Annotated in this window: 54 protein-coding genes (2 of these 54 cut by a window edge); 21 read left to right on the top strand and 33 right to left on the bottom strand. The window is 58.9% G+C overall.

Translation table 11 applies throughout. The annotated features are described in order from the left end of the window. On the bottom strand, positions 1-901 hold the 5' portion of the coding sequence (gene dctP / locus ABI171_RS05580) for a TRAP transporter substrate-binding protein DctP (RefSeq protein ID WP_348091620.1). The gene continues 119 nt to the left of window position 1, outside the view; only the first 901 of its 1,020 coding nucleotides appear in the window; the start codon lies at positions 899-901; the stop codon falls past the left edge of the window. A 197-nt stretch (positions 902-1,098) separates the two neighbouring features. Between dctP and ABI171_RS05575 the strand changes: the two genes are divergently transcribed. Then, positions 1,099-1,788, top strand: coding sequence for a GntR family transcriptional regulator (locus ABI171_RS05575; RefSeq protein WP_348091619.1), 690 nt, complete (start codon positions 1,099-1,101; stop codon positions 1,786-1,788). Between the two features lie 118 nt (positions 1,789-1,906). Here ABI171_RS05575 and ABI171_RS05570 read toward each other — a convergent pair whose 3' ends face one another. The 9 genes from ABI171_RS05570 to ABI171_RS05530 all read right to left on the bottom strand — a co-directional run bounded on the left by ABI171_RS05570 (position 1,907) and on the right by ABI171_RS05530 (position 10,801). Continuing rightward, entirely contained in the window at positions 1,907-2,179 is a 273-nt protein-coding gene (locus tag ABI171_RS05570) for a type II toxin-antitoxin system Phd/YefM family antitoxin (RefSeq protein WP_348091618.1), read from the bottom strand. A gap of 112 nt (positions 2,180-2,291) precedes the next feature. Continuing rightward, on the bottom strand, positions 2,292-3,752 hold the full coding sequence (gene xylB, locus ABI171_RS05565) for a xylulokinase (protein WP_348091617.1): 1,461 nt from the start codon (positions 3,750-3,752) through the stop codon (positions 2,292-2,294). A gap of 16 nt (positions 3,753-3,768) precedes the next feature. Further along, entirely contained in the window at positions 3,769-4,659 is an 891-nt protein-coding gene (locus ABI171_RS05560) for an AraC family transcriptional regulator (protein ID WP_348091616.1), read from the bottom strand. Positions 4,660-4,686: 27 nt separating this feature from the next. After that, on the bottom strand, positions 4,687-5,778 hold the full coding sequence (gene ugpC / locus ABI171_RS05555; protein WP_348091615.1) for a sn-glycerol-3-phosphate ABC transporter ATP-binding protein UgpC: 1,092 nt from the start codon (positions 5,776-5,778) through the stop codon (positions 4,687-4,689). Between the two features lie 5 nt (positions 5,779-5,783). Then, positions 5,784-6,818, bottom strand: a complete 1,035-nt coding sequence (locus tag ABI171_RS05550) for an NAD(P)-dependent alcohol dehydrogenase (RefSeq protein ID WP_348091679.1) — start codon at positions 6,816-6,818, stop codon at positions 5,784-5,786. Positions 6,819-6,914: 96 nt separating this feature from the next. Further along, entirely contained in the window at positions 6,915-7,736 is an 822-nt protein-coding gene (locus ABI171_RS05545) for a carbohydrate ABC transporter permease (protein ID WP_348091678.1), read from the bottom strand. A 53-nt stretch (positions 7,737-7,789) separates the two neighbouring features. Further along, the gene (locus ABI171_RS05540; RefSeq protein ID WP_348091614.1) at positions 7,790-8,668 is read right to left on the bottom strand and encodes a sugar ABC transporter permease; all 879 of its coding nucleotides are present in this window, start codon (positions 8,666-8,668) and stop codon (positions 7,790-7,792) included. 87 nt (positions 8,669-8,755) lie between these two features. Further along, complete coding sequence (locus tag ABI171_RS05535) at positions 8,756-9,988, bottom strand: sugar ABC transporter substrate-binding protein (RefSeq protein WP_348091677.1); 1,233 nt, start codon at positions 9,986-9,988, stop codon at positions 8,756-8,758. Positions 9,989-10,264: 276 nt separating this feature from the next. Next, a complete protein-coding gene (locus tag ABI171_RS05530) occupies positions 10,265-10,801 on the bottom strand; it encodes a carboxymuconolactone decarboxylase family protein (RefSeq protein ID WP_348091613.1) in 537 nt (178 codons plus the stop codon). Between the two features lie 150 nt (positions 10,802-10,951). On the opposite strand from ABI171_RS05530, the gene ABI171_RS05525 reads away from it, so the two are divergent. From ABI171_RS05525 to ABI171_RS05510, 4 genes are all read left to right on the top strand, one after another. Beyond that, positions 10,952-11,875 (top strand): AraC family transcriptional regulator, encoded by a 924-nt coding sequence (locus tag ABI171_RS05525; protein ID WP_348091612.1) that lies wholly within the window; start codon positions 10,952-10,954, stop codon positions 11,873-11,875. 105 nt (positions 11,876-11,980) lie between these two features. Beyond that, a complete protein-coding gene (locus tag ABI171_RS05520) occupies positions 11,981-12,367 on the top strand; it encodes a DUF2946 domain-containing protein (RefSeq protein WP_348091611.1) in 387 nt (128 codons plus the stop codon). 92 nt (positions 12,368-12,459) lie between these two features. Then, entirely contained in the window at positions 12,460-14,817 is a 2,358-nt protein-coding gene (locus tag ABI171_RS05515) for a TonB-dependent receptor (protein ID WP_348091610.1), read from the top strand. Positions 14,818-14,861: 44 nt separating this feature from the next. After that, on the top strand, positions 14,862-16,280 hold the full coding sequence (locus ABI171_RS05510) for a PepSY domain-containing protein (RefSeq protein WP_348091609.1): 1,419 nt from the start codon (positions 14,862-14,864) through the stop codon (positions 16,278-16,280). A 14-nt stretch (positions 16,281-16,294) separates the two neighbouring features. On the opposite strand, the gene selD is transcribed toward ABI171_RS05510, so the two are convergent. From selD to ABI171_RS05495, 3 genes are all read right to left on the bottom strand, one after another. After that, positions 16,295-17,353, bottom strand: a complete 1,059-nt coding sequence (gene selD / locus ABI171_RS05505; RefSeq protein WP_348091608.1) for a selenide, water dikinase SelD — start codon at positions 17,351-17,353, stop codon at positions 16,295-16,297. 35 nt (positions 17,354-17,388) lie between these two features. Continuing rightward, positions 17,389-18,450: a tRNA 2-selenouridine(34) synthase MnmH gene (gene mnmH, locus ABI171_RS05500; protein ID WP_348091607.1), complete on the bottom strand. Its 1,062-nt coding sequence runs from the start codon at positions 18,448-18,450 to the stop codon at positions 17,389-17,391. A 78-nt stretch (positions 18,451-18,528) separates the two neighbouring features. Continuing rightward, a complete protein-coding gene (locus ABI171_RS05495; protein ID WP_348091606.1) occupies positions 18,529-19,146 on the bottom strand; it encodes a TetR/AcrR family transcriptional regulator in 618 nt (205 codons plus the stop codon). Between the two features lie 130 nt (positions 19,147-19,276). Between ABI171_RS05495 and ABI171_RS05490 the strand changes: the two genes are divergently transcribed. Both ABI171_RS05490 and ABI171_RS05485 read left to right on the top strand, forming a co-directional pair. Continuing rightward, entirely contained in the window at positions 19,277-20,128 is an 852-nt protein-coding gene (locus tag ABI171_RS05490) for a metal-dependent hydrolase (RefSeq protein ID WP_348091605.1), read from the top strand. Between the two features lie 146 nt (positions 20,129-20,274). Then, positions 20,275-20,904 (top strand): DUF2242 domain-containing protein, encoded by a 630-nt coding sequence (locus ABI171_RS05485; RefSeq protein WP_348091604.1) that lies wholly within the window; start codon positions 20,275-20,277, stop codon positions 20,902-20,904. Positions 20,905-20,990: 86 nt separating this feature from the next. Here the strand turns inward: ABI171_RS05485 and ABI171_RS05480 are convergent, their stop codons facing one another. After that, a complete protein-coding gene (locus ABI171_RS05480) occupies positions 20,991-22,883 on the bottom strand; it encodes an autotransporter domain-containing protein (protein WP_348091603.1) in 1,893 nt (630 codons plus the stop codon). Positions 22,884-23,104: 221 nt separating this feature from the next. Here ABI171_RS05480 and ABI171_RS05475 point away from each other — a divergent pair, with 221 nt between their 5' ends. Beyond that, on the top strand, positions 23,105-23,572 hold the full coding sequence (locus tag ABI171_RS05475; protein ID WP_348091602.1) for an Lrp/AsnC family transcriptional regulator: 468 nt from the start codon (positions 23,105-23,107) through the stop codon (positions 23,570-23,572). A 28-nt stretch (positions 23,573-23,600) separates the two neighbouring features. Here the strand turns inward: ABI171_RS05475 and metC are convergent, their stop codons facing one another. After that, positions 23,601-24,800: a cystathionine beta-lyase gene (gene metC / locus ABI171_RS05470; RefSeq protein ID WP_348091601.1), complete on the bottom strand. Its 1,200-nt coding sequence runs from the start codon at positions 24,798-24,800 to the stop codon at positions 23,601-23,603. Positions 24,801-25,105: 305 nt separating this feature from the next. Between metC and ilvD the strand changes: the two genes are divergently transcribed. The 7 genes from ilvD to ABI171_RS05435 all read left to right on the top strand — a co-directional run bounded on the left by ilvD (position 25,106) and on the right by ABI171_RS05435 (position 34,457). Beyond that, positions 25,106-26,980 (top strand): dihydroxy-acid dehydratase, encoded by a 1,875-nt coding sequence (ilvD, locus tag ABI171_RS05465; protein ID WP_348091600.1) that lies wholly within the window; start codon positions 25,106-25,108, stop codon positions 26,978-26,980. A gap of 417 nt (positions 26,981-27,397) precedes the next feature. After that, a complete protein-coding gene (locus tag ABI171_RS05460) occupies positions 27,398-28,624 on the top strand; it encodes a TIGR03862 family flavoprotein (RefSeq protein ID WP_348091599.1) in 1,227 nt (408 codons plus the stop codon). Positions 28,625-28,755: 131 nt separating this feature from the next. Next, positions 28,756-29,616, top strand: coding sequence for a hypothetical protein (locus tag ABI171_RS05455; RefSeq protein ID WP_348091598.1), 861 nt, complete (start codon positions 28,756-28,758; stop codon positions 29,614-29,616). A gap of 184 nt (positions 29,617-29,800) precedes the next feature. Next, positions 29,801-32,467, top strand: coding sequence for a DNA mismatch repair protein MutS (gene mutS, locus ABI171_RS05450; protein WP_348091597.1), 2,667 nt, complete (start codon positions 29,801-29,803; stop codon positions 32,465-32,467). After that, positions 32,467-33,450 (top strand): hypothetical protein, encoded by a 984-nt coding sequence (locus tag ABI171_RS05445; protein WP_348091596.1) that lies wholly within the window; start codon positions 32,467-32,469, stop codon positions 33,448-33,450. Before mutS ends, ABI171_RS05445 begins: the two co-directional genes overlap by 1 nt. Positions 33,451-33,655: 205 nt before the next feature. Next, the gene (locus tag ABI171_RS05440; RefSeq protein ID WP_348091595.1) at positions 33,656-33,931 is read left to right on the top strand and encodes a hypothetical protein; all 276 of its coding nucleotides are present in this window, start codon (positions 33,656-33,658) and stop codon (positions 33,929-33,931) included. 4 nt (positions 33,932-33,935) lie between these two features. Further along, entirely contained in the window at positions 33,936-34,457 is a 522-nt protein-coding gene (locus tag ABI171_RS05435) for a DNA-binding protein (RefSeq protein ID WP_348091594.1), read from the top strand. An 84-nt stretch (positions 34,458-34,541) separates the two neighbouring features. Here the strand turns inward: ABI171_RS05435 and ABI171_RS05430 are convergent, their stop codons facing one another. Beyond that, positions 34,542-35,084 (bottom strand): peptidylprolyl isomerase, encoded by a 543-nt coding sequence (locus ABI171_RS05430; protein WP_348091593.1) that lies wholly within the window; start codon positions 35,082-35,084, stop codon positions 34,542-34,544. Between the two features lie 205 nt (positions 35,085-35,289). On the opposite strand from ABI171_RS05430, the gene ABI171_RS05425 reads away from it, so the two are divergent. After that, positions 35,290-36,411 carry a cupin domain-containing protein gene (locus tag ABI171_RS05425; protein ID WP_348091592.1) on the top strand — a complete coding sequence of 374 codons (1,122 nt, stop codon included), beginning with the start codon at positions 35,290-35,292 and terminating at the stop codon, positions 36,409-36,411. A gap of 603 nt (positions 36,412-37,014) precedes the next feature. Further along, positions 37,015-37,332 (top strand): hypothetical protein, encoded by a 318-nt coding sequence (locus ABI171_RS05420; RefSeq protein WP_348091591.1) that lies wholly within the window; start codon positions 37,015-37,017, stop codon positions 37,330-37,332. A gap of 114 nt (positions 37,333-37,446) precedes the next feature. Here the strand turns inward: ABI171_RS05420 and ABI171_RS05415 are convergent, their stop codons facing one another. The 8 genes from ABI171_RS05415 to htpX form a co-directional block, all read right to left on the bottom strand. Continuing rightward, positions 37,447-38,223, bottom strand: a complete 777-nt coding sequence (locus ABI171_RS05415; RefSeq protein WP_348091590.1) for an MBL fold metallo-hydrolase — start codon at positions 38,221-38,223, stop codon at positions 37,447-37,449. 59 nt (positions 38,224-38,282) lie between these two features. Further along, entirely contained in the window at positions 38,283-39,458 is a 1,176-nt protein-coding gene (gene bamC / locus ABI171_RS05410; protein WP_348091589.1) for an outer membrane protein assembly factor BamC, read from the bottom strand. A gap of 58 nt (positions 39,459-39,516) precedes the next feature. Next, positions 39,517-40,395: a 4-hydroxy-tetrahydrodipicolinate synthase gene (dapA, locus tag ABI171_RS05405; protein WP_348091588.1), complete on the bottom strand. Its 879-nt coding sequence runs from the start codon at positions 40,393-40,395 to the stop codon at positions 39,517-39,519. Positions 40,396-40,535: 140 nt separating this feature from the next. Next, a complete protein-coding gene (locus ABI171_RS05400; protein ID WP_348091587.1) occupies positions 40,536-41,111 on the bottom strand; it encodes a methyltransferase domain-containing protein in 576 nt (191 codons plus the stop codon). Between the two features lie 41 nt (positions 41,112-41,152). Further along, entirely contained in the window at positions 41,153-42,355 is a 1,203-nt protein-coding gene (locus ABI171_RS05395; protein ID WP_348091586.1) for a tryptophan--tRNA ligase, read from the bottom strand. A gap of 37 nt (positions 42,356-42,392) precedes the next feature. Beyond that, on the bottom strand, positions 42,393-43,052 hold the full coding sequence (locus tag ABI171_RS05390; RefSeq protein ID WP_348091585.1) for a site-2 protease family protein: 660 nt from the start codon (positions 43,050-43,052) through the stop codon (positions 42,393-42,395). Between the two features lie 177 nt (positions 43,053-43,229). Further along, positions 43,230-43,853, bottom strand: coding sequence for an L-threonylcarbamoyladenylate synthase (locus ABI171_RS05385; RefSeq protein WP_348091584.1), 624 nt, complete (start codon positions 43,851-43,853; stop codon positions 43,230-43,232). A 66-nt stretch (positions 43,854-43,919) separates the two neighbouring features. Further along, the gene (gene htpX / locus ABI171_RS05380) at positions 43,920-44,804 is read right to left on the bottom strand and encodes a protease HtpX (protein ID WP_348091583.1); all 885 of its coding nucleotides are present in this window, start codon (positions 44,802-44,804) and stop codon (positions 43,920-43,922) included. A gap of 133 nt (positions 44,805-44,937) precedes the next feature. Between htpX and ABI171_RS05375 the strand changes: the two genes are divergently transcribed. Both ABI171_RS05375 and ABI171_RS05370 read left to right on the top strand, forming a co-directional pair. After that, positions 44,938-46,077, top strand: a complete 1,140-nt coding sequence (locus tag ABI171_RS05375; protein WP_348091582.1) for an SLC13 family permease — start codon at positions 44,938-44,940, stop codon at positions 46,075-46,077. 139 nt (positions 46,078-46,216) lie between these two features. After that, entirely contained in the window at positions 46,217-47,281 is a 1,065-nt protein-coding gene (locus ABI171_RS05370; protein ID WP_348091581.1) for a heparan-alpha-glucosaminide N-acetyltransferase domain-containing protein, read from the top strand. 31 nt (positions 47,282-47,312) lie between these two features. Here the strand turns inward: ABI171_RS05370 and ABI171_RS05365 are convergent, their stop codons facing one another. From ABI171_RS05365 to ABI171_RS05325, 9 genes are all read right to left on the bottom strand, one after another. Continuing rightward, positions 47,313-47,627: a cytochrome C oxidase subunit IV family protein gene (locus ABI171_RS05365; RefSeq protein WP_348091580.1), complete on the bottom strand. Its 315-nt coding sequence runs from the start codon at positions 47,625-47,627 to the stop codon at positions 47,313-47,315. A gap of 8 nt (positions 47,628-47,635) precedes the next feature. Further along, positions 47,636-48,367: a heme-copper oxidase subunit III family protein gene (locus tag ABI171_RS05360; protein ID WP_348091579.1), complete on the bottom strand. Its 732-nt coding sequence runs from the start codon at positions 48,365-48,367 to the stop codon at positions 47,636-47,638. Positions 48,368-48,386: 19 nt separating this feature from the next. Next, entirely contained in the window at positions 48,387-49,028 is a 642-nt protein-coding gene (locus ABI171_RS05355) for a cytochrome c oxidase subunit 3 (protein ID WP_348091578.1), read from the bottom strand. Continuing rightward, a complete protein-coding gene (locus tag ABI171_RS05350; RefSeq protein WP_348091577.1) occupies positions 49,025-50,788 on the bottom strand; it encodes a cbb3-type cytochrome c oxidase subunit I in 1,764 nt (587 codons plus the stop codon). The genes ABI171_RS05355 and ABI171_RS05350 overlap by 4 nt, the downstream gene beginning before the upstream one ends. 25 nt (positions 50,789-50,813) lie before the next feature. After that, a complete protein-coding gene (locus tag ABI171_RS05345; protein ID WP_348091576.1) occupies positions 50,814-51,989 on the bottom strand; it encodes a c-type cytochrome in 1,176 nt (391 codons plus the stop codon). A gap of 194 nt (positions 51,990-52,183) precedes the next feature. Next, entirely contained in the window at positions 52,184-52,684 is a 501-nt protein-coding gene (locus ABI171_RS05340) for a hypothetical protein (protein ID WP_348091575.1), read from the bottom strand. 193 nt (positions 52,685-52,877) lie between these two features. Next, the gene (locus tag ABI171_RS05335; RefSeq protein ID WP_348091574.1) at positions 52,878-53,708 is read right to left on the bottom strand and encodes a 3',5'-nucleoside bisphosphate phosphatase; all 831 of its coding nucleotides are present in this window, start codon (positions 53,706-53,708) and stop codon (positions 52,878-52,880) included. A 141-nt stretch (positions 53,709-53,849) separates the two neighbouring features. After that, positions 53,850-54,728, bottom strand: a complete 879-nt coding sequence (locus ABI171_RS05330) for an alpha/beta hydrolase (protein ID WP_348091676.1) — start codon at positions 54,726-54,728, stop codon at positions 53,850-53,852. 56 nt (positions 54,729-54,784) lie between these two features. Beyond that, a complete protein-coding gene (locus ABI171_RS05325; RefSeq protein ID WP_348091573.1) occupies positions 54,785-55,810 on the bottom strand; it encodes a patatin-like phospholipase family protein in 1,026 nt (341 codons plus the stop codon). A gap of 405 nt (positions 55,811-56,215) precedes the next feature. Between ABI171_RS05325 and eat the strand changes: the two genes are divergently transcribed. Both eat and ABI171_RS05315 read left to right on the top strand, forming a co-directional pair. After that, positions 56,216-57,610, top strand: coding sequence for an ethanolamine permease (gene eat, locus ABI171_RS05320; protein ID WP_348091572.1), 1,395 nt, complete (start codon positions 56,216-56,218; stop codon positions 57,608-57,610). Between the two features lie 29 nt (positions 57,611-57,639). Next, positions 57,640-57,671, top strand: the beginning of a protein-coding gene (locus ABI171_RS05315; protein ID WP_348091571.1) for an ethanolamine ammonia-lyase subunit EutB. 1,381 nt of this gene lie beyond the right edge of the window; only the first 32 of its 1,413 coding nucleotides appear in the window; its start codon is at positions 57,640-57,642; its stop codon lies beyond the right edge, outside the window.

Genomic DNA, 57,671 nt, shown 5'->3' with positions numbered 1-57,671 from the left:
GATCGACCACCTTGGCGCCGGCCTTTTGATAGACCGCAGCGACGCTCGAATCGTCCAGCCGTGCGGCGCTCTCGGCAAATTTTTCCATCTCGGCGCCCACCGCCATGACTGCCGTTTGCTGCTCCTTGGTCAGGCGATCGAAGGTCGCTTTCGAAATCATCAACGGCTCCAGCATGTACCAGTAAGCCTTGTCGCGGCCGCTGGTCAGGCTCTTCGACACTTCTTCCAGGCGGAAGGAGATCAGCGACGTCGAGGACGTCATGGCGGCATCCATCGCGCCGGTCTGCATCGCCGCGTAGATTTCGTTGGAGGGCAGCGTCACCACGGCGGCGCCGGCTTCCTTCAAAATCATGTCCATCTCGCGCGAACCGCCGCGCACCTTCAGACCCTTGGCATCGGACGGATCGATAATCGGCTTGGTGCGCGAAGCAACGCCGCCCGCCTGCCAGATCCAGCTAACGATAATCACGCCCTTTTCCAGCAAGATGCGCGACAACTCCTTGCCCACTTCCGCATTCTTCCAGGCCGCGCCTTGTTCATACGAAGTCACCAGGCCGGGCATCAGGCCGATGTTAACTTCCGGCACTTCGCCGCCGGCATAGTTGAGCGGCACCAGGGAGAAATCCAGTGCGCCCTTGCGTAGCGCGGAAAATTGGGAGTTGGTCTTCATCAAGGAAGAGCCGGGATAGATTTCAAATTTCAAGCTGCCGTTGGTGCGCTTGCCGACTTCCGCCGCGAACATGCGGGTCAGCCGGTCGCGGAAGTCGCCTTCGCTAATGCTACCGCCGGGAAACTGATGTGAAATTTTAAGGGCGCTGGATTGCGCCCAGACTGACGACATTGACCAGAACGGCGTGCTCGCAAGTGCGCCCAGTACCGTTCTTCTGCTGACTAAAGACATATCCCCTCTCCTCTGGTGGAAAAACACTCGATACAATATTAGCTACTTTTCATGCGATTATTGCTGAAGATAGATGCTATGTATTCTTTTCTCATTTCCTTGTATACACAGTATTCCATAAAACATTTTTATGTCAACGAATAAATACGCCTTACAATCAAATCTCGAATACACATAATCCCAGAAACGGCCTAATTATGCTGACGACAAAAAATCGCTCGGAATCCCTGCGTGAAACCATCGAAGAAATGATCGTAGTTGGTGAGTTTCGCCCAGGACAGCATCTTGATGAAACCGACCTCGCCATCAAATTCGGCGTGTCGCGCACGCCGGTGCGTGAAGCCTTGATCCAACTGGCGTCCATGGGCATCGTCGTCACCCGCCCGCGGCGCGGCACCGTGGTGGCGGAAATCGGCCCGCGCCAGCTGATAGAAATGTTCGAAGTCATGGCAGAATTGGAGGCGATGTGCGGACGCCTGGCGGCGCGCAGAATGTCCAGCGAAGAACATGCACAGCTACTGGCGGCGCACCAAGCCTGCATGGAAGCGCGCGATGCGCACGATCCGGACAGCTATTTCTACAAGAACGAAGCCTTCCATGACGCCATCTACGAAGGCAGCCACAATACATTCCTGGTGACACAGGCACGTTCGCTGCAACGCCGGCTGCGCCCCTACCGGCGACTACAGCTGCGGGTGCGCGACCGCCTGAATGTATCTTACCAAGAGCATGACGGCGTAGTGCAGGCGATCATCGCCGGCGACAGTGAACAGACCGCCGACCTGCTACGCCAGCACGTCACGGTGCAGGGGCAGCGTTTTGCTGATCTGATTGCTTCGTTGCAGCAGCTGACAGCGATGCCGGAGCCGCAGTACAAATACAGTTAACGCATTTAAAAGGGTCGTTGAAGAATAAAAAAGATTGTCATTTGCGCTGCGGATAACAGTTTTAAATACTTGAATGCCAGGGGGCTCTCAGTAGCCGTCTTAAACACGACCCAAAGACTCACTGAGCATCTTCCTTGTCCAGTTCGGCAAACTCTTCGTCAGAGGATCGGAACTGCCCTGGTTTTATTTCCTGATTAGCAAGCCCCAAAATCTTCAACAGGGCTAGGGTCTGTTCCTGTTCTTCGTATGAGCGGACACCCATCACGACCAGCTTTGCCTCACCATTCTGGGTAACGAGCATAGGTTCCCGGCTCTCTGAGATGTCTTTGACGATCTCGGCAGCATCGCTGTTGAGGTAGCTGATGGGCTTGACCTGTTTAGAAAATTTCATGGCTCGTTCCTATGAGTGATCGACAACAAGACCAATCATAGCCCGAATTAAATCTTGCCAGCAGAACCACTATCTGCCCCCTCGATATTCAGAACGACGCTAGCTAACGCCATCACTTGAAGCTATCTTCGCTGCATGCCTGATATAGTCGCTTATAGCGCTCGTAACGCGGCTTAAGGCGCTCAGCCAGCGGCGCCGATGGCGCAATCACGTCAGCCGTCGGCAAGGCCGTACAAACCGCTTCAGCAGACTCGCCCGTGACGGCCATCCGCGCCAGCCGCGCCGCGCCAAAAGCGCCGCCAAGATCGCCACCCACCGGCCGCAGCAAAGAAAAGCCGCAGGCCGAAGCCACCAATGAACCCCAGAACCGGCTGCGGGCGCCGCCGCCGACGAACGTGGCTTGCTTGATACGGGTGCCGGCCGCGCCCAGTGCGGCGTAGCCGTCGGCCAGCGAGAACGCTACGCCTTCCATGACGCTGTACGCAATCGCGGCGGCGTCGGTGCTGGAGCTCAAGCCATAGAACATGCCTTTGGCCTGGGCATTGTTGTGCGGGGTGCGCTCGCCGTTCAGGTAGGGCAGGAAAATCGGTGCGGCTTCGATAGCGGCGTCTTCCGCCAGCTTGGCGAAGGCTGCTTCGCTGGTGTGCCCGGTGAGGCGTGTGGCCCAGGACAGGCTGGTGGTCGCTGCCAGGGTCACGCTCATCTGGCACCAGCGTTGCGGCAAGGCGTGGCAGAAAGCATGCACGGCCTGGGCGGGATTCGGTGAAAAATGGTCGTTCGAGACAAATATCACGCCCGAACTGCCGAGCGATACCAGGGCGCTGCCCGGACTGACCATCCCTACCCCGACCGCCGATGCGGCATTGTCGCCAGCGCCGCCGGCTACCGGCACCGGCCCCTTGAAACCCCATTGCCGCGCCAGCTCATCCTTGAGCTGGCCGGCGACGTCGCGCCCTTCGATCAAGGCGGGCATCTGCTCGCGCGTCAGACCGGTGGCGGCCAGCATGCGGTCCGACCAGTCGCGGCGGGCGACGTCGAGCCACAAGGTGCCGGCGGCGTCGGACATGTCGGACACCAGTTCGCCGGTGAGGCGGAATACCAGGTAATCCTTGGGCAACAACACTTTCGAGATACTGCGAAATACCGCCGATTCGTGCTTTTGCAGCCATAGCAATTTCGGTGCGGTGAAGCCCGGCATCGCCAGGTTGCCGGTAATCTGGCGCGACTCCGGCACCAGCGCTTCCAGTTCGATGCATTCGGCGAAGGAACGGGTGTCGTTCCAGAGGATCGCCGGGCGCAGCACGCGGCGGCGGGCGTCGAGCAGGACGGCGCCGTGCATCTGGCCTGAGATGCCGATGGCGCGCACCGCTGCGAACGCCCCCGGCGCGGCTGTCCGCAACTGGTCTAGCGCTTCGCAAGTCGCCTGCCACCAGCTTTCGGGGCTTTGTTCCGACCATAACGGATATGGGCGGCTGATGCCTTGCTTGACGGCGCTGCTTGCGATTGGCTGGTTGTCGCCGTCTACCAGCATTGCCTTGAGCTCGGACGTGCCGAGGTCGATGCCCAAAAACATGAATGAATTCCTCTTTTTATTGGACTGCAGATTGGGCTGCCGCGCAGCTGCTTTGCGTGAGATGACAGGCGCGAAACTTCGACGGCGACATTTGCTTTTTCTGCAAAAACTGATGGTTGAAATGCGACACGTTGTTGAAGCCGACGCGGTAGCAGATATCGGTCACCGACAGATCCGTATTCATTAGCAGTTCACAAGCGCGGTTGAGCCGCAGGTGGTTGACGTACTGGACGAAGGTCAGGCCGGTGCTCTTGCGAAAAAAGCGTGAGAACGCCGCGGCTGCCATCCTTGCCAGCTCGGCGACATCGGCCTCGCGCAAATCGGCGGTGTAGTTTTCCAGGATATAGGCCAGCACCTGATTGATGACGGCGTTGCGGCGCTGGTCGATGCTGGGGTCGTAGCTGGGGCTTGCCAGTTGCACCCGCGGCGCATGCGACAGATAGTCCAGCAGATCCAGGAACAGGATTACCCGCCTGGCGTCGCTGGCGCTGAGCATGGCGCTCAAGGCTTCGTGAGCGCGCCCTTCCGCCTCCGTGCCGAATTGGACGCCCCGGCGCGCCTCGTCGAGCAGATTCTGCACCTGGCCGAACTCCGGAAACAGCGCCATGCAATCCTGCACGAACTCGGCGCCGAACTGCAGCACCAGGTCGCGGTCCGCCACACTGGCGCCCGGCGCCAGTTCGCTAACCCAGTTGTGCGGGATGTTGGGGCCGGTGAATACCAAGTTGCCGGGACCGCAATCGCCGATATAGTCGCCGACGAACATCTTGCCCTGGGTCGCGCACAAGTAGTGCAGCTCGTACTCGGGGTGATAATGCCATTTCGCTACCTGATGCGGATAGCCGTGAGACCAGACGCGAAACGACTGGTACTGTACTTTTTGGATGAGCTCCAGGTCTGGCCGCATGACACGATCTCCTTTTATTGCCCAGTATTAATGCCGCAATACCAGGCTGCGACCTGTCTCTGCGTCAAACACGTGCAGATCGCTCATCGAGACATTAAAGCATACTTGCGCCCCCACCTGCGGGCAACGGTTGGCTGGCACCAGCGCCGTGATTTCGCGCTCGGCGTGCAGCAGGCTGACCAAGGACTCGGCGCCCAGCAGTTCCACCAGGTCGACCTGGCCCACCACCTCGATCTGCTGGTCGCCGGCGCTGGTAGTGAACATGTGATTCGGGCGCACGCCCAGCACCACGGCCTGGCCGTCGTCGATCGCAAACAGGGATCGCGGCAGCCGCCATTCGGCTTCGCCGCTGTCCAGCACTGTCATGCCGTCTTCGTGACGCGCCGCGCAATCGATGAAATTCATCGCCGGGGTACCGATAAAGCCGGCGGCGAACTTGGATACCGGATGGTTGTAGATTTCGGCCGGCGTGCCGACCTGCTCGATGCGGCCGGCCTTGAGCAGCACGATGCGGTCGGCCAGCGTCATCGCTTCCAGCTGGTCGTGGGTGACGTAGACCGAGGTGGCCGCCAGTTGCCGGTGCAGGCGCTTGATGTCGCCGCGCAGTTGGGCGCGCAGCTTGGCGTCCAGATTCGACAGCGGCTCATCGAACAAAAATACCGAAGGCGTCTTGATCATGGCGCGACCGATCGCTACCCGCTGCTGCTGGCCGCCGGACATCTGCTTCGGCTTGCGTTGCAGCAGCGGGTCCAGGTTCAGCATCTGCGCCACTTGCTCGACACGCTGCCTGATCTCGCTTTCCGGCGTCTTCAAGCGGCGCAGGCCGAAGGCCATGTTGTCGTATACCGTCATGTGCGGGTATAGCGCGTAATTCTGGAACACCATGGCGATATCGCGCTCGCGCGGCGGCAGGTCGTTCACCTGCCGTGCGCCGATATGCAGGGCGCCGCCGCTGATCTCTTCCAGTCCCGCCATCATGCGCAAGATGGTCGACTTGCCGCAGCCGGAGGGGCCTAGCAATACGATGAATTCGGCATCCGCGATCTCCATGCTGAAATCATGGACCACCGGATTGCCCTCGTAATGTTTCACTAATTTGTCGCAAACAATGCTGGCCATGGCGCTTACTCCAACTCGATCTGGATCTTGACGTCGTGCGGATTACCGCTGGCGGCTGCCTCGAAGGCGGCGACGCCGTCGGCAAACTTGAACGAACGTGAAATGAACGGCTTGACGTCGATCTTTCCGGAAGCGATCAAAGCCAGCGCGCGCGGGAAGATATTTGCATAACGGAATACCGATTCGATGCGGATTTCCTTGGCCTGGATCGCGACGATATCGATCGCCACCTTGTTGGCCGGCATGCCGACCAGCACCAGGCAGCCGCCCGGGCATAGCAGGTCGAAGATACCGTCGTAGGCCTTTTCGCTGCCGCTGGCTTCAAACACGATATCCGCACCCCATTCGCCGCTCAGGCCGGTGACGACATCCGGCAAAGATTGCTGGCGCAGGTTAACCGTGGTGATGCCCGGATACGCATGGATCAAATCCAGTTTTTCCTGCACCAGGTCGCAGATCACCACCCGGCTGCAACCGCCTGCCAGCGCCGCCAGCGCAGTCATCATGCCGATCGTTCCGGCGCCCAGCACCACCGCCAGGTCGCCCGGCTTGATCTTGGCCTTGGTGGCGGCTTGCAGGCCGATCGACAGCGGCTCGACGATGGCGCCTTCGGCAAAGCTGACATTGTCCGGCAGCTTGAAAGTAAAGGCGGCAGGATGCGAGACGAACGGCGTCAGGCAGCCGTGGACGGGCGGCGTGGCCCAGAAGCTCACGGCGGGATCAAGGTTGTACAAACCCAGCCGCGTTGCCTTGGATTCAAAATCCGGGACGCCAGGCTCCATGCAGACGCGGTCTCCCACCTTCAGACCGGTGACGCCGGCGCCGACCTCCACCACCACGCCGGCGGCTTCGTGACCCAGCACCATCGGTTGATTCACCACAAACGGGCCGATATTGCCGTGCTGGTAGTAATGCACATCGCTACCGCAAACGCCTACCGTATGAATCTTGATCTTGACATCGCGCGGACCGACCACCAATGGCAGCTCAATCTCCCGCAGTCGGATGTCATGCTGCTTTTCCAGGACTAGGGCTTTCATCATTTACTCCATCATCTTGTCTGTGCAGCGGAACGGCGCTACCCCGTATTCGTTATCGCTGGCGTCGCGCGAAGTTGCACACAGTTGCACGCTGCGTCAGCGGTGCTTCAGCATTGAATTGAGCAGCTGGCTGAGCAAACCCAGAAATACCAGCGGCGGCAAGGCCAGCAGCACGGTGGATGCATTCACTACGCCCCAAGGCACTTCCTGACCCATTGAGGTAAATGTGGCGGCAATCACCGGCAAGGTGGCGGCTTGCTGCGAGGTCAAGGTCAGCGCCATCATCAGTTCATTCCAGACCAGCACGAAACTGAACACCACGCCGCCCAGCAGCGTCTTTGATGCAATCGGCAAGGCGATGCGCCAGAACACCGCGTACGGGCCGTAACCATCGATGGTGGCGGCTTCCTCAACCTCGCGCGGCACCCGCTGGAACGCGGGTATCGAGAGCCAGATAATGGTCGACAAGGTAGTCAGCAGATAGGTCACGATCAGCGAGAAGCGGGTGTCGTAGACGCCGAGGTCGATCCAGATCGCCATCAACGGAATCGCCACCGCTACCGGCGGCAGGAAGCGTAGCGACAGCACGAAGAACTGGACATCGTCGCGCTTGCGGAACGGATAGCGCGCAATGGCATAGGCGGCGGGTATGCCCAGCACGGCGCCCAGCCCCACCGCCGCGCCTACCACCAGGATGCTGTTGTACAGGCCGGATAACACCTCCGGCGTCTGCAGCACCTGGCGGTAGTTGTCCAGGGTCGGCCGGAAAATGAAGCGCGGCGTCGGCGAGACGATATCCATCAGTTCCTTGAGCGAATTCAACACCGCCCACAGCACCGGGAACAAGGCTACAGTCACCAGCAAGGCCAGGCCCAGCCAGTTCAATATTTTCAATGGCTGGCGCAGCAAGTGTCCCACGCTGGAACCTGTTGCCAGCGGCCTCAGTTCGACGACGACCGTTACCTCCGCGACTACTCTTGCCATTTTTTCGCTCGCTTCCAAATGAGTGTGAACATCACGGTGGTCAGTATCATCATCAAGACCGCCATCGCCGAGGCATACGAGATATCGCCGGACAAGCCGATCCCCTGCGAATAGGCATACATGTCCAGCGTCTCGGTGGCGATGCCGGGACCGCCCTTGGTCATGACATAGATCAGGTCGAAAGAGCGCAAGGATTCGACCATCTTGATCAGCGCCAGGCTGACCAGCGGCGCCCGCAGCATCGGCAGCGCCACCAGCGCATACACTTCCCAGGTGCGGGCATAGTCGATGCGGGCCGCTTCCAGCGGTTCCGGCGGCAAGGTCTCCAGCAGCTTGAGCACGATCACCGCGAAGAACAAACCCCATTGCCAGACGTCGACAAACGCCACCGCCAGCAGCGCCAGGCCGGGATCGGACAGGAAAGCGATATTGCCCAGGCCGACAAATCCCAGCAGCCAGCTGACGACGCCAAGCAAGGGAGAGAACATGAATTTCCACAGGAAAGCCGCCGATACCCGCGGCAACAACACCGGAATGATCAGCGACACAGAAAGCAGGTTACGCACGCGCGGCGTGGTCTTTTCAAACAGCCAGACGGCCAGCAGCACACCCACCACTAGCGTGCCAAGCACAGTCACGGCTTCCCATTGCACCGAGACCTTGATGGCGTTGAGGAAGCGGCGGTCCGCCGCCAGCCGGGAGAAATTGTCGAACCAGATAAAATGGCTGTCGGTGTATTGCAGCATGCGGTCGCGCAGCGCCAGGTAGATGGCGCCGACAGTCGGCACCAGCGCCAGCACGGCCAGTATCAGCAGCGGCGGCAGCAGGAATACGTAGGGCAAGGAAGAGCGATGGCGTTTATTCATTATCGTTTCTCGAAAGGCTGCGCCAGGCAGCGTTGCATCGGAGCTGCCGCCTGGCTTCTACAGCGGGCGCAATCAAAAAAGATTTGCTCAGTTGCGGCGGCTAGCGCGGGCGATAACGCTATCGGTATATTTGGCAGCGTCATCCAGCGATGCCTTGACATCGGTACGGCTGCCGGTGAACAGCTCTTCCAGCACCACGCCGAGGTTGTCGCCAACCTGCGGCCACAGCGGCGAAGACCAGATGTTCAGCCTGGTGGAATCGGTGATCGCATTCAGGCCGGCGACAATTCCCGCTTTGACATGCTGTTGGAAGTACGGGCTGGCGATGGTGCTGTTGCGGTTGTAATCGCTGAAGACGCCATCCTTGAGCCGCGCCTGTTCCTGCTCCTTGCTGCTGGCCCAGGCGATGAATTTACCGGCCGCCTGGCGCGTGCATTCATCCTTGCTACCGTAGGTGGCGATTGCGAAGCCGTGGCCAAAACCCGCCGAGGACAACGGAGTTGGCGGGCGCGCGTAGCCGACTTTGTCGACCACCGACGATTTGCTCGGGTCTTCCATCCAGTCCGCAAACGGCGTGGATTCGATCATGAAGGCGACCTTGCCGGCGCGGAAGGCTTCAATAGCATTGCTCCAGTCGTAAGTCGCAGTGCCGGGCGGCGTGTACTTAAGCAGATCCATGTAGATTTGCGTGGCTTTGACGCCGGCGGCGGAATTGAAATCGGCTTTACCGTCCTTGCCGACCCATTCGCCACCCATGGCGGTAAAGAACGGCGACCAGCGCCACACATTCATACCCGAGCCACGCTGCCCGCGCGCCACCCAGCCGTAGACGCCGGGCGGGTTGTGCAATTTCTTGATGGCGGCCTGCAATTCTTCCAGCGTCTTGGGCACCGGGATGTGCGCCTTTTCCAGCAGATCCTTGCGGAAATAGAAGAAGTCGCCGCCGCCGTACAGCGGCGCGAAATAGGCGACATCCTTGTAGCTCGCCACGGAACGGCGCCCCGGCAGGAAATCGTTGTAATCGTACTCTTTCGGATAGTACTTGAGCAGAGGCAGGATCCAGCCGGCGGCGGCGAATTCCGCCACGTTGGCTTCATCCACGTAGTAGATCTGGTAAGCGCCGGCCTTGGTGGCGGCGTCCAGGCGCGACTTGCCGCGGCGGTCGTTCTCGCCGAAATAGACCAGATCGACCTTGGTGCCGCTGGCCTTGCTGTATTCCGCCAGCGATTTTTCGACGGTAGTCAGTCCCAGCGTTTTCTGCGCCAGCACCTTCAATTGCGGGACGTTGCAAGAATCCGCCGCGAAGGCGACCGGCAACATGCACGCCAGGCAGGCAAATGCACCGGCATAGGCTAGTTTATTCATTACGTTTGTCTCCTCTGTTTTTTTGAGCACCGTGCAGCGGAATGCAAACCGCTGCCGGTAACCGTAGACCGGGGTGGCCGGCCACGTCTTTGTGACGCAGGGAGACTATAGGGTTGCCGGCCAGGCAGGCGCTACCACAAAAGCCTGGGCCGGCTTGTACTTTTTTCACACGCGGGCGGGTCTGTCAAATTACAACAAGTCCGCCCTTTTTCCATCAATCAGGGCGCCGAATTAGTCCGCCGCAGGAAAATCGAGCGTTGTGTCATTGACGCGGTTGACCAGATTGGTAAAGGTGATACCGGCAATCGCCAGCGTCGCGTCGACAACCTGGGCATCGCTGAAACCGGCTTCCTTGACGGCACCCAGCACCTCTGACGCTACCGTTCCGCGGGTCGTGACGAGGCTGCGTACAAAATTTGCCAAGGCGTCATTGCGGGCATCGCCGGATGGCTGGCCATGGCGCAGGCCCAGAATAGCTTCGCGGCTAAGGCCGTTCTTTTTCGCCATCAGCGTATGCGCCGCCAGGCAATAATCGCAAGCCACGGCTTCGCTCACCGACAAGCGGATCACTTCTATCTCCCTGGCGCTCAGACTGCTTTTCTTCAAGGCGGCGTCGAGGTTCAGGGCGGCTTCAAGCGCAACCGGACTGTTGCCGCCAACTGTGGCATAAGCATTGGGGACTTTGCCGACGGCGCTTTTGATTGCGCTGAACAGTTGCGCGGCGTGGCCGCTGGCTTCAGCTACTGGCGGAGTGTGAAGACGGGTCATGATGGTTTCCTTTAGTTGATTGATTGCTTGATTGTGAGATTTCCATGCCAAGATCGGCTCGGCATGGAAACCAGTATAGGCAGATCGAATACAATTATTAATGCTCTAAACCGCCTATAATTTGCTCAATCGTCTCAATAAAGACATGCCATGGATACCCTTAGCCGCCTGTTGTCACTCTATCCGCTCAGCACCACACTGGACGTGCGCTGCCATTTCGGCGCGCCGTGGGTGCTGGATCATGCGGCCGTCGCCAACGGCATCGCGCCTTATCACCTGGTGGCGAGTGGCAAGGCATGGCTGGATGCGGCCGGACAGACGGCGCTTGCCTTGCAGGCCGGCGATATCGTTGTTTTTCCGCGCGGCAACGCGCATCGCCTGTACACGGAGGGCAACGGTGAAGCTGCACCATTGCACGACCTGCCCGGCTTGCAAACGATCCGAACTGTCGGCAACGGTGGCGCGGGCACGCTGACCGATATCCTGTGCGGCCAGTTCGAGTTCAACGCCAGCACATCAAACGTCTTGTTGCAAGCACTGCCGGAGATCGTCCTGGTGCGCAGCAGCGGCCGGCCGGACTTCGCCGGACTACAGGCGCTGATCGGCATGCTGCGGCAGGAAACCGAAGCACAGCGGGCTGGCGCCAGCGCGGTAGTGGCGCAGCTGTCCTCGGCACTATTCGCGCTGGTAATCCGTGCCTGGCTGGAACAGGCCGAGGCGGTGCCGGGATTATTTGCGCTGCTGGCTGAACAGCGTTTGCAAGCGGCGTTGCAAGCTGTCTTGGCGGCGCCGGAAAAACCGTGGTCGCTGCAACAGATGGCGGCGCTCAGCAACATGTCGCGCGCCACTTTCGCCCGCGTGTTCCAGCGGGTGGCGGGTATGACGCCGGCGGCCATGCTGATGCAGACAAGAATGGCGCAAGCGGCACTGTGGCTGGTGCATGGCAAACGGACGGTGGGCGATATCGGCGAGGCGGTCGGTTATCAGTCGGAGGCCGCCTTCAACCGTGTGTTCAAGCGCTGCTTCGGCGTCGGGCCGGGCCAGTACCGGCGCAGCGCACGCGCCAACCATTAGCAACCTAATCGGCGACTGCCGGTCTTGTGCTGGCGCAAGGCTCATCCTATAATCGACGAGTTTCCCGCGTTGCACTCGCACGCACTGACCCCTCGCAAGCTATCCATGTCTCGCATCCGCCGTCAAAAAATCGTTGTCTGGAGCTGCCTGTTTGCCATCTGGCTAGGCATCCTCATGCCGACGATTTCGCAATCGCTCAAGGCGAGCGGAGCGATCCAGGTCTATCACCAGATCTACAACGAGATTTGCACCTCTGCAGGACTGACGCATACCGACCCGGGCGGCAAGCCGCTGCCGGCCGGCGACCATTGGAATGCCTGCGGCTACTGCTCGTTGCTGTCCCACAGCCCCCCGCCTGCGGTTTCCTTTGGGCTCTTGGCGACCACTTCGGCTGCGGTTTCGCATGCCAGCCCGCTGCTGTACGACTACATCCCGCCACGGCCGTTTCGCGGCCAGACCCATCCGCTCGACCCGCCTCTTAAGCTCTCCTGATTGTCCGTGTTCCGGCAGCTGAGCTGCCGCTTATCCCCGCTCGTCTGTGTACCTGGCGGGGACGACCATCAATTGAAGTCCAGGGGAATTCCATGCTTGATTTGCTCACGCAAACTGAGAGTGCTTTGTCGCGTCACTACCAATCGCCGCCGCTTTTTTCGCGTCGTCGTTCACATGCCTTGTCTGCAGCGACATTATCGCTGTCGTTCGCTCTTCCCATATTTGCACAAAGTGCTCGCGCCGCCGGGGATGATTCACACGCCGTGCCGGAAGTGTTCGTTACCGCCACCCGGGAAAAACGCGTGCTCGACCCCAACCTGCCCGCCAGCAGCGAACGCATCACCGCTGAGCAGCTGCAAAACCTGAACGTCGTCAACACTGAAGACGCCTTGAAATACATGCCGAACATGGCGATCCGCAAGCGCTTCATCGGCGATGAGAACGCCACTATTTCGGTGCGCGGCAACGGCACCTCGCAAACGGCGCGCGGGCTGGTGTATGCCGACGGCCTGCTGCTCAGCAATTTCCTCGGCAATACGCATAGTTTTCCGCCGCGCTGGTCGATGGTTTTTCCGGAAGACATTGCCCAGGTCGATGTCATCTACGGCCCGTTTTCTGCGCTGCATCCGGGCAATTCGATGGGGGCGACGGTGGCCATCACCACCAAGATGCCGACCAAACTGGAAGCGATGGCCAAGACCCAGGTATTCAGCCAGCAATTCAACTTGTTCGGCGTCGACGGTCATTTCGACGGCAACAAAAGCACCGCCGCAATCGGCAACAAGGTCGGCGACCTCTCCTTCCTGCTGGGCATCGACCACCTGAGCAATGCCGGCCAGCCCTTCGTCTACGCCAGCCAGCCGCGCTCCACCCGGGCCGCCGGCGCGGCTGCGACTCCGGTGACTGGCGCTTATCCTTATACCGATCCGAACGGCGCTCCCGCCACCATCTTCGGCATCAATGCCGAAGGCGCCGAACGGGCGGTGCAGGACCAGTTCAAGTTCAAGGCCGTCTACGACATAAACCCGGCCTTGCAAGCGGGCTTCACCTTCGGCTACTGGCGTCAGCAGGTCAGCAACAGCACCCAGACTTTCCTGCGTGACGCCAAGGGTAACCCGGTGTATTCGGGCCTGGTGAATATCGGCGGCTACCAGTACAACTTGCCGGCATCCCTCTTTGCGCCGGCTGCCAGCGAAAGTGAAAACCAGCTATATGGCCTAACCCTGAAAAGCCGCAACGTCAGTGGCTGGAACTACTCGGCGATTGCCTCCTATTTCGATGTATCGAAGAGCATTTCCCGCTCCGCCAACAGCGGCCTGACCAGCAACCTGAGCGGCGTCGCCACTTTCGGCGACGGTTCCGGCTGGAAGACGCTGGACTTGTCCGCTGATTACAAACCTGCGGCAATCAGCGCCGGCAGCCACTGGCCGACCATCGGCTATCACTACGACAATTACTTCCTTGAAAACACCACCGTCAACCTGAACAACTGGCGCAGCAACGACAGCAGCGGTTTCAATAACGCCTTCGCCGGCAAGACCGAAACGCAAGCGCTGTTGGCGCAGGACGCCTGGCAGCTGAGCCAGCTGTGGAAACTGACATACGGCCTGCGCTACGAAGACTGGCGCGCCTATGACGGTGCACGTGCAACCGCTGGCTCGGCCCAGCGTTACGACAACCGCAGCCTTTCCTACTGGTCGCCCAAGGTGGCGCTTGCCTACAAGGCAAGTCCCGACCTGACCTTGCGCCTCGCCACTGGCCGCGCCTACCGCTTCCCGACAGTCAGCGAACTGTTCCAGGGCAGCCTGACCGGCTCGACGCTGGTGAACAACGATCCGAACCTGAAACCGGAAAACGACCTGGCGAAAGAGCTCAGCGCCGAGTGGGCGCATTTCAATGGCACGCTGCGCATGTCGCTGTTTGAAGACGACGTCAAGAACACTTTGTTCAGCCAGACCAACACCACGGTATTTCCCAATGTGACCAGCATCCAGAACATCGACCGCGTCAGGTCGCGCGGCATCGAACTCAGCTATGCGGCGGAGGACGTCTTGCTGCGCGGCTTGGACCTCAGCGCCAGCGTCGGCTATACCCGTTCCATCATCCTGGAGAACAGCAAGAACCCGGCTACCGTCGGCAAGAATTTCTACCGCATTCCTTTGTGGCGCACCAACCTGATAGGCAGCTACCGCATCAACGACCAGGCCACGGCGATGCTGGCCGGGCGCTATTCCGGCCGCCAGTACAACACCCTGACCAACACCGACATCAACCCGGACACCTTCGGCGGCGCCAGTTCTTTCCTGGTCTATGACAGCAAGCTGACGTTCAAGCCGACCAGAAATACAGAGCTTGGCATCGGCATCGACAACCTCACCAACCGCCGTTACTACGTCTACTACCCGTATCCGGGCCGGACCTTTTATCTGGAAGCCAAAGTCAGCCTGTGAGTTTTCAGCCTGTTCGACGTTCCCATTTTCAGCAAGGAAGAATCATGCAAACCGCTTTGCAGCAACCGATGCAAGCTGACATCAGCTCAGCCTCAGTTTCATCGCGCAATTACCGCATCCTGTGGCGCTGGCATTTTTATGCCGGCCTGTTCGTCATGCCATTTTTGATGGTGCTGGCGATCACCGGATCCATCTATGTATTCAAACCGCAGATAGAAAATATCCTGTACGGCGACATGCTACATGTCGCCGCAAGCGGCCAGACGCGGCTGGGTTATGACAAGCTGCTGGGAATCGCGGCCGGCGCCTTGCCCAAGGATGCCACACCAAGCTCGATATCCGTCAGCGCCGATCTGCAGCGCAGCACGGAGGCAGTGTTCCGTCTGCCGTCCGGCGACAGCAGCAGCGTCTATCTCAATCCGTATAACGGCCAGATACTCGGCACGCTCAGCGTCGAACACCGGCTGATGAAGCAGGTGCGGCAGATCCATCGCGATCTGCTGCTGGGACGCTGGGGCGGCTGGCTGATGGAACTGGCGGCCTGCTGGACCTTGATCATGGTCGGCACCGGCATTGCGCTGTGGTGGCCGCGCAAGCAATTCTCCGCGTGGGGCACCCTGCTGCCCCGCCTCGGCCTGCGTGGCCGCGCAATCTGGCGCGAACTGCATCTGGTGGTTGGCATATGGGTCTCTATCGGCGCGATATTTTTCGTTCTGAGCGGCTTGCCGTGGTCCAGCTTCTGGGGCAAGAATTTCCAGGCGGTGGTGACCTGGGCCGGCTCCGGCCGGCAGCCACCGGCGCAAGCAGCCGCCCCGGCGGCCCACGACATGGCCACCATGGGCGACATGCCGATGAAGATGCAGGATCTGCCTCTGGCGAATATCCCATGGGCGGTTGGCGCCACCGGCGTGCCGATGTCGCGCGACATGCTGCCGCAGCCCCTGAGCGTCGATCAGGTGGTTGACATCGCGGCGCGCAATGGCATGGCGACTTACCAGCTGGCGTTGCCGAACAATATCTCCGGCGTCTTCACCGCATCGTATGCGCCGGGCGCCGGTGAATTCGTGCGCTCCGACCTGGATCGACAGCGCACGCTACATATCGACCAGTACAGCGGCGCTGTCATCAAGGATCTGCGCTTTACCGACTACAACCCGGTCTCAAAGCTGGTGACGTTGGGCGTGGCGCTGCACATGGGGGAGTATTTCGGGTTGGCCAATCAGTTGCTTTGCGCCGCAATTTCGCTGACGCTGCTGGGCATGGCAGTGACGGGATTCGTGATGTGGTGGAAGCGCCGTCCGCAAAATTCAGTCGGCGCGCCGAAACGCGTTGTAGAACCGCCGCCATCGATCAAGCGCTGGAAAGGCTATATGGCGATCCTTGGCATCCTGTTCCCGTTGATGGGCGTCACCATGATTGCGGTATGGCTGGGCGACACCCTGTTTTTCAGAAAGCGGGCCTGAGGGCCATAAAGCGATCAGGCAATCACTTCAACGCCAACCGTCTCCGCTGTCATCTCGCCGATGACGGCGGCGTCGCCAAAGCCCTCGCGCCGGAACAGCGCCAGCACATCCTCAACCGCGCCGGCTTCGCAAGACACCAGCAAGCCACCCGAGGTTTGCGGATCGGTCAACAGGCTGCGCTGGACGCCGGTGATGCCGGCCGCCAGCGTCACTTCATGGCCGTAGCCATCCCAGTTGCGCGGCGAGGCGCCGGTGACATAGCCCTGTTCAGCCAGTTGCTGCACCCGCGGCAACAAGGGCACCGCGCCCATGCTGATCCTGGCGCAAAGCCCGGCCGCGCGCGCCAGCTCCAGCGTGTGTCCGAGCAAGCCGAAACCGGTGACATCGGTCAGCGCATTGACTGCGGTCATTTCCGACAGTAGCTTGCCAGGCTTGTTCAGCTTGGTGGCATTTTCAATCAGGGCCGCGTAGCCGTCGGCATCCAGCGCGTCTTTTTTCAAGGCGGCAGAGAGGACGCCGACGCCGATCGGTTTACCAAGGATCAGCTTGTCGCCAGCCTTGGCGCCGGCATTGCGCTTGACCTTGGACGGATGCACCAGGCCCAGCACCACCAGGCCGTAGATAGGTTCGACCGAGTCGATGGTATGGCCGCCGGCGATCGGAATCCCGGCTTCGGCGCAGATCGCCTCGCCGCCCTTGAGGATGTTTGCAATCACCTCCAGCGGCAGTTTATTGATCGGCATGCCGACCAGCGCCAGCGCCATGATCGGCGTGCCGCCCATGGCGTAGACATCGGAAATGGCGTTGGTGGCGGCGATGCGGCCGAAGTCGAAAGGATCGTCGACGATCGGCATGAAGAAATCGGTGGTCGCAATCAACGCCTGTTCGTCATTCAGCTTGTAGACGGCGGCGTCGTCGGCGGTTTCAATCCCGACCATCAATTCCTTAGGCACCGGAAAGCCGTTCGATCCCTTGAGGATTTGCGCCAGCACGCCCGGCGCGATCTTGCAGCCGCAGCCGCCGCCATGGGAAAAGGAAGTGAGTTTGATGCTGGTTTCAGAGAGGTCGGACATGCTATTCCTGGAATAAATGTGGTTGAGCGGCAGGCTTATTTGTCTTGATACAATTGCCTTGCCGCCTGCAAAAACGCTTCTGCCGATATATCTGCGAGATCAAGTATCTGCGCCGTAGAAAACTGATCGAAATTGCGCTTGATCGATTGCGCATACGCAGGATCATAGTGCTTCAGCAACAGCGCATCAACCACGGGTTCGATCTGGCCGGCGCTTGCCATTTTCTGCCAGTCGCCAACCGTCTCGCGTCCATGCAGATAGGCCAGGCAAGCAAGTTGCGTATTCAGCAAAGCGGGGTCGATGACGAAGTGCGCATAATCTTCCATCAGCAGCTTGACCCGCTCCGCTCTCGGCAGCGCCAGCGCAATACAAGGCGACTTGCGGATCTGCGCCATCAAGGCTTCCGGCACGCGCAGATTGCCGATCTTCTTGCTTTCCGATTCGACAAAGATGGGATAGCGCACATCGAAGTGCTGCAGCTTGTCCCAGATCCTGCTTTCAAACGCCTTCTGCGACGGCTGCGCTTCCTGCGGCAAATCGCCCAGCACCGAGCCGCGATGGGCGGCAATCTGTTCCAGATCCAGCACTTGCGCGCCTTGCTGTTCCAGCACTTGCAGCAGACGGCTCTTGCCGCTGCCGGTAGGTCCGCAAATCACCTTGTAGGTAAATTGCTGTGGCAGCTGTTCCAGACTGCTGATGACATAGCGACGGAATTCCTTGTAGCCGCCCTCCAGTTGCACCACCGGCCAGCCGATTTTCGCCAGGATATGCGCCATCGCGCCGCTACGGTTGCCGCCGCGCCAGCAATAAATCATTGGCGTCCATTCGCGCGGCTTGTCGATGAACAGGGTTTCGATGTGCTGCGCCACATTCCTGGCGACCAGCGCCGCCCCCAGCTTCTTCGCTTCAAACGCGCTGACCTGTTTGTACAGGGTGCCGACTTGTATCCGCTGGGCGTCGTCCAGCACCGGGCAGTTGATGGCGCCGGGAATCCGGTCCTCGGCAAACTCGGCAGGCGTACGGGCATCGATGATGGTGTCGAACTGTCTGATCTGCTGGAATATTTCTTCAAAAGAGAGCAATGCTGGGTATTTCATTCGCGTTTTCTATTGGTTGGCGCCACGACGCCATTATCGGGCATTTTCCCGGTCTGCCCCCGGGAGCGGAGAATCCGTTTAAAAATCGGCCGGCTGCGCCAGCATGCCCCATGCCAGCTGCACCAGTTCATCTTCAAACTCAATGCTGCCCAGCAGCGGCGATTTTTCCAGCGAAGCGCTACGGATGGCGCCGATCACCGCACGCGTCACCACGAACATCATGGCCGGCGTCGGCGGCCGCAAGTTGGGGTGATGAATCCGCTGCATGCTGATGGCGATCCGCTCCGCCGTCTCGCGCAAGGCTTGGGTAATGTCGTCGTGATGATCGTGTTGCCAGGCAAAGCGCACCATCGCCCGCTTGGCGCTCCGGCCACTGCCAAGGCCTTCTATGTTGATGCGGATGAATTGGCGCAAAAAGGTTTTCGGGTCGAGCTGGTCGACCTGGTTCTCCGCGCTTTCCATCAATGCATCCAGTTCATCCATCACACGCCGCCGCTCGCGCGCGATGAGCGCGGTCAGGATAGCTTCCTTGCTGGGGAAGTACTGGTACAGAGTGCCGATCGAAAAACCCGCCTTTTCGGCCACCTTGTTGGTGGTCAGGCCGGCCGCCCCTTCGCTTTCCAAAATCTGAGCAGTGGTCTCGAAAATGGTTTCTATGGTGCGTTGGGCACGCTCCTGCGTGGGCAATTTTCGCATTGTTTCATAGGAGGAACCTGGAATTCGCTTGTTCATGTGCGCACCTGTCAAAAACTGAGCAACTTGCGAGTTTAAAAACTGAATAATGCTCAGTATACTGGTTCTGTCGTTAATCAACAGAGATAAGCGCGTGAATACATCCAATCCGTTATTGGTAAGAAAGCTATTGGTCGATCTGACGCAAGGTTTTCCCCGTCATTGGCTGGCAGGCAAAGCCTTCCGCACTCAATTCTTCAATGCCATGTCAATGAGTTTTCCGGTGGGGGAGCAGGATTTCATCGACTCTGTCCGCGAAGCTGCGCTGGCGTTGCCAGACGACGCCGAACACGCCTCGCTGCAGGCGACGATCAGTGATTTCATCGGCCAGGAAGCCACCCATCGCCGGGTCCACACGCTGTACAACGAGCAACTGGAAAAACAGGGCTTGGTCAACCACTGGCAACATTGGGCCGCCAAACTGATCGCGCTGGGCCGCGCACGCAACATGCCAGCCATCAGCCGGCTGGCGGTCACCGCCGCGTTCGAGCATTACACCGCGGTGCTGGCCGACCTGACGCTGCGCAATCCCGAAGTAATGGAAGGTGCCGATCCCATGCTACGGACGCTATGGACCTGGCACGCAGTGGAAGAAACCGAGCACAAGGCGGTTGCCTTCGATCTGTATCAGACCCTGGAGGGCAGCTACAAGACACGGGTGCGCTGGTATATGTTTGCGATGACGCGCTTCACCATCATGGCAACCAGGCAAACCGTCAACAATCTGTGGCATGACCGGGTATTGTTCAAGCCGAGCACCTGGCTCGACGCCGCCAGCTTCTTTTTCGGCCGCCATGGCTTGGTCTGGCTCAGCTTCATGCCTTTGTTCGGCTATCTGAAACGCGATTTTCATCCGTGGCAGCATGATAATCGCGCGCTGGCGGAACAATGGCTGGCCGACAATTCCGGGCAATATGCAATTGTGCGCGGACTACACGCTGCATAGATGTACCAAGGATACAAACCAGGAAACCAGATGTAAATGCAACGAAACTCCCCGACTTCTGTCGAATAGCGCTGAAAGGCGGGCGCGATAGTCTAAAATGCTTCCGCCGCTTCAACTTAGCCGATCGAATCAAGGAGTTTTCGTTTATGTCCAGGATGTCCAGCCGCTTGTCCGCCTTCCCTGCCTTGCTGCCTGCTTTCCTGCTTACTTTGCTGGCAGGCGCTGTTGCCGGTTGCTCGACGACCAAGCCGACGGTCTATCAAGGTGAGGAATTCAGCGAAACCAGTACGTTTTCCCACGATTTCGCCACTTCCAGCTCGGCCACTTGCGAAGCGGCGCGGCGTACCTTGCTCAGCCAGGGTTACATCATCAAGCAAGCCAAGGCCGACCTGGTCGATGGCCACAAGCACTTCCAGCCGGAAAGCGACGTCCACGTCGAAATCGAATTCCACGTGGTGTGCGCACCCAATGACAAGGACGGCAAAAGCACGACCTTGTTCGTCAGCGCCACCCAGGACCGCTATGCGCTCAAGAAAACCAACAACTCCGCCAGCGTCGGCCTGAGCGTGCTGGGTTCAGTGTCGTTGCCGATCGGCAGCACTTCTGATTCCTTGGTCAAGGTGGCCAGCGAGACGATTCCGGCCGGCCAGTTCTATGACCGTTTCTTTGGCCTGATCGAACACTATCTCGGCCTCGACGGCGGCTTGCCGGTGGTCGATTTCGACGACAAGCCGGCATTGCCGACCAAACCGGTGTCAAAAACCGAAGAAGAGTAATTTCGCGCGATAAAAAAAGGCCGCTGGTGCATCAAGCACCAGCGGCCTTTTTATTGGTTCGCCGATCCTGGAATCGGCTAGTCGTTTTAGAACGCCTTTTTCAAGCCGACCTGGAACGAGTTGATTTTGTTACTGCCGGCGAACTGGCCGTTATAGCTGGCGTAGGCGCTGAAATCCGTCGCCAGTGCAATGCTGGCGCCGAGTTCCACCCGGCCGCTGTTGCTTGGTCCCTGATAGGCCGGCAGGCCGAAGCTGCCGGCCATGCCGATCAGGTTGGCGCGGACGTCGCGATCGCTGTTCTCAAACTCCTTTTCCCAGGCCAGCTTGGCAAACGGCTGCAGCGCATAGCTGCCCAGCGTCAGCTTGCTGGTGATTTGCGCACCCAGGCTGGAGACCAGCGAATTACGTGTTTGCGAGTTGAAGTTCATCGCCGTGCTGTCGTTGCCGTTTTCCGCATAGCCGCCGACGTTGACTTGTTGCCAGGTCAGGTTGGCAACCGGGCTGAGCGTCGCTGCGCCGAGGTCGAAGTCATACTGGCCGCCGATGCGGAACAGGAACTGATGACCATTGGCGTCGCCGCTTTCGCTGCGGATGGCCGGACCCAGTGCGATGTTTCGGGTAACGTCGTTGTACTGCAGCGAGCCAACCATGCCGATGGCGTTGAGGGCCCAGGCGCCATCGCGGTATTGGGTATATGCCGACAGCATCGCCTGGCCCAGCTTGAAGCCGCCGCTATCGTTGCCGAAATTCGCCCGGTTATGGGTAAAACCGAAGGCGCCGCCGACCGTGACATTCTGGTTGACCGCATAGTCGACACCGACAGTCAGGCTGTTGGCCGAACCGTCAAGACCGGGATTATTGCCGTTGTGATCCAGGCTCTGATGGGTATTGTCATAGGCCGCATAGGCTTCCACCTGCCCGGCCCGCGGTGTCAGACGCAAGCGGTCGTCGATGGCGCGCGTGAAAGTCTGGGCGCTGGCCAGCGGCACTTCCGCCAGCATGCCGATCTGGCCTGGCGCCTGCAATACCGATTCAACGTATTGCGCCAGGATGGCGTGGCCGGCGCCGGTCGGATGCACGCCGTCGGCAAACAGGTAGGTTTTATCTGCGCCGGGCGCCACCAGCGTCGAGGTGGTGCAGGTCGAGGAAGACGAGGTGGTGCAGGCCGGCGTGGTGACATTGGTGAAGCCGTACACACTCGGATTAGCGATCACTTCGCGCAACAGGCCATAGGCATTAATCGCCACGATATTGCCGCCGAGCCCGTTCAAACCGGAATTCAGCGCGGCATTGAAACTGCTGGATGAAGCGCTCCACAAGGTCGCCAGCGCCGGAATAGAGGTCCCTTCCGGCGTCTTGCCGACATCGGGCAGATTGACCACCAGCACGGTACCGGCGCCGGCTTGCTGTAATTGCCGTACCAGCCCCACCACATTGGCGGCTTCGCCGGTCACTTGCTGGATCACCAGCGCCGCGGTAGCAGCTTGGGTGGCCGGATTGAGCAAGGCGCCGGCGCTGGTATTGGTATAGCCGAAAACGTCATTGGCGCCGGCCCAGACCGCATACAGTCCCTTGCCGTCGAGATGCGGATTGGCCGCCAGATAGCCGTTGACCTGACTGGTGACGGTTGGCACCAGAGGCGCGGTCGCCGCATCCGGCCAGCCATTCTGACTGGTGACGCGAGCGCCGCCCACCGCATAATCGGTGCCGCCGGCAGCCTGCACGCCGCTTGGCGTCAGGATGGCTGCAGGGTTGGCGGCGGTGCCGTATTTGTGCGCCAGCAGCTGCGCCCAGACCGGATCGGGATTGGTGGTAAACGAAGCCTGTTTGCCGACGCCGGTAAAATAACCGCTGTCAGTCAGCGAATCGCCGAAGAACACCATCTGGGAAAAATTCGCCGCGCTGGCGGGGGCGCTGATAACCAGCCCGGCGCCGATCAGTGCGGCAGTGCGGGTCGCCAGGGTAAGCGCTCGCGTCATGGGGCTCAGGCGGAATGATGTTGGTAATGGAATGCGCAATTTTGTCTCCTTCTTGTAATTATAGATATCGCGCCGTTAATATCTTCCACCCGGACTGCAATGTCAATCAAGTACATAGGCAAAACACTCGAAAACCACCATGCCGACGCAACTGGCGCTAAACTCGGTTCTGCCGGATTGCGCCACGCGCCGGCCTGCCCCACCCTTCAATCAAGTCGACCATGGATAAAATAGATAAACAGATTCTCGCCATCCTGCAAGAAGACGCCAGCACGCCGGTGGCGGAAATCGCCGAGAAGGTCAACCTGTCGTCGACGCCATGCTGGCGCCGCATACAGAAGATGGAAGAGGATGGAGTGATATTGCGCCGCGTGGCGCTGCTGGATGCCGACAAGCTGAATGTCGGCGTAACGGTATTCGTCTCGATCAAGACCAGCCAGCATAACGCCAACTGGTATGCCCAATTCAGTAATACCGTAAAACTGATTCCGGAAGTGGTGGAGTTTTACCGCATGAGCGGCAATATCGATTACCTGTTGCGAGTGGTGGTGCCGAACATCGCCGCCTACGATGCGGTGTACCAGAAGCTGACGCAGTCGAACGCGCTGTTCGACGTCAACGCCAGCTTTGCGATGGAGCAGATCAAGCACACTACCGCCCTACCGCTCGACTATGCAGGATTGGATTAGCCCCAAATAGTCCGACCCGCCAGTTCATTTATAGCGCTTGCTCCATGCACTTGAACGCCTGCCCCATGTCCGCCACCAGGTCATCGAGATTTTCCAGGCCCACATGCACCCGCACCAGTGGATTCTGGTACGTGGTCTTGGAGGCGACCCGGGTAGGCGGCTTGTCCAGCGGCAGCGCCAGGCTTTCAAAGCCGCCCCATGACAGGCCGATGCCGAACAACTGCAGGCTTTCAAAGAACTTGGACAAAGCCGGACGGCCGACCTCTTTCAGCTCGACCGTGAACAGCCCGCTGGCACCGAGGAAATCGCGCTTCCACAATTTGTGGCCGGGATCGGATGGCAAGGCTGGATGCAGGACGCTCTCGACCAGCGGCTGGGTGCGCAGGTACTCGGCCAGCTGGATGCCGTTTTCCCAATGCTGGCGCAGGCGCACCGCCATGCTGCGCATGCCGCGCAAGGCCAGGTAGATATCGTCCGGGCCGGCGGTCTGGCCGAAATCGTGGGCGCCATTCTTGAGAATGCTCCAGGCGCGCTCATTGGCGCTGGCGACACCGAGCAAGGCATCGGAATGACCGACGATGTATTTGGTGGCGGCGTGGATCGAGACATCGACACCGTGTTCGAACGGCTTGAAAAACAAAGGCGTGGCCCAGGTATTGTCGAGCAAGACATAGGCGCCGACTTTATGCGCCTCTTCAGCGATGGCCGGAATATCTTGCACTTCAAAAGTCCACGAACCGGGCGACTCGACAAACACCACGCTGGTGTTCGGCCGCAGCAAAGTACGAATTTCGCCGCTGATCAGCGGATCGAAATATTCGACTTCCACCCCCATGCGGCGCAAGACGCGGTCGGCGAAGGTGCGGGTCGGGCCGTACACGCTGTCGGTAATCAGCACGTGATCGCCGCTTTTGACGAAGGCCATGATGCTGTGGGTGCAAGCCGACAGGCCGGATGGAAACACCAGGCAGTTGTGGCCGCCTTCCAACGTGACGATCGCCTGCTCGAAGGAGCGCGTGGTCGGCGTGCCGAAACGGCCGTAGTTGGACATCGGATTGTCGATCTGGCGGCTGGCCTCCCAGTCTTCCAGGTTGTTGGCGATGATGGTCGAGCCGCGGAAAACCGGCGTGTTCACCATCCCTGCAAAGCGCGCAGGCTCACGGCCGCAATGGACTAATTGCGTGTCGACATGCGTAGCCGGGGAACCGGGAGAATTATCGGTAGACATGGGAGCCTCCAAATTGTGCTGTACGTTGAGATTACCTGTGTCTATTGTAGGAGTGTAGCCATGGAAAATTGTCGCAACAATTTGCTTGAAAATAATATTTATTAGAATTTTTTTCTATATTTTGTTAATTTTTTAGAAAATAAAAGCAAAACGGATCACTGTCATGGTAAATCGCTCACAAATCCAATGAATTCAATATATATGCAATTTATATTAATAAGCCACAAATCATATATTTGACACAGCGTTATGGGCAAGGCACTCTAGCGTCAGCCCTAAAGCCATTATTTCTGGAGATGCACATCATGCCGCAATATCGTTCCCGCACCACCACCCACGGCCGCAACATGGCCGGCGCCCGCGCACTCTGGCGCGCCACAGGCATGAAAGACGGCGATTTCGACAAGCCGATCATTGCGGTGGTCAATTCCTTTACCCAATTCGTCCCGGGCCACGTCCACCTGAAGGACCTGGGCCAGATGGTCGCCCGCGAGATCGAAGCGGCCGGCGGCGTCGCCAAGGAATTCAATACGATTGCGGTGGATGACGGCATCGCCATGGGTCACGGCGGCATGCTGTACTCGCTGCCCTCGCGCGAACTGATCGCCGATTCGGTCGAGTACATGGTCAACGCCCATTGCGCCGATGCCATGGTGTGCATCTCGAATTGCGACAAGATCACGCCGGGCATGCTGATGGCTGCCATGCGCCTGAATATCCCGGTGGTGTTCGTTTCCGGCGGCCCGATGGAAGCCGGCAAGGTGGTTGAAAAACTGCCGGGCGTGGCGGTGATCGACCAGAAGATTTTCAAGATCGACCTGGTGGACGCCATGATCAAGGCCGGCGACCCCTCAGTCAGCGATGCCGATATCGCTGAAATCGAACGCTCGGCCTGCCCTACCTGCGGTTCCTGTTCCGGCATGTTTACCGCCAACTCGATGAACTGCCTGACCGAAGCGCTGGGCCTGGCGCTGCCCGGCAACGGCACCATTCTCGCCACGCACGCCGACCGCAAGGAATTGTTCCTGCGCGCCGGCCGCCTGATTGTCGAGCTGGCCAAACGTCACTACGAGCAGGATGACTATTCTGTCCTGCCGCGCAATATTGCCAACAAGGCGTCGTTTGAAAACGCCATGACACTGGATGTCTCGATGGGCGGCTCGACCAACACCGTGCTGCATTTGCTGGCCGCAGCGCAGGAAGCGGAAGTCGATTTCAAGATGGCCGACATCGACCGCATCTCGCGCCACGTGCCTTGCCTGTGCAAGGTGGCGCCGATGACCGACAAATACCATATCGAAGACGTGCATCGCGCCGGCGGCATCATCAGCATCCTGGGCGAGCTGGCGCGCGCCGGCTTGCTCGACACCAGCCGTCCGACCATTCACTCCAAGACCCTGGGCGACGCCATCGCCAACAACGACATCACGCAAACCCAGGACGCTGCAGTACACAAGCTGTTCAGCGCAGCGCCCGGCGGCGTACCGACCCAGGTCGCATTTTCGCAAGAAAAACGCTTCACCAGCCTCGACACCGACCGCAGCAACGGCTGCATCCGCGACAAGGCGCATGCCTATTCGCAGGATGGCGGGCTGGCGGTCTTGTACGGCAACCTGGCGGAAAACGGCTGCATCGTGAAAACCGCAGGCGTCGATGAAAGCATTCTCAAGTTCAGCGGCCGCGCCCGCGTCTTCGAAAGCCAGGACGATGCAGTGGAAGCGATCCTCGGCGATACGGTGCATGCCGGCGACGTCGTCATCATCCGTTACGAAGGACCGAAAGGCGGCCCGGGCATGCAGGAAATGCTGTACCCGACTTCCTACATCAAGTCCAAAGGCCTGGGTAAATCCTGCGCGCTGTTCACCGACGGCCGCTTCTCGGGCGGTTCCTCCGGCCTGGTGATCGGCCATGCTTCGCCGGAAGCGGCGGAAGGCGGCGCCATCGGCCTGGTGGAAGAAGGCGACACCATCGAAATCGATATCCCGGAACGCCGCATGCACCTGAAGATCAGCGACAGCGAACTGGCGCAACGGCGCGCAACGATGGAAGCCAAGGGCAAGGATGCCTGGAAGCCGGCCAGTCGCCAGCGTTATGTATCGCAAGCGTTGCAAGCGTACGCCGCCATGGCGACTTCGGCCGACCGCGGCGCGGTGCGCGATATCAGCCAGCTGAAGCGCTGAACCGAAGCGCAATCTGCAGCGATATTCGTTATTGTTTCCTAGCGTTTATCTGGCAAAAAAAATGTAACTCTCTGTAAAAGAGGCCGGTGCAAACCGGCCTCTTTTTTTGCATTTCCTTCTTATTAATCAGGAAAATATTTTTCCACGGAAAGCACGGAAAACACTGAAAAAGCCCAAGCACGCCTTGAACTTCGGGGTTTTCCGTGTTTTCCGTGCTTTCCGCGGACAAAAGTTTTTTGGAGAATATTTGCTGCCAATCTCGCCACCCGAGCCATCGCATCGCTTGCTTCAGCGCTATAAAGAATCCCTCTCTATGGTAAAGTTGCAACCCCTGCCTGACCGGCATTGCGTCCGGCAGTCTCACAGCTATAGATGACTTCGTTGAATAATCCCGAGATACAAAAAGCAGAAAAAAAAATGGCCAGGAACGTGGCTGTTATTGGCGGCGGCCCTGCCGGATTGATGGCCGCCGAAGTGCTGGCCGCCGCCGGCGTGCAGGTTGACGTATTCGACGCCATGCCTTCGGTCGGCCGTAAATTCCTGCTGGCAGGAAAAGGCGGCATGAACCTGACGCATTCGGAACCCTGCGAAGCCTTCCTGTCACGCTACGGCGCGCGCCGTGAACAGATCGCCCCCCTGCTGGAACAGTTCGGCCCGGACGCGCTGCGCGCATGGGTCCAGGCACTGGGCATAGACACCTTCATCGGCTCATCCGGCCGCGTGTTTCCGACCGACATGAAAGCCGCACCGCTGTTGCGTGCATGGCTGCACCGCTTGCGCCTGGCCGGCGTGCGGTTTCACATGCGCCATCGCTGGTTGGGCTGGGACGCGTCCGATACATTGCTTTTCGAGACGCCGCAAGGAAACCACACAGCCAGCGCCGATGCGGTGGTGCTGGCGCTTGGCGGCGGCAGCTGGGCGCGACTCGGCTCCGACGCCAAATGGGTACCGCTGCTAACGCAACGTGCGGTGCAGGTGACGCCGCTACTGCCATCCAATTGCGGCTTCGATGTCGGCTGGAGCGACTATTTCCGCGACCGCTTTGCCGGCCAGCATTTGAAGTCGGTCGCCATCCTGATCGACGATGGCAACGGCGGCCCGCCGGCATTGCGCAAGCAAGGCGAGTTTGTGGTTAGCACCAACGGCGTCGAGGGCAGCCTGATCTATGCGCTGTCGGCCGGTTTGCGTGACAGCATCGCTGCCAGCGGCAACGCCGTTATCAAGATCGACCTGCTGCCAGATTGGCCTTTGCAACGCGTGATCGATGAAGTAGCCCGGCCGCGTGGCGCACGTTCATGGTCCAGCCATCTGCAAAGCCGGCTGGGATTGAAAGGCGTCAAGACCGGCTTGCTGCGAGAATTGGTGACACCCACGGATTTTATCGATCCGCTATGCCTGGCGCATGCCATCAAGGCCTTGCCCTTGACGTTGCTGGCGCCGCGCCCTATCGATGAAGCCATCAGCAGCGCGGGCGGCGTGGCGTTTGAAGGGATAAACCGGCAACTCATGCTGGAATCCGTGCCGGGCGTGTTTTGCGCTGGCGAAATGCTGGATTGGGAAGCCCCTACCGGCGGTTATTTGTTGACCGCATGCATGGCCTCCGGACGGGTTGCAGGTAATGGTGTTTTGAACTGGTTGCCGTAAAATGCGCAATTTAGATCCTGGCTTTTTATTCACGAACCGCGCGGCTGTCCATGACGCCGCCAGCAGACTTGCCCGCAAGTCAACCAAACAAGGCTGAACCGATGACGGAAAGGAGTGCAAAACCAAGAAAGTTGTCGTGGCTAGACAAGCGGCGCGCCAATCAGCAACGCATTCCCAAGATCGTCGGCGTGCTGATTTCGATCCTGTTCCACGCATTCGGTATCTGGTATCTGCTGACTCGGTTGCCGATCGAGCTGCCGTCAACCCCGGCGCCCGGCAATATGGGCACGGTAAGCATTACGCTGGCGCCAGCGCCAACCAATGCGCCGAAGCAGCCGGCCAAGACGCCGCCGGCCAAACCAAAGACCGCCCCGGCGCCGGCCAAGCCGCACAAGGTAACCCCGAGAACGGTCCAGATTCGCAAACCGATTACACCGGTCGCCCCGGAAACCGTAGTCACTCCTCAGCCTGATACACCCAAATACGCGCAATCGGTAGAGGAGGATTTTTCTTCGCACATCCAGGCGGCGCGCGAGAAGCGCGAAGCCGCCCAGGCGCAGGAACGTGCAATGGAAGGCGACAACTCGCCAAGCGAAGATGCGCCGCAATCGCCGAACGACATCGCGCGCGCCAACATCCAGGCGCAACGTGGCTGGATGGGCATAGACAAGGCGAAAAATGGCGGCATCTTCGAGGTGCGCGATAAAACCCCATTCCGCGCCAATCTGGTGTTCCACGGCTGGAGCACCGACAACAACCGCAACGCGACCCAATATATCCCGGTCGAACGCGGCACCGACGCCAGCATCGAAATGGCCATCGTCAACAAGATAATCGAAATGATCCGCAAGAAAACCCAGACCGACATCCCCTGGCGCTCGCACCGCCTGGGCCGCGTGATTACACTCAGCGCGCGCCTCAAGGATACGGATGAACTGCAGCAGTTCCTGATGCGGGAAATGTTTTACCAGGACGCCGCGCCACCAAGGTAAGCACAAAAAGCACAATAAGCGCGGCAAGCAACCAGGGGTTGTTGTCTGAGCCGCAAAGAAATGGCGGCTGGGGCTGCTTCAGCTTACAATATCGGCTATACCTAAACACGATAGCAATCAAGCTCACACCGGCTTGAGAAAGAACCTATTTAATGCACCCAGTTTTTCATCAGCGAGCCGCCCAATGACGGTCGCGGCACAAAAAGTCTCACCAGGCATGCAGCAATACCTCGGCATCAAGGCCGACTATCCGGACACGCTCGTGTTCTATCGGATGGGAGATTTCTACGAACTGTTTTTCGAGGATGCGGAAAAGGCTACGCGCCTGCTCGGCATCACGTTGACTTCACGCGGCACCTACAACAATGCGCCGATCAAGATGTGCGGCGTCCCTTTCCACTCGGCCGATCAATATCTCGCCAAGCTGATCAAGCTGGGCGAATCGGTAGCTTTGTGCGAACAGATCGGCGACCCTGCGACGAGCAAGGGGCCGGTCGACCGCAAGGTGCTGCGCGTGATTACTCCCGGCACCCTGACCGACTCCAACCTGCTGCCGGAGAAATCCGACCAGCCGCTGCTGGCGTTGTTCATCACCCAGCAGCGCAAGGCCGTCAAGGTCGGCCTGGCCTGGCTGTCGATGGCCAGCGGCGCGTTGAAGATGATGGAATTCGCTTGCGAGCCGGCGACGCTGGACACTTTGCTGAAGCAGGAACTTGAGCGCATCGCGCCGGCGGAAATCCTGATGGCCGATATGGTCGCGAATGTGGCAGGCCCGATGCTGGCCAAGGGCGTGATCGACAAGGCCACCAACGTGCCGGAATGGCATTTCGATATCGCCCACGGCCAGAAGTCGCTGCTCGACCAGCTCGCCGTCAGCACCTTGAGCGGTTTCGGTGCAGAAGGCTTGAGCGCAGCCATCGGCGCCGCCGGCGCATTGCTGCGCTACGCCCAATCGACCCAGGGCAAGGGCTTGCAGCATGTCCGTACCCTGACGGTAGAAACCGAAAATGAATTCATCGGCCTTGACGCCGCCACCCGCCGCAACCTGGAACTGACCGAAACCATCCGCGGCCAGGATTCATCGTCCGGCGCGCCGACCCTGTTTTCGCTGCTGGATCACTGCCGCACCGCGATGGGTTCGCGCCTGCTGCGCCATTGGCTGCACCACGCCAAGCGCGACCAGGCGGTGGCGCGCGGTCGTCATGCCGCCATCGGCGCCTTGATGGCGGCGGATGCCGGCAGCGCCCTTTCCAGCACATTGAGCGCAGTACCGGATATCGAGCGGATTACCGCGCGTATCGCCCTGCTGTCGGCGCGGCCGCGCGACTTAGCCGGTTTGCGCGACGGCTTGCTGCAGCTGGATTCGCTGCGCGCCGACGTCGCTCTGTGCGGCAGCGACGGCCAGGTGCCGTTGCTGCAAGAACTGCAACGCGCGCTGGAAACCCCGGTTGACTGCCTGCAATTGCTGCAGAGCGCGATCGCCGCCGAACCGTCGACCATGGTGCGCGATGGCGGCGTGATCGCCACCGGTTTCGATGCCGAGCTGGATGAATTGCGCGGACTGTCGGAAAACGCCGGCCAGTTCCTGGTCGACCTGGAGACGCGCGAACGAGCGCGTACCGGCATCGCCAACTTGCGCGTCGAATATAACAAGGTGCACGGCTTCTACATCGAAGTCACACACGGCCAGACCGACAAGGTGCCGGACGACTACCGCCGCCGTCAGACGCTGAAGAATGCCGAGCGTTACATTACGCCGGAACTGAAAGCGTTTGAAGACAAGGCGTTGTCGGCGCAAGAGCGGGCGCTGATTCGCGAGAAAGCACTATACGAGCAGATCTTGCAAGACCTGGCGCCGCATATCGGCACCCTGCAAAACATCGCCCACGCGCTGGCCCAGCTCGATACGCTGGTAGCGCTGGCCGATCACGCCGCGCGTCATGACTGGTGCGTACCGCAACTGGTGGCCGAGCCGGCGATCCAGATCCTGCAGGGCCGCCATCCGGTGGTCGAAAAGCAGATTGAACGCTTCATCGCCAACGACTGCCAGCTGTCGACCGAACGCAAGCTGCTGTTGATCACCGGCCCTAACATGGGTGGTAAATCGACTTTCATGCGCCAGGTGGCGCTGATCACTCTGCTGGCTTATGTTGGCAGTTACGTGCCTGCGGACAGCACCGTGCTGGGTCCGATCGACCGCATCTTCACTCGCATCGGCGCAGCAGACGACCTGGCTGGCGGCCGTTCCACCTTCATGGTGGAGATGACCGAATCGGCCGCTATCCTTAATGGCGCCAGCGACAACTCGCTGGTGCTGATGGATGAAGTCGGCCGCGGCACTTCGACCTTCGACGGCCTGGCGCTGGCGTGGGCGATTGCGCGTCACCTGATCGACGTCAGCCGTAGCTTTACCTTGTTCGCCACCCACTACTTTGAACTGACCCAGCTGCCGGACTTGCACCCGTCGGCCGCCAACGTCCATCTGTCGGCGGTCGAGCATAAGGACAGCATCGTGTTCCTGCATGCAGTGCAAGCTGGGCCGGCCTCGCAAAGTTATGGTTTGCAGGTGGCGCAACTTGCCGGCGTGCCGGCGCCGGTGATCCGCGCCGCCCGCAAGCACCTCGCGTTGCTGGAATCGCAGTCGATGCAACCGATACCGCAGTTCGATCTGTTTTCGCAAGCCGCGAATATGGCAGCAGATGACGAGACGGATACCGGCGCAGGGAGCGATACCCTGGGTAGCGAACTGATCGCGACGCTGGATGGCATCGATCCGGACGCCTTGACGCCGCGCGAAGCATTGGAACAGCTATACCGCCTGAAACATCTCGCCACGGCGCAAAAAAACTGATGAACGCTCGGCCGCTACGCAAATCACCTTCTGTCCCGACCTTGAGGCTGGCGTTGCTGCTGACCTTGACGGCGGCACTGATGGTAAATTGCGGCGCGGCGTTTGCGGACAGCAGCAGTTTCAGCTTTGGCGTGATCGCTCATGCCTTCCGTGGCAATGCAGACGAAACAACGCTGCGCAACGCGATCACTGAAACCGACGCCGACAACCTGGCTTTTGTGGTGGCCAACGGCATCAAGGCCAGCAGCGAGCCTTGCTCGGACCAGCTGTATAACCAACGCAAGAGCCTGTTGAATAGCGCCAAAAACGGCTTGATCGTGTCGCTGTCGGCAAGCGACTGGGCGGCCTGCCGGACTGCGGCCGACCATTCTGCAGCGATCGAGCGCTTGAACCGGGTACGCGACCTGTTCTTTTCTGATGAATTTTCTTTCGGCGACAGCAAGATCCCGCTGATCAGGCAATCGACCTCGCCAAAATTCCACAGTTACGTGGAGAACGCACGCTGGGAGATCGGCAATGTCGTGTTCGCCACCATCAACCTGCCGGCAACCAACAACCACTACATGGCGGAAGGCGGCCGCAACAGCGAATTCGAAGACCGCCAGATCGCCAACCGCGAATGGCTGCAACGGGTTTTCCTGAACGCTTCACAAAAAAAATCGGATGCCGTTGTCTTGTTTTGCGATGGCGACCCGCTGGCCACCCAGCGCCACCGCGTCTTCGACTTTAACGTCAAGCGCGACGGCTTTGCCGAAATCCGCCAGCGCATCAGCGCCCACGCCAGCCAGTTCGAAGGCAAGGTGCTGATCATCCACGGCCCGCATGAAGCCCAGCCGCCAAGCTCCACAGCCATTATCTGGCAGCGCAACCTGGGCGACCTGGAAATCAGCGGCAGCTGGCTGAAGGTCAATTTCGACCCTGCCAATCCCAAACTGTTCGACCTTGGCAGGCCGTCAGAGCAAGCAGCACTGTCGCGCCGATAAGCACTGCCGCCCTGGCGGCTTTATCCGCCGACCGCCTGAGAACCTGCGCTCTAAGGTCTCGCCTAACTTCTCCATTCGTTAATAAAAAGGCTACTTTTCAAGCCATTCCTTTGCGAAGATGGCATTCGCTCGGGCTTGCGTTGCGAAATAACGCCAAGGTTGTCACTTGACATCCTGAGTCCGGCCAACTAGACTGGAGACATTCATGACTCGCCCCACCCATCCGCAGAAGGAAATTGAAGAATCTCTCAAACATGCAGAAGGCAACGGCTGGAAGGTGAAGATAGGTGGCAGTCACGCCTGGGGCAAGATTTACTGTCCCTATAACGACAATGAACGCCGTTGCGGCGAGTTTTGCATCACCAGCGTCTGGAGCACGCCAAAAAACCCGGGTAATCATGCCCGCGCTTTAAAACGCGTTATCGACAACTACACGACGCACAAGCAGCAAATACTGACATCCAGCAAAAAAACGGAGTAAGGCCATGGAATATACCTTCACCTTGAAGTACCAGCTATCCGCCGCGGACTGCAACCACGATGAACTGGTGGAACGCCTCGGAGCGGCAGGTTGCGATGATGCATTGATTGGCGTGGGCCAGGTGCGCCGCATTGCCCTCGAATTCACGCGCGAATCCGGTAATGCCGAAGCGGCGCTGCTAAGTGCGCTGGCAGACATCAAGCGCGCCATTCCAAGCGCCAAATTGATTGAAGCCGCACCTGACTTCGTGGGATTGACCGATGTGGCAGAGTTACTGGGGGTGAGCCGCCAGAACATGCGCAAGCTGATGGTGAATAACGCCAGCTTCCCTGCCCCGATTCACGATGGCAATGTCGCCATCTGGCATCTGGCCGACGTCCTGGCATGGCTGATATGGAAAGGCGGGTATCAACTGGAGCAAGCCAGCGTTGCAGTGGCAAGGGCTGCCAAGCAAATCAACCTGGCCAGGGAGGCTGGCCAGCTTGCCCCCGACATGCAGCGCGAAGTACAGGCGTTGTTCGCGTAGCATTTCAAGGGCAAAGACATCACAGGGCGGCAACCACCGCCCTGTGATTAGCGATCAAACCAAAAGTCCGGCTTGAACTCAGACTTAGTGGATAGGATGACTGCGGAAGTGATCGTCAGCACCATCTTCGTCATGGTCGTCGTGATGATGGCCGTGAGCGCCATGGACATGCTGATGGGCGATCTCTTCTTCTGTCGCGGCGCGCACTTCCGTGACGCTCAGATCGAAACGCAAAGCGATGCCGGCCAATGGGTGATTACCGTCAAGCACAACCTTGTCATCGGCGATATCAGTCACCGTGAAAATCAACGCTTGCTCTTCTTCGTCTTCATTATCCGGCGTGCCTTCGAATTGCATACCGACTTCCAGCGGTGTCGGCAAACGATTGCGCGGCTCTATCTTGACCAGGTTGGAGTCGTATTCGCCAAACGCATCATCCGGCTCGACTTGCAGCTCGGTCTGATAGCCGGTTTCCTTGCCATCCAGCGCTTCTTCGATTTTCGGCAGCGTATTTTCATAACCGCCGTGCAAATACACCATCGGCTCGCTGCTTTCTTCGATCAGATTGCCTTGGGCATCTGACAATTTGTAGCGGACAGTCACTACCGTATTTTTGGCAATCTTCATGATCATTCCTTTCATTTAACATGCGTTGGGATTATACCCGCCGGAACGGTCTCACCTTGCCAACGACGCAAATTTTTACTGGCCCGACCTCGATAATGCAACCGCAAAACGCCGATAGCATATGGAATCGGCATCCATTGCCTAATTTTAAGGCATGCAAACCGCAGTATATAAACCGCAGCATCGAAACCGATATAATACGCGCATGAAAAATTCCACACTCCTGGGCGGATTGACGCCCGCAGAATTCCTGCGCGACTACTGGCACAAGAAGCCGCTACTGATCCGTCAAGCCTTCCCTGGCTTTACACCATTGCTGCAACCCGCAGCGCTGTTTGAAATGGCGCAGCGCGATGACGTCGAATCGCGGCTGATAACCCACTTCAAGAAACAGTGGCAAGTCAGCAACGGTCCGATCACCGAGTTGCCGGGCATGGGCCAGAAAGACTGGACCCTGCTGGTGCAAGGCGTCAACCTGCATGACGACAACGCCGATGCGCTGCTGCGCCAATTCCGCTTCATCCCCGACGCCCGGTTGGACGACCTGATGATCAGCTACGCCACCGACACCGGCGGCGTCGGCCCGCACTTCGATTCGTACGATGTGTTTTTATTGCAGGCGCATGGCCAGCGCCGCTGGAAAATCGGCGCCACCCAAGACCTGACGCTCGTGGAAGGCAGCGCGCTGAAGATACTCAAGAATTTCGAGCCCGAGCAGGAATTCGTCCTGGAACCTGGCGACATGCTCTACCTGCCGCCGCAATACGCACACGATGGCGTCGCCATCGGCGAGTGCATGACCTATTCCATCGGTTTCCGCGCGCCGCCGTTTCAAGAGCTGGGTGAAGCGTTCTTGCAGTTCATGGCCGATTCGATCGACCTGCCCGGGCGCTATGCCGACCCGGACCTGGAAACCAGCAAGCATCCCGCAGAGATCAGCGGCAGTATGCTGGCGCAGATTTCGGATGAGTTGAACAAAGTCCGCTTCACTGATGACGACATCGCCATTTTCGTCGGCCAATATCTGTCCGAACCAAAAGCCAGCGTATTTTTCGAATCACCTGCCAAGCCGCTGACGCTGGCACGCTTCACAGCATCACTGAACAAGCGCGGCGTGGCGCTGTCGCGTAAAACCCAGATGCTGTATCGCGGCAAACATGTATTCATCAATGGTGAATCGTTTGCCATCGGCCGCGCCGACAAGGCCTCCCTGACCTTGCTGGCAGACCAGCGCCGCCTGGATAGCGAAGCCGCCGCCAACATCTCGACCGACGTGCTGGATGCGCTCTACACTTGGTATGAAGACGGCTGGGTGACGCTCGGATAATTGTGGCTGGATGTTTCTGGAATGGTTACATTTTCCAAGAACATCCTTCTTCGGGCACGGAAAACCGGAATGGCGGTTTTATTATCGGACCAAGATATTTGAATAACCGCCAAAGATCGAAAAAAATTTTGCATAAAAATCAGACATAAAACAAATAGAAATTCGTTAAATGTAATTAATAATAAAACAAATCTCGAATTAATATTTACTGCCAGTTTGCTTAAATAATATTCACGATTGACAGTATTTAACAAATACGAAGCCAATCCGACATTCAGCGACATATATCGCAAATACTTTTTTAATTTTAAAGCACCTCACTTTTCAGAGGAAATTTTGACGGTTCGCGACGGTCACGCATCGCCGATATGCTTGAAGCCGCTCCATAAGTTTGAAAAGCGCTGTTGCGTTGATACAAATTCTTACCAAATAGCAAACCGTCAATGTCATATTTAACAAATTCCGGCTATAATCCTGAGCTGGAAAGTTTTTGTTGCATCGCGATGCGCAGTCCCGGCAAAGCACTGCGAAAACATCCTGTAGAGCGATAATTACCGGTAATTATTCATCGCAAAAATTTTGATTACTACTGAAGGAACATTCATGAAAAAAACACTGTTGATCGCATCCCTGTTGGCTCTGACTCTGGCTGCTTGCGGCAAAAAAGACGACGCTGCTCCTGCTGCTGACGCTACTCCAGCGCCAATGGCTGCTCCTGCTGCTGCTGACGCTGCGGCTTCCGCTGCATCCGACGCTGCCGCTGCTGCAACTGCCGCTGGTTCCGCTGCTGCTGATGCTGGCGCCGCTGCTGGTACAGCTGCTGCTGCCGCTGGTTCCGCTGCTGCTGATGCTGCTCACACAGCTGTTGACGCTGCTGCTGACGCTGCTAAAGCTGCTGCCGCACCTGCTGCTTCCAAGTAATCATTGGTTGCGTAAAAAAAGCCGACCTCTGGTCGGCTTTTTTATTGCCCAGAATATGTTAAGCCGGGATCAAGCTACCCTCCCTGCCGCCCACTCCCTCGTTTCCAGTCCCAGTCAAATATCGATCCAGCCGAAACCCTCTTCCTGGCAAGCGATCGTTATCTCCACCAGCTCACTATGCCGTGCGTTGCATAGCGCCGCATAAGCCAGCTCCGGTAAATTATTTCGCGCGCTCAGATGCGCGCCAACCACCTTGCGCAAACGCGACTGATCGAGCGCCTTCAGGATTTCACACGCCGCTTCGTTCGACAAATGACCGTACTCGCCGCCGATGCGCCGCTTGAGCGATGGCGGATAAGCCGAATTGCGCAGCATCTCGCGATCATGATTGCACTCCAACACCAAGGCATCGCAACCACTCAAGGCTTGCACCAGATGATCGGTCAGCTTGCCGGCATCGGTCAGCACCCCTAATTTGCGATTGCCGTCCGTGGCGGCGTACTGCACCGGCTCGCGCGCATCGTGTGGAACCGTATAGGGAGTCAGCTGGAGATCGCCGATAGCGAGTGCGTCGCCATCGCGGCAAAAGCCGACGGTAACGCCGGAACAATCCTGGCGCAGAGCGGCTTGGAAAGTGCCAAAGGTGAGCCAGACAGGTAAACGATAACGACGGGCGAACTTGAAGACGCCGCCAATATGATCCTGATGTTCGTGGGTGACGACAATCGCCGAGAGAGAGGCGCCGTCCAGGCCCAGGCGGGCCAGACGCCGTTCGGTTTCGCGAATGCCGAAACCGCAATCGAGCATCACGTTGGTCGTGGTGCTGCCGGAAGCTGCTGAAATCAGCAATGCGTTGCCTTCACTGCCACTACCCAAGCTTGCGAATTTCAAGGATAGATCCTGGTTAACAACGCATTGCGATCTTGCTTACTGCATGCTGGTGAATTAACTTACTTCAACTGTTCGTTCAACAAACCCAGAATCTTGTCGGAATTCTTGGTCAGGTCAGGCTTGCCATCCTTGTCCTGCACAGTGACCAGACTGCCAGTATCGGAACCCTTGACCACAATACGATAGCTGGCGGCATTTTTTGCCTTGTCGCTGTCCGAGCTGCTGAATATCTTGGCGAAGAAACCCTTATCCGACTTCTTGTCCTTGGCATCTGCATCCTGATCGACGTAGCGCACAAAGTACACGCCTTGGTTACGATCACGATCTTCGACGGTGAAGCCGACGCGGTCCAGCGCCAGGCCGACCCGACGCCATGCGCGGTCAAATCCTTCATCCACTTGCACCGAATCGCCGGCAGCGCTCTTCAACAGTTTGGAACGCGCTTGCAGCGAAGGGGTATTGGCGACAGCTGCCTTGGCCTTCACTTCATCGGCGCCCAGGCGACCCATCAGACGCGCCAGGAATTCAGCTTCCAGTTGCGGATCGGCAGGACGCGCGGTCCAGATGCTCGATTCTTTTTGCGCACCCGACAAGACTTCTTCGGCGCCACGATGGCTGATGTAGATTTCGGTAGTGCCGTTCGGTCCGCGTTCCAGGCGGGTGCGGAACTTGTCGCGCTCACCGGTCGAGTACAGCGAATCGAATACCTTGCCCAAGGTATTGCGGACAAAATCCTGCGGGATCTTGGCGCGGTTTTCAGCCCAGTCGGTTTCCATCACGCCGGTTTCCGAATTTTCGATGTTGATCAGGAAGCCGGAATCCTGCCAGAAATCCTTGACCTTTGGCCACAGGCTGTCAGGCGTTGCATTGACTACCAGCCAGCGCTGCGAACCATCGCGCTCGATATGCATGTCGGGCGCAGCATTCGGCGCCACTGTTGCTGCAGCGGCAGCTGGACGGGCGCCCTGCTCCAGGTTGTAGCCGGAAGCGGTAGCCGTACCTGCGTTCGACTCAGGAATCGCATAACGATTTTCACGCTGCAGCTGCGTCAGATCAGGCGGGATGTCCAGCTTCGGCGCAGTCACCTTGCCTGCGCTTTTGTAATCGATACGATCCGGTTCAAGCACCGAATTGATCGAAGAGCATCCTGCCAGACCGGCCAGCGCCAAAGCGATAACAATGCCACGTTGCGGGAGACTGAATTGAGTCGATGGAATGTTCTTGCGAATAGTCATGTGGATACAGGATCAAAAAGACGAAGGAAGTTCTAGGGAAAACGCCTGTCAGCGCAGCTTATTGTAATACACCCGATTCACGCAATGCCGCACGCACGGCATCATGATACTCGGCAGCCAGGGGCAGCAATGGCAAACGGATACCGTCGGCCATGATGCCCATCTCGGTGAGCGCCCATTTCACGGGCACGGGATTCGGCTCCACAAACAATGTAAAGTGCAGCGGCAAAAGTTTGTTATTAAGTTGGACAGCTTCGGCCACGTTTCCGTTCATAGCCGCAACGCATAACAGATGCATATCGCGCGGCGCCACGTTGGCGGTGACAGAGATATTGCCCTTGCCGCCGCACAGCATCAGCGCCATCGCAGTAGCATCATCTCCGGAATATACGGCAAAATCGGTGGGCGCCAGACGAATCAGGTCGGAGCCGCGGCCGATATTGCCGGTAGCATCCTTGACGCCGATAATTCCCGGCACCTGCGCCAGGCGCAAAATCGTCTCATTGCTCATATCGGCAATGGTGCGGCCAGGGACGTTATACAGGATGATCGGCAAGTCGACCGATTCAGCGATTTTCTTGAAATGCTGGTACATGCCCTCTTGCGTAGGCTTATTGTAATAAGGCACCACTTGCAGGGAGGCGTCGGCGCCGGCTTCCTTGGCAAAGCGCGTCAACTGGATCGCTTCCGCAGTGGAATTACCGCCGCTGCCGGCAATGATAGGGATCCGCTTGGCGGCATGATCCACCGCCAGCTTGATCAGGGCGCAATGCTCTTCAACCGTAACCGTCGGCGATTCGCCCGACGTACCTACGATGACGATCGCATCGGTGCCTTCGGCTATATGCCAGTCAATCAGCTTGCGCAAACCCGGCAAGTCGAGACTGCCGTCGGTATGCATGGGAGTAACGATTGCAACAATGCTGCCCTTGATCATGATCGTGGATGCGAAAAAATAAAAGAATGATTGTAGCGGATCACAGTGGCTATGGGGTATTTCCGCTTGTAAAACAAGGTATAAATACAATTACCTCACAGCAACCAAAGCGTAGCCCACCAGCGATATAACCCGGACTTTTACGCCAGCCGCAACGCTGACGCCATGTCGCCCACCTGCTTGATGGCGCAAATGCGTTGCACCATGGCGGGTTTCGGCTGTTCCGTGTAGCCGTCTTCAAATGCCAGCACATGCCAGGAACCGGCCTTATCGGCGGCCAGCAACGACAGCAATTCGCCCGGCCGCAGCAAAAAATCGGGATTGGATGGCTTGCCAAACTGCTCATTACCCGCGGCAAATGTTTCATAGAGTAAAACACCCTTCGGCGCCACGCTGTCCAGAACCAGCGGAAACAAGGGACGGTGCAGGTAATTGGTCACCACCACGCCGCTAAACCGGCGGGGCCGGAATAACTGTTCAAGCTCAGCCGACGGGCCGGCTTCCAGTTCGACCTGACGAGTAGTTACGCCGCTCACGCCAGTGACACCGCCAGCAGCGATCTCGGCCAGCGCCGCCGGATTGCGGTCTACCGCCAGCACCCGCAAATCCAGGCCCAGGCTCGCCAGCCAAAGAGCGTGGCGGCCGCTGCCGCAGGCAAGGTCAAGGACGGTGCCAGCTGGTATCAGTCCGCCGAAGCGGCTAATCCAGAGGGACACAGAGGCGGAATTTATCAATGCACTCACTCAAAGACCTGCGGTCAACTGTAGCTCAAGCCCATCGCCTCGCGCACGTCGCGCATCGTATCCTGCGCCAGTTTGCGGGCATGGTCGCAGCCGTCGGCTACGATCGCCCGCACCAGCGACGGATCGTCGAGATATTGCTGGGCGCGTTCATGCATCGGCTCCTGCTCGCGAATGATGGCGTCGATTACCGGCTGCTTGCATTCGAGACAACCGATACCGGCGCTGCGGCAACCCTTGGCCGCCCATTCGCGGGTGGCATCATCGGAATACACCACGTGGAATTGCCATACCGGACACTTGTCCGGATCGCCCGGATCGGTGCGGCGTACTCGCGCCCGGTCGGTCGGCATGGTGCGCACCTTCTTGGTGACCACATCTTTTTCTTCGCGCAAGGCAATGGCGTTGCCATAGCTTTTGGACATCTTCTGCCCATCCAGCCCCGGCAAACGCGAAGACTCGGTCAGCAGCGCTTGCGGCTCCGACAATATCAGCTTGCGGCTGCCTTCGAGAAACCCGAACAGACGCTCGCGGTCGATCATGGACAGGTTCTGGGCGTCGTCCAGCATGGCCTTGGCCTGTTCCAACGCGCTCTCGATGCCTTGCTGCTGGAACTGCGTACGCAATTCGTTATACAACTTGGCGCGCTTGCTGCCGAGCTTCTTGACGGCTTCCTGCGCCTTTTCCTCGAAACCCTTTTCTTTGCCGTACAGATGATTGAAGCGACGCGCGATTTCGCGCATCATCTCGATATGCGGCACTTGGTCGTCGCCCACCGGCACCTGGCTGGCGCGGTAGATCAGGACGTCGGCCGCCTGTAGCAAGGGATAACCGAGGAAGCCGTAGGTCGCCAGGTCGCGGTCGGCAAGTTTTTCCTGCTGGTCCTTGTAGGTCGGCACCCGCTCCAGCCAACCGAGCGGCGTCGCCATCGACAGCAGCAGATGCAATTCGGCGTGTTCCGGCACCTTGGACTGGATGAACAAGGTCGCTTGCGACGGATCCACGCCTGCGGCCAGCCAGTCGATCAGCATGTCCCAGGTACTGGTTTCGATCACGCTCGGATCGTCGTAATGCGTGGTCAGCGCGTGCCAGTCGGCGACAAAGAACAGGCAGGGCAATTCAGATTGCAGCCTTACCCAGTTTTTCAACGCGCCGTGATAGTGGCCAAGATGCAGAGCGCCAGTCGGGCGCATACCAGAGACAACGCGGTCAGGGTACATAGTCAGTATTAACGATCAGAAGAAAATGGAGTCGAATTCAATTTAACAACAATAGCAGCGGCTTCACTATCCATTGCAGCACGGTCTGGGCAACCATCATTACCGGCGTCATCCAGAAATACAAGACCTTCAGCAGCACCAGCGCCATCACGATAAAGAAACCGTAGGGCTCGATCTTTGCAAATTGATAGGCGTACTTGTTCGGTAACAAACTGGTCAAGATGCGACCACCGTCGAGTGGCGGAATCGGAAACAGATTGAAGGCGAACATCACCAGGTTGGTGAGGATGCCGGCGCGCGCCATCAGTGCAAAGAAATCTTCCTGCACCTGGAACGCTGCCACGCCGATCAGTACCAGCAGCCAGATCAGCGCCATCAGGAAATTCGCCGCCGGTCCCGCCAGCGCTACCCACGCCATGTCGCGCTTGGGCTTGCGGAGCTGGCCAAAATTGATCGGCACCGGCTTGGCGTAACCGAACAGGAAGGCGCCGCCGGTCGAAAAATACAACAGTATCGGAATCAGGATCGTCCCGAACGGATCGATGTGCTTGATCGGGTTGAGGCTCATGCGGCCCAGCATGTAGGCGGTGGAATCGCCGAAATACTTGGCGGCATAGGCATGCGCGGCTTCATGTAGGGTGATGGCAAACAGCACGGGCAAGGCATACACTGCGACGGTTTGGATAAGATCGTTCATGGACGGGATTCTATCAGAGGGGCGCGGCTGTCGTGCCTGTCAAATGTAGAAGGCAAGCCATCGCGCCAGGCGGCAATCGGCAAAATTGGCGATTGAACTATATAAACACGGGAAATTTCAAAAAGACAATGCGGGCATGGACCAGCGCAATCGCTGGCCGCACCCTCACCGCAACGCTCACAAACCAAACAGGCTGGCGTCGCCGCGTCCCTGGCGTATCAGTTGCGGCTCATCGCCGGTGAGATCGATCACGGTAGTCGGCTCCAGACTGCAGGCGCCACCGTCGATCACCAGTTCGATCTGCTTTTCCAGCTGGTCGCGCACCTCTTCCGGATCGGTCAAGGCTTCGTCAGTGCCAGGCAGAATCAAGGTGGTGCCGATCAGCGGCTGGCCCAGCTCTTCCAGCACGGCGTGGACGATGCTGTGCTGCGGCACCCGCAGGCCGATGGTCTTGCGCGCCGGATGGCTCAAGCGCCGCGGCACTTCCTTGGTCGCTTCAAGAATGAAAGTGAAAGCTCCCGGCGTCGCGCTTTTCAGTAAGCGGAACTGGCGATTGTCGACCTTGGCGTATAACGAAATTTCGCTCAGGTCGCGGCACAGCATGGTCAGATGGTGCTTATCGTCGACGCCGCGAATCCGCCGCACGCGCTCAACCGCATCCTTGTTATCCAGCTGGCACACCAGCGCGTAGCAACAGTCCGTCGGCAGCGCGACGATGCCGCCGGCCTGGATGATTTGCACCGCTTGCTTGATCAGCCGCAGTTGCGGATTGTCTGGATGGATCTGGAAAAACTGACTCATGGCTGTTTGACTTTAAAAATGAAAAACGGCGCTAGCCCTGAGGCTAGCGCCGCCAAATTCAAAAAATTACAGAGCAGTGACTTGCGGATTACGCAAAGCTGCAATGCGTTGTTCGATCGGCGGATGGCTGGAAAACAATGCGCTCCAGCCCGGTTTGTCGTTAATGCCCAGCGCGGCCATCGATTCCGGCAGGGTCGCAGGCTCAATGCCGCCCAAACGCACCAGCGCCTTTTGCATCGGCAGCGCGCTGCCCAGCAGCTTGGCGGAACCGGCGTCGGCGCGGAATTCGCGATGGCGCGAGAACCAGGCAACGATCATCGATGCGCCTATTCCCAGCACAATCTGCGATACCAGCACCGTCGCCATGTAGCCGATACCCGGCCCATCATTGTTTCCACGCGACAAGGCGCGGTCGACAGCATAACCGATGATGCGCGAGAGGAACACCACAAAGGTGTTCACCACGCCCTGGATCAAGGCCATGGTCACCATGTCGCCATTGGCGATATGGGCGATTTCATGACCCAGTACCGCTTCCACTTCTTCCTTGGTCATGCTTTCCAGCAAACCGGTCGATACCGCGACCAGCGCGGAGTTCTTGAAAGCGCCGGTAGCGAACGCATTGGCATCGCCCTGATACACTGCCACCTCGGGCATGCCGATGCCGGCGCGCTGCGCCAGTTTACCCACCGTATCCACCAGCCACAGCTCGGTCGAATTGGAAGGCGTCGTAATCACCCGGGCGCCGGTCGACCATTTGGCCATTTGTTTGCTGATCAACAGGGAAAAGATCGACCCGGTGAAGCCGACCACCAGCGAAAACACCATCAGCATCGGCAGGTTGAGGCCATTGCTGGTCAGGAAACGGTTCACGCCCAGCAACGACAGCACGATGCTCATCACGAGCATCACTGCGATGTTGGTAGCGAGGAACAGAAAAATACGTTTCATGTGGAAAACTCCAAATTGGGAAAGAAGTGTCTTTAAAATAAGGTCGCTGACGCAAATTTCAAGAGCGTAAGAGCGTGGATGGCAATTATGCCAGACTGCCCTTGCCGAAAAACAGAGCAATTCAACAATATTCATGCCTGACACAATAAAACCAAGCCGCCCGACTTCATTCTTCCAGAAAATCTGCCAGCCGTTCCTGCATGATCGTCTGATGCATGCGCTATTGATCGTGGCTATTCTGCTCTCATTTTTAGCGCCCCGCCCGCTTGCCGACTACCCGGCCTGGGTCGACTGGAACACCATCGCCACCCTCGCCGGCATGCTGCTGCTGACCAAGGGCATCGAAGTCAGCGGCTATCTTGAGCACCTGGGCCGGATGATCATCAACCATCTCGGCCGGCAACGCGCGCTGGCCCTGTTTCTGGTGAGCGCATCGGCGCTGCTGTCGACCATCCTGACCAACGACATCGCTCTGTTCATCGTAGTGCCGCTGACCGTCGGCCTGGCCAATATCGGCGGCTTGCCGATCGGCCGCATGGTGATCTTCGAAGCGCTGGCGGTGAATGCCGGCTCCTTGCTGACGCCGATCGGCAATCCGCAAAACATCCTGCTGTGGCAGCGTTCGCATTTATCCTTTGCCGGCTTCACCTGGCAAATGGCGCCGTTGGCGCTGGCGGTGTTTCTGATCCTGCTGCTGGCGACCTGGCTGTGCTTTCCTAATAAAGCCATACATGCAGAGATAGAGGGCAATCCGGCCTGCTACAAGACCAGCCTGCTGCGCACTTGCTGCCTGCTTTACATCGTCTTCCTGGCGTCGGTGGAATTCGGCCACCCCGGCTGGGGCCTGCTCGGTGTGACAATTGCGGCGGCGCTGTTTTTCCGCGACGTGATCGCCAAAGTCGATTGGAGCCTGATCCTGGTGTTCATCCTGATGTTCATCGACATCCGCCTGCTGACGCAACTGGATTTCATCCAAAGCCGAGTCAGCGCGATTCCGCATTTTTCACATCCCGAACTGTTCCTGTCGGCCCTGCTCGGCTCGCAAGTGATCAGCAATGTGCCGGCCACCATCCTGCTGGTCAACTACTCCGAGGCCTACAAGGTGATTGCCTACGGCGTCAACGCCGGCGGCTTCGGCCTGGCGATCGGCTCGCTGGCCAACATCATCGCCCTGCGCATGGCGCCGGAGCGGCATCTGTGGCTGCGCTTCCATCTGTATTCGTTTCCGTTTCTGATCCTGTCGGGATTGATTGCCTGGGGATTACTGGCTTAAGAATATTCTTAAATTCAATTAATTGTCTTTGAGAAACTTAAATTCTGCTATCTTTGCCATGAAAAATCTTTTGGAGACTTCGTCAATTGAGCCGCCTTCTATCATTCACCGCGCCTTTCACGCCGCCGCGGCCCCAGCCATGACGCGCCGCCTCGCGGCGGTTGACGCACTACGCGGCTGCACCGTCGCCGCTATGCTGCTGGTTAACGATCCCGGCGACTGGGGCCATGTCTATGCGCCGCTGGAGCATTCCGCATGGCATGGCTGTACGCCGACCGACCTGGTGTTTCCGTTTTTCCTGTTCATGGTCGGCGTCTCAACCGCCCTCGGCATCGAGCCGCGCGTGGCGCCAGGCATGAATTCATCGGCATTGACCCGCGCCGCACTGATGCGGGCGCTGCGCATCGTCGCGCTTGGATTGCTGATCAACGTGCTGGCCTGGCAGATCATGCCGGGAGTGCATCTGCGCTTGCCGGGTGTCCTGCAACGCATCGGCCTGTGCTTTGCCGCTACCGCGCTGTTCTCTATCTATACCAAGCCGCGCGCCCAATGGACAGCCATCGCCGCCATCCTGCTCGGTTATTGGGGTTTGCTGCTGCTTGGCGGTTCGCTGGAACCGTGGGTCAACCCGGTCAGCCGCAGCGATAGCGCGCTGTTCGGTCCGCTGGTTTACCAGATCGATCCGGCCAGCGGCCACGGTCACGATCCGGAGGGCTTGCTGGGCACGCTGCCATCACTGGCGACCTGCTTGCTAGGCCTGTGCGCCGGCCGCTGGTTGCGCCAAGACAGATTGAAACCGCTATTTATCGCTGGCATCGCTGCGCTGGCGCTGGGTGCGTTGTGGTCATTGGCGCTGCCATTCAACAAGAACCTCTGGACGCCATCCTTCGTGCTCTGGTGCGCCGGCTGGGCGACATTGGCGATGCTGCTGTTTCACCGGCTGATCGACCAGCGCGGCTGGCCCGCGATCGGGCGACGCTTCGGCGTCAACGCCGTGGCTGCCTATGCCGGTTCCGAACTGATGCAAATCCTGTTGCCAGGCCTGGGTTGGCAGGAACCTATTTATCAGCGTTTGTTCGCGGGCTGGATCACGCCGCTGGCCGGGCCGCAGGTTGCATCGCTGGCGTTCGCCGTGGTCTTTGTCGCCGTGTGGTGGCTGATCGTCTATGCGATGGACAGGCGGCGCTTCTATATAAAGCTGTAATGTGAGAGCTGAAATGCGCAAATCGCCGGCGTCAGCGGAAGAACGCAAGCCTGGTCAGGAAGGTGTAGTCGGCTTCGGTCGCCATCAACCCCACCAGCACCAGCAGGCACAAAGGCGGTATCAGGATGGCGAACACCAGCGCCAGCCGTTCCCATGCCATGTGCATGAAGAAGGCGACGATCAATCCCGCCTTCATCAGCATCAGCACCAGGATCAAGGTCCAGCGCAGATAGCTGTGAAAATTGAAGTAGTCGACCAGGTAGGAAAGCGTGCTGAGCACAAACAGCAAGCCCCATATCTTGAAATAGAGACTGATCGGATGTTGTTGTCCTGTGGCGGAAGTCATGAGCGCACCTACCAGAGATAGAACAAGGCAAAAATGAAAACCCAGACCAGGTCGACGAAGTGCCAGTACAAGCCGGCGATTTCAACGATCTGGTAGTTGCCGGCAGGCTTGCCGCTAGCCGTGTCGACACTATCGTAACGACCTTTCAGCAAGCGTACCGCCACAATCACCAGATAGATTACGCCTGCGCTCACATGCAGGCCATGGAAGCCGGTGATCATGAAAAAAGTCGAGCCGAATTGCGGCGCGCCCATCGGGTTGCCCCAGGGCCGCACGCCTTCCTGCAAGATCAGCTTACTCCATTCGAACACTTGCATGCTGACGAAACAGACGCCGAAGCCGGCAGTGACAAACATCAGGATGGCGGCGCGCACGCGCTCGCGGCGATAGGCGAAATTGACCGCCATCGCCATTGTCCCGCTGCTGCTGATCAGCACGAAAGTCATGATCGCAATCAGCAGCAAAGGCACCTCGACGCCACCGATTTTCAAGCTGAACACCAAGCTCGGATTGGGCCAGGGAATGGTGCTGGAAATGCGCACCGTCATGTAACCGGTCAGGAAGCAGCTGAAGATGAAGGTATCCGACAACAGGAAGATCCACATCATCGCCTTGCCCCACGATACCTGGAACGCCTGCCGGTCCGAAGACCAGTCCGCCACCAGCTGCCGCAAGCGGCCGTCGCCGGCTGGCGCGGCATCCGGCGTTGTTGCGGGCGTCGGCGAAGTTGCTATGCTCATACATCCTCCTAGGGCCTGCTCAGCGCGTACCGCAGACCATACGCACAAAGTCCGGCGTCAGCCAGCCCAGTACGGCAAACAGCAACAGCCAGACCACCAGCAAAAAATGCCAGTAGCGGGCGCATAAACGAATCCGCCAGGCCAGCCGGCGCGGCTCCTGGCGCCAGGAGCCGGCTGCCGCCATGCCCCAGCCAACCAGGCCGCCCGCCACATGCAGGCCGTGCATGGCGGTCAGCAGATAAAAGAAACTGCCCGCCGGATTGCCGTTGGCCGTCACATGGATAGCCTGCAGCGCCTGCCATCCCCACCACTGCGCACCCAGGAAAGCGATGCTCCAGAAGCCGGCAACCAATAATAAAGTGTGAGCGCGTTCCATCTGGCGCACGTTGGCCGCAGCGACGGCAAGCTGCAGGAAAATACTGGCGATGACCAGGATCGACGTGCTCAGCCAGAGCTGCCAGGGCATCGCCAGCGGCGACCAGTCAGCGGCGTCCATGCGCATGATGTAAGCGGCGATGAATAACAAGAACAGTGCCGTCGCCACGGCCATGAATAACCATAGGGCGACACTGATCGCGGCATAACGGCGCTCGAGCGGATTGTCGGCAGCTGGCTTGCCAAAGGCTCCGCCGGAAGATTTCATGATAGCGGCGTAATTCATGCGAGAACCTCCTTGTCGGCCGGCAGCCGCGACTCGGCATCCCCCGGCACCGGCGGCGCGTTTTGCGCGATGAAATCTTCTTGTGCTCCAGGCACGCTATACGTGTAGGCGCCGCGGTACACCACCGGCAAATGCGCTCCCCAGTTGCCGTGGCTGGGTGGCGTTTCGGGCGTCTGCCATTCCAGCGACGCCGCACGCCATGGATTGGCGACGGCGCGCTTGCCGCGAAACACGCTCCACACCAGATTGAAGATGAAGGTCAGCTGCACCGTCGCCACGATCAGGGCAACCACGGTAATGAAAGCGTTCATGGTTTGCGCCGACTCCGGAATGAATTTGTAGCCTTCAAAAGCGTAGTAGCGGCGCGGCATGCCGAGTATGCCGAGGTAATGCATCGGAAAAAAGATCGCATAGGTGCCGAGAAAGGTGACCCAGAAATGCAGCTTCCCCAAGGTTTCGTTGAGCATGCGGCCGGTTATTTTCGGGTACCAGTGATAAATCCCGCCGAACACCACCAGCAGCGGCGACACGCCCATCACCATGTGAAAATGCGCCACCACGAAATAGGTATTGGAGAGCGGGATATCGACGCTGACATTGCCAAGGAACAGGCCGGTCAGGCCGCCGATCAGGAAGGTGCTGATGAACGCCAGCGCGAACAGCATCGGCACCGACAAATGGATGTCGCCATGCCACAAGGTCAGCACCCAGTTATAGACCTTGATGGCGGTAGGCACGGCGATGATCAAGGTGGTGGTGGCGAAGAAGAAACCGAAGTAAGGGTTCATGCCGCTGACGAACATATGGTGCGCCCACACCACCACGCTCAGTACGCCAATCGCCAGAATCGCCCAAACCATGGTGCGATAGCCGAAGATGCTTTTGCGCGCATGCACGCTGATCAGGTCGGAGACGATGCCGAACGCCGGCAACGCCACGATATACACCTCCGGATGGCCGAAAAACCAGAACAGATGCTGGAACAGCAAAGGACTGCCGCCCTTGTAGTTGCTGACCTGCCCCATCGACACCAGCGCCGGCATGAAGAAACTGGTGCCGAGCGTGCGGTCGAGCAGCATCATCACGCCGCTGACGAACAGCGCCGGGAACGCCAGCAAGGCCAGGATGGTGGCGACGAAAATACCCCAAACCGTGAGTGGCATGCGCAGCAAGGTCATGCCTTCGGTGCGGGCTTGCAGCACAGTGGTTACATAGTTCAGGCCGCCCATGGTGGCGGCGACGATAAAGATCAGCAGCGACACCAGCATCAGGATGATGCCCCATTCATAGCCCGGCGTCCCGGGTAAAATCGCCTGCGGCGGATACAGCGTCCAGCCGGCCCCGGTCGGGCCGCCCGGCACGAAGAAGCTCGCCATCAGCACGATCACCGACACCAGGTAAACCCAGAAACTCAGCATGTTCAGATAAGGAAACACCATGTCGCGCGCACCGACCATCAGCGGGATCAGGTAATTACCGAAGCCGCCGAGGAACAGCGCCGTCAGCAGATAGATCACCATGATCATGCCGTGCATGGTCATGAACTGGTAATAGTGTGCCGCATCGATGAAAGCAAACTTGCCTGGAAAACCGAGCTGCAAGCGCATCAGGTTCGACAGCCCGACCCCCACCAGGCCGGCCAGGATGGCGACGCTGGCGTACTGGATCGCAATCACCTTGTGATCCTGGCTCCAGACGTATTTGCGAAAGAAGCCCTGTGGACCATGATCGTAGTGTGCGCTGTCTTCGTTATAGGCCATGGCGTTCCTTGGTTAGCGGGTGACGTTATTGTTGCGCCTGTTGTTTCGGTGCGGCTGCCGGCGCTGCGCCAACCGATTTGATGTAAGCCACCAGCGCCTCCAGCTCGGCATCGCTCATCTCGATCTTCGGCATCATCGGCGCAAAACCTTTCACCACCCGCGCTTGCGGATTACGGATGAAAGCCTTGAGATAAGCGTCATCCACCAAGGCCGTAGCGCCGCTTTCCATGGTTTCGGTTTTACCGTACAAGCCTTTCCAGGTGGGACCGACGCGCGGCGTGCCGTCTGTCGTATGGCAGGCGACGCAGGCTTTCGATTCGGACAGGGTTTTACCTTGCGCCACCAGGGCTACGCCGGCGGCAACCGCCGGTGTAGCGCCATCAACACTGGCGATTGCAGTGGCCGCCGGCGGCGCCATGCTCTGGGCGAAGGTCGGCTGCGCCTTCAGCCATTTCTGGAAACTGGCGGCGTCTTCCACCACCACGTAGCCGCGCATGCCGGCATGGCCGACGCCGCACAATTGCGCGCACAGCACTTCATAGCGGCCGAGCTTGTTCGGCGTAAACCAGAACGAGGTCACCATGCCCGGCACCATGTTCATGCGGGCGCGGAACGGCGGCGCGTAGAAATCATGCAGCACGTCCAGCGAACGCAGCAGCATCCTGACCGGCTGGTTGATCTGCAGATGCAGCTCGTTGTTATTGATCAGGATATTGTCCTGGCCGGCCGGATCGGCGGGATCCACGCCGAATGGATTGGCGGCGCTGATCAGCGCAATGCTGGAGCGGCCCAGCTTGCCGCTGGCGCCGGGGTAGCGAAAGCGCCATTGCCACTGCTGGCCCACCACTTCGACATCGACCGCATTCGCCGGCACCGTGACATAGGCGGCATACACGAACAGGCCCGGCGCCAGCAAACCCATGATGGCGATGCTGGTGCCGATGATCAGCCAGCGTTCCAGTTTGCGGTTGTCGGGTTGATAGGCGGCGCGCCGGCCTTCCCGATGACGAAAACGCAGAAGGATATAGACGATGAACAGATTGATGACAACGAAGAAAATGCCGGTGATGACCAGGGTGATGGTCAGCGTATCGTCCATCTGCCGCCAGTTCGATGCCAGCGGGGTCGCCCACCACGGGCTGAGAAAATGAAACAGCACCGAGGCGACAACGATCAGGATGAGTGCGACTGCCATGGCCATAGCTACCCTCTTTCCTGCGGACGGCGCCGCGGAAGTGATGCAAATGCGATGAAGTACTCTCTGAATGCCTGCAACGTCTACCGACAGCAATCACGCTGCGGATGTCTTATCTCCGCATATAGGTACGCGAACGGATCAGGAAACCATTCCTGATCCGTCAGCACCTACGGCGAATGATGCTTGAGCGTGCGCCGCTATTGTCCTAAAGGCCGTTCCAGCTTCCAGTAGATGATCGCCGCCGACATACCGAACATCAGATGCGCAGCCAGCGTCGCCCAGCCCCGCATATCGGCAAACCATGAAAAGAAGCGGACCATGCCGTAAAAATTGAACAGATAGACAACCAGGCCGAACACAGCGCCGGTCAGCAATATCATGCCGACGCTGGAGTCAAAGTGGAAAGGCGCGATGATAGTGGCCAGGATCAGCCCGAGGACGATACCCAGCACATAGTGGGTGGCCAGCGCCACGGCGACTATGCCGACGCTGAAGGTGGTTGTTTGCAGCGTATCCGGCCCCATCACGATGGCGGCAATCATGTGCGATGTGGCCCAGGGGCTGGTGTCCATGAAGATGGATGACCAGAGCAATTCCAGCACCATCACGACCGCACCGGCGGCAAAACCGGAGACTGCCGCCGCCGGCCAGTCTGGCAGGCGATGCTCCATGTGATGCGAATGCATGTGAAGTTCCATGATGACCTCCTGAAAAACCAAAACAACCTGCTACGCCGTCGCCGCAGCAGCGCACAGCCACTGCAAATACACTGCGACAGACTCCATTTCAGAGTAGTACAGAATCATGGACATGCAAAGGAAGTAACTATGCTGCGACGCAGCAGCAATGCGGTCTGAAACAGCAGGCTAGCGGGAAACTTCAGGGGGAGGTTTACCAGTTATGCCAGATCGGGGTAACGCTATCAGGCAAAGGCGGCAAGGCGCCAAGATCGACCCGCGATTCGGTCGGGCTGTGGAAATCGGAACCGCGCGAAGCGAGAAAACCGTAGTTGGCTGCAACCTTGGCGTAATAACCATACTGGTCGGGCGTATGGCTGCCGGTCATGACTTCGATGGCCGCCCCGCCCAATTGCTTGAATTCGCTGAAGAAGGCATCGAAGGCCAGATCGCTCAGCTTGTAGCGCCCCGGATGCGCCACCACCGCAACACCGCCGGCGCCACGTATCCATTGCACGGACTGCTCCAGCGAGGCCCAGCGATGCGGCACATAACCCGGATGGCCTTCCGTGAGAAAATGACGGAATACCTCGCTGGTGTCTTTGCAACGGCCGATTTCCACCAGATAACGGGCAAAATGGGTACGCGATATCAGGTCGGGATTGCCGACATGCTTCAAGGCCCCTTCAAAGGCATCAGGAATTCCCACCATCGCCAGTTGCGCCGCCATTTCGTGCGCGCGCCGTTCGCGGCCGCCGCGGGTTGCCACCAGGCCCTGTACCAGTTGCGGATTGGTCTCGTCGATTTGCAAACCGACGATATGGATGGTCTGGCCGGCCCAGGTGATTGAAATTTCGACCCCGGCGACATACCGCAAATCAAGCGCCGCCGCCGCCGCTCGTGCTTCGGCGATGCCGTCGATTTCATCATGATCGGTCAAGGCCCATATATCGACGCCATTCGCCTTGGCGCGTGCAGCTACCGCCATCGGCGTCAACGTGCCGTCGGAAACATTGGAGTGGCAATGGAGATCAACATTCAACATCATTAGTCCTACAGGGGATACCGCTGAAAAGCAGCTGAAGATCAGCTAAAAAGCCTTGTGATCTCAAGATTGTACGCTCCTTGGGCCTCATATGCTGCGAACGCACATTTCCCCTCCGCGACTACAATCCGTCAAGCCACCTTATTCCTGCAGAAAATCCTCGATCAATTGCGCCAGCGCCTGCGGCTGGTCGTGATGCAACATGTGCCCGGCTTCCTGGATGAACGCCGTCCTGGCGTGCGGCAGGACGGCGATACGGCTGTCGATCTCGCCGCGCATCACTTCCTTGCCGCCCATCCATTGCCACATATTGGTTTCTGCCGCCTCCACGCACAACACCGGCGCCGTGGTGGCGCGCCAGCAAGCCAGCATTTCGTCCACCCGCGGCAGCACCGGATTGATGATCTTGTGGGCCGGATCGGCCAGGATTTCCCAGCGCCCCAGATCGTTCTGGCGCGACCAATGCTGCGCCAGGAACGCCGCCCGGACGTCGCTCAAACGCGGATTGGTTTTCTGCAGCCGCGCCGCCACCGCCGCCAGGTCCGGATAGCTCTGCAAGGCTGCCGATTCGATCAATTGATCCAGCCATTTGGCATAGCGCGCAGGCGCCAGGTCGGCCGCCAAGTGTTCGCCGCCGAAACCTTCGAGGTTGATCAGCGCCTTGATCCGTTGCGGCCGCGTGCCTGCATACAGGCCTACCGCATAGCCGCCCATGCTGTGGCCCAGCAGATTGACCGGCTGGTCTCCGGAATAGTGCTGCAGGATGGCGTCAAGGTCCGCCAGGTAATCGGGAAACCAGTAGCTGTCGACCGGCGGCCCTTCGGTCAGGCCGAAGCCGCGCCAGTCCGGCGCGATCACATGCCAGTCGCGCTGCAGGCAATCCACCACGAACTGAAACGAAGCGGAGACGTCCATCCAGCCATGCATCATGAAGATTTTCGGGGCGCCGGCGCGGCCCCAGTGGCGTACGTGATAGCGCATGCCGCGCAAGGGCAGGAATTCTGAACGGGATAATTTCATTTGCATGGACAGGTAACTTAAATAGATCGCAGATGAGCGTGAAACCAGGTCAGGAACTAAGCCAGAAATTGGCTGAGGTCAAAATTGGATTGCAGCTCAGCGCCGGAAAACTCCTCTTGCAGCCAGTGCTCCGCCCGCGTTCGTCCGGCGTCGCGCAAGGCATGAATGAAGGACGCTTTGGTATTCAGTTTACTGGAGACGCTCAACTGGCTCATCAAGGCATCGGAATCGATCACATGGATTTGCAACTCCATCAGGCGATCGTGCATGTGTCCGCGCGCCTCCGGATCCACTTCGGTTTCGCGCCTGGCCAGCGCCAGTCCGCCCAGTTCGGTAAAAAAGGTCGAACTGAAACTGATCTCGCTCAGCCGCTGGCCGATTTCATCGGTGCTGGTGGGCGTCAGCGGCCGCCGGAACGGATGCAGCAGCACCGCCAGGATATCGGGCGAATTACACAGATGCAGCAAGGGAAAAATCGGCGGATTGGCGGTCAGGCCGCCATCCCAGTACGCTTCGCCGTCAATCTCTACCGCGTGGTGCATCGATGGCAGGCAAGCCGACGCCAGCAAGGCGTCTTGCGTCAGGTCGTCATTGCGGAATATGCGCAGGCGGCCGGTGCTGACCTGGGTCGCGGCGATAAACAATTTGACTTTGCCTTCTGCCCGCAAGCGATCGAAATCGATCTGCTTGCCGAGGATATCGCGCAGTGGATTCAAATCAAACGGATTCAGCTGATAAGGCGAGAACATGCGGGTGACAGAAAACATGTGTTTCAACAGCGCCGATGAAGTCGCCTGCGATGCAATCCCGGCTTCGCTCAAGGCATCCGGCCGCATGAAGCTGTACAGGTCGCGGGTGCTGACGCTATCCCAGAAATCCGCCAGCGCCTGGCGCGCGCCATCGCGGCCGCCGATTGCCAGGCCGTAGCTCATCACCACCGCATTCATGGCGCCGGCGCTGGCGCCGCTGATGCCTTCGATATCTATGCGCGGATCTTCCAGCAGGCGGTCCAGGGCGCCCCAGGTAAACGCGCCGTGGGAACCGCCGCCTTGCAAGGCCAGCGTAATTGTCTTGTTTTGCATGAAAATTTTCCTGAAGATGTTTGTCTGTCGAAGTGTGTCCTGAGCCCGAATAATCAGAACCGCAGAAAGGAAGCTATTTCGATGCTTGCCCACACCCTCCCACATATTTCACTAATTTACCAATCTTTCGCATAGAGTGTTTTCTTGAAACAAGATTCATGCACTCCTTGCCTGCCGGTCGCCTGACTGGCCGACAATCCATTGTGCACCACAAGGGCACGTATTTTGCTTTTAAGCACTTAGGCATTCATGAAAAAGGCTGGCGCAAGCGTTGCACCAGCCTCGACGGCCACAATGCACTGTTTTCTGCCATCGCCGAACCAAAGTAGAGCGTCGCCGGCTGGCGCAGCCCGATAGTTTTTCTCTCATTTCCGTGCAACCGAATCAATCTCGTGGAGAAACCTCATGAATGCAAAAAACGGATCCGGCGTCCCTGCCCTGAAACAGACGCTAGGCACGATCCAGCTATGGGGCATTGCGGTCGGCCTGGTGATTTCCGGCGAGTACTTTGGCTGGAGCTATGGCTGGGCCTCGGCAGGCACCTTGGGCTTTACGGTAACGGCGCTGTTTATCGCCGCCATGTACACCGCATTCATCTTCAGCTTCACCGAACTGACTACCTCGATCCCGCATGCCGGCGGCCCGTTCGCCTACAGCAAGAAAGCCTTCGGGCCGCTGGGCGGCTACATCGCCGGCGCCGCCACCTTGATCGAATTCGTGTTTGCGCCACCGGCAATCGCCCTGGCCATCGGCGCCTATCTGAATGTCCAGTTTTCCTCGCTCGATCCGAAAACTGCCGCAGTCGGCGCCTACCTGGTGTTCATGACCCTGAACATCGTCGGCGTGCAGATTGCCGCCATGTTTGAGCTCTGCGTGACAGTGCTGGCGATTTTCGAACTGCTGGTGTTCATGGGCGTGGTCTCGCCCGGATTCTCCATCGCCCATTTCGTCAAGGGCGGCTGGTCCGGCCAGGATCATTTCAGCCTGGCCTCGATTCCCGGCATGTTCGCCGCCATCCCCTTCGCCATCTGGTTCTTCCTGGCGATCGAAGGGGTGGCGATGGCGGCCGAGGAAGCCAAGGATCCGCAGCGCTCGATTCCGATCGCCTACATCACCGGCATCATCACGCTGGTGCTGCTGGCGATCGGCGTCATGGTGTTTGCCGGCGGCGCCGGCGACTGGACCAAACTGGCGAATATCAACGACCCGCTGCCGCAAGCCATGAAACTGATTGTCGGCGAACACAGCAACTGGCTGCACATGCTGGTGTGGCTGGGCCTGTTCGGCTTGATCGCGTCCTTCCACGGCATCATCCTCGGTTACTCGCGGCAGATTTTCGCACTGGCGCGGGACGGTTACCTGCCCGGCTATTTCGCCAAGATCCATCCGCGCTTCAACACGCCGCACCGGGCCATCCTGGCCGGCGGCGTGATCGGCATTGCCGCCATCTACAGCGACCAACTGATTACCCTCGGCGGCCAGACCTTGACCGCCAACATTGTCACCATGTCGGTATTCGGCGCCATCACCATGTACATCATTAGCATGCTGAGCCTGTTCCGCCTGCGCCGTAGCGCGCCCGATATGCTGCGGCCGTTCCGTGCGCCGCTGTATCCTTGGTTCCCGGCGTTTGCGCTGGCCGGCGCCTGCGTCTGCATGGCTACCATGATCTATTACAATCTGTTGATCTTCGGTGTTTTCGCCGCCTTCCTGGCCTGCGGCTACGTAGTGTTCCTGATGACCAAGAATAGTCGTAGACTTGCACAAAGCGTCGAACCCAACCCCGCAGCGCAAGGATAACCCCGGCAAATGCATGGAGGATCACATCAGTGAGCGCAATAACCAACCGCAAGCCTCTGTT

Origin of the sequence: Collimonas sp., assembly GCF_039923675.1 — a bacterium.
Classification (GTDB): Bacteria; Pseudomonadota; Gammaproteobacteria; order Burkholderiales; family Burkholderiaceae_D; genus Collimonas.
Note: the sequence above shows the minus strand (reverse complement) of the source record. Positions and strands in the feature narration are given on the sequence as shown.

Coding starts and splice junctions, on each gene's coding strand:
- ABI171_RS05475 (WP_348091602.1), top strand. CDS start 23,105: ATGGATAAAATAGATAAACAGATTCTCGCCATCCTGCAAGAAGACGCC.
- ABI171_RS05435 (WP_348091594.1), top strand. CDS start 33,936: ATGGAATATACCTTCACCTTGAAGTACCAGCTATCCGCCGCGGACTGC.
- ABI171_RS05520 (WP_348091611.1), top strand. CDS start 11,981: ATGTCTCGCATCCGCCGTCAAAAAATCGTTGTCTGGAGCTGCCTGTTT.
- ABI171_RS05540 (WP_348091614.1), bottom strand. CDS start 8,668: ATGAATAAACGCCATCGCTCTTCCTTGCCCTACGTATTCCTGCTGCCG.
- ABI171_RS05360 (WP_348091579.1), bottom strand. CDS start 48,367: ATGAGCATAGCAACTTCGCCGACGCCCGCAACAACGCCGGATGCCGCG.
- ABI171_RS05385 (WP_348091584.1), bottom strand. CDS start 43,853: ATGAGTCAGTTTTTCCAGATCCATCCAGACAATCCGCAACTGCGGCTG.
- ABI171_RS05370 (WP_348091581.1), top strand. CDS start 46,217: ATGACGCGCCGCCTCGCGGCGGTTGACGCACTACGCGGCTGCACCGTC.
- ABI171_RS05345 (WP_348091576.1), bottom strand. CDS start 51,989: ATGGCCATGGCAGTCGCACTCATCCTGATCGTTGTCGCCTCGGTGCTG.
- ABI171_RS05530 (WP_348091613.1), bottom strand. CDS start 10,801: ATGACCCGTCTTCACACTCCGCCAGTAGCTGAAGCCAGCGGCCACGCC.
- ABI171_RS05335 (WP_348091574.1), bottom strand. CDS start 53,708: ATGTTGAATGTTGATCTCCATTGCCACTCCAATGTTTCCGACGGCACG.
- ABI171_RS05525 (WP_348091612.1), top strand. CDS start 10,952: ATGGATACCCTTAGCCGCCTGTTGTCACTCTATCCGCTCAGCACCACA.
- ABI171_RS05330 (WP_348091676.1), bottom strand. CDS start 54,728: ATGAAATTATCCCGTTCAGAATTCCTGCCCTTGCGCGGCATGCGCTAT.
- ABI171_RS05430 (WP_348091593.1), bottom strand. CDS start 35,084: ATGAAGATTGCCAAAAATACGGTAGTGACTGTCCGCTACAAATTGTCA.
- mnmH (WP_348091607.1), bottom strand. CDS start 18,450: ATGAAATACCCAGCATTGCTCTCTTTTGAAGAAATATTCCAGCAGATC.
- ABI171_RS05350 (WP_348091577.1), bottom strand. CDS start 50,788: ATGGCCTATAACGAAGACAGCGCACACTACGATCATGGTCCACAGGGC.
- ABI171_RS05495 (WP_348091606.1), bottom strand. CDS start 19,146: ATGCGAAAATTGCCCACGCAGGAGCGTGCCCAACGCACCATAGAAACC.
- ABI171_RS05355 (WP_348091578.1), bottom strand. CDS start 49,028: ATGAATTACGCCGCTATCATGAAATCTTCCGGCGGAGCCTTTGGCAAG.
- ABI171_RS05460 (WP_348091599.1), top strand. CDS start 27,398: ATGGCCAGGAACGTGGCTGTTATTGGCGGCGGCCCTGCCGGATTGATG.
- ABI171_RS05485 (WP_348091604.1), top strand. CDS start 20,275: ATGTCCAGGATGTCCAGCCGCTTGTCCGCCTTCCCTGCCTTGCTGCCT.
- ABI171_RS05390 (WP_348091585.1), bottom strand. CDS start 43,052: ATGAACGATCTTATCCAAACCGTCGCAGTGTATGCCTTGCCCGTGCTG.
- ABI171_RS05550 (WP_348091679.1), bottom strand. CDS start 6,818: ATGAAAGCCCTAGTCCTGGAAAAGCAGCATGACATCCGACTGCGGGAG.
- ABI171_RS05325 (WP_348091573.1), bottom strand. CDS start 55,810: ATGCAAAACAAGACAATTACGCTGGCCTTGCAAGGCGGCGGTTCCCAC.
- ABI171_RS05445 (WP_348091596.1), top strand. CDS start 32,467: ATGAACGCTCGGCCGCTACGCAAATCACCTTCTGTCCCGACCTTGAGG.
- ABI171_RS05420 (WP_348091591.1), top strand. CDS start 37,015: ATGAAAAAAACACTGTTGATCGCATCCCTGTTGGCTCTGACTCTGGCT.
- ABI171_RS05395 (WP_348091586.1), bottom strand. CDS start 42,355: ATGTACCCTGACCGCGTTGTCTCTGGTATGCGCCCGACTGGCGCTCTG.
- htpX (WP_348091583.1), bottom strand. CDS start 44,804: ATGAAACGTATTTTTCTGTTCCTCGCTACCAACATCGCAGTGATGCTC.
- ABI171_RS05340 (WP_348091575.1), bottom strand. CDS start 52,684: ATGGAACTTCACATGCATTCGCATCACATGGAGCATCGCCTGCCAGAC.
- ABI171_RS05560 (WP_348091616.1), bottom strand. CDS start 4,659: ATGCGGCCAGACCTGGAGCTCATCCAAAAAGTACAGTACCAGTCGTTT.
- eat (WP_348091572.1), top strand. CDS start 56,216: ATGAATGCAAAAAACGGATCCGGCGTCCCTGCCCTGAAACAGACGCTA.
- bamC (WP_348091589.1), bottom strand. CDS start 39,458: ATGACTATTCGCAAGAACATTCCATCGACTCAATTCAGTCTCCCGCAA.
- ABI171_RS05570 (WP_348091618.1), bottom strand. CDS start 2,179: ATGAAATTTTCTAAACAGGTCAAGCCCATCAGCTACCTCAACAGCGAT.
- ABI171_RS05510 (WP_348091609.1), top strand. CDS start 14,862: ATGCAAACCGCTTTGCAGCAACCGATGCAAGCTGACATCAGCTCAGCC.
- dapA (WP_348091588.1), bottom strand. CDS start 40,395: ATGATCAAGGGCAGCATTGTTGCAATCGTTACTCCCATGCATACCGAC.
- ABI171_RS05425 (WP_348091592.1), top strand. CDS start 35,290: ATGAAAAATTCCACACTCCTGGGCGGATTGACGCCCGCAGAATTCCTG.
- mutS (WP_348091597.1), top strand. CDS start 29,801: ATGACGGTCGCGGCACAAAAAGTCTCACCAGGCATGCAGCAATACCTC.
- ABI171_RS05365 (WP_348091580.1), bottom strand. CDS start 47,627: ATGACTTCCGCCACAGGACAACAACATCCGATCAGTCTCTATTTCAAG.
- ABI171_RS05535 (WP_348091677.1), bottom strand. CDS start 9,988: ATGTTGCCGGTCGCCTTCGCGGCGGATTCTTGCAACGTCCCGCAATTG.
- selD (WP_348091608.1), bottom strand. CDS start 17,353: ATGTCCGACCTCTCTGAAACCAGCATCAAACTCACTTCCTTTTCCCAT.
- ABI171_RS05515 (WP_348091610.1), top strand. CDS start 12,460: ATGCTTGATTTGCTCACGCAAACTGAGAGTGCTTTGTCGCGTCACTAC.
- ABI171_RS05575 (WP_348091619.1), top strand. CDS start 1,099: ATGCTGACGACAAAAAATCGCTCGGAATCCCTGCGTGAAACCATCGAA.
- xylB (WP_348091617.1), bottom strand. CDS start 3,752: ATGTTTTTGGGCATCGACCTCGGCACGTCCGAGCTCAAGGCAATGCTG.
- metC (WP_348091601.1), bottom strand. CDS start 24,800: ATGTCTACCGATAATTCTCCCGGTTCCCCGGCTACGCATGTCGACACG.
- ilvD (WP_348091600.1), top strand. CDS start 25,106: ATGCCGCAATATCGTTCCCGCACCACCACCCACGGCCGCAACATGGCC.
- ABI171_RS05440 (WP_348091595.1), top strand. CDS start 33,656: ATGACTCGCCCCACCCATCCGCAGAAGGAAATTGAAGAATCTCTCAAA.
- ABI171_RS05480 (WP_348091603.1), bottom strand. CDS start 22,883: ATGACGCGAGCGCTTACCCTGGCGACCCGCACTGCCGCACTGATCGGC.
- ugpC (WP_348091615.1), bottom strand. CDS start 5,778: ATGGCCAGCATTGTTTGCGACAAATTAGTGAAACATTACGAGGGCAAT.
- ABI171_RS05375 (WP_348091582.1), top strand. CDS start 44,938: ATGCCTGACACAATAAAACCAAGCCGCCCGACTTCATTCTTCCAGAAA.